Below are 45,464 nucleotides of genomic sequence, written 5' to 3'. Positions count from 1 at the left end.
TGATGGTCTTCTGAGAAGCAAATCTGTCGTTCCATTCGTCAGGTTGGATGAACGAGAAGGTTAGACTTGCCTGCGCATCAAGGTCGATCAAGAGAACCTTCTTGCCTTTGAAGGCTAACTGGGCTCCTAGATTCGCTGTCAAGGAGGTCTTTCCGACGCCCCCTTTGTAATTTATTACCGAAACAATTTTCATAGGCTTCTCGCGTCCTATTTTCTCATGCTCGCTCTAGCGAGGTGCGGACCGTTATAGCGGCGATTCTTCCTCTCAGATGTGTCACAGGCGCTTGCCCACTGTTCGGGTCCATTGCAATTAGCGCAAACGGATGGGCAGGGACCAATTAGGATCGGGTCCGCCAGAGCCAAATGTCCGGTGGTGGCCGGCAACGAAGTACATTTCTGCCGGTGAGGCTTTGCAGCGGCTGCATTTGAGCCTTTGCAGGATGTCTACAAAGGTTCCGTTGCCGTAGCGTGACGCCATGAGCTTGCATGGATAGCAAGATGAGGAGCCGCACCCGCATCGGGCCTCGATGGAGCACCCCGGCCACTCCAGGAGCCGTTGCGTCTGGTGCCATGCAGGAGGGTGCTTGGCATGGCCAGACAGGTAGCCTTTGGCACGTGCCTCCTCTTCCTCTCGCCTGGCCTGCCGTTTCATGGAACCCACGACCTTGAGCGTATGCGAAGAAAAGGCGAAGATCAATCTAAATGATTTCCTTGCTTCTGAATCTCGGGAGGGACTGTTCATAAACTCTGAATTGCGAAAACTTATCGTCATAAACGTATAACTGTTTATAGAGGTAGCGTTCCGTCTTCAGCGGCAAGAGCGGCGGCACGTAGGAGCTCAGGCCCATTGTTGCGTACGTTTCCAACCTTCGGATTCGCCGCAAACATCTCCATCTCTTCCGATTCCAGTGGCCGTAGGAGATCGAGGGGCAAGCGCTCCGTCTCCTCCCGATCCAGCCAGCGGTCATAGTCACGAGGATGAAGAATAACCGGCATTCTCGGATGAATTTTGGCCATTAATTCGTTCGCTTCTGTAGTCACGATGGCGAACGATTGGAGCCAATGTCCATCCTTGTCCTTCCAGGCATCCCACAAGCCCGCGAAACCCAGCGGTTTGCCGTTTGCAAGTTCAAAGATGTAAGGCTGCTTCGGCGGCTTTGCTGCTTTTTCCCACTCATAAAATGCCGAGGCAGGGATGATGCAGCGACGTTTCTTCATGGGCTCTCGCCAGGTCGGAGCTTTCGTAATCGACTCGGCTCGTGCATTGATCGTCGAAAGCCCCTTAACGTCATCGAGCGATTTCGTGAAGAACGGCACGAGGCCCCAACGCGCCAGCACCAACTCCCGATCGCCTGATTCCCTGCTCTGTCGGATGATGGGTTGGAACGTCGTGGGAGCCACGTTGTAGTCTTCACCCGGCATCGGCAGCTCGGCTGGCTGCGGGTTTGCATGGAAGTATTCCGCGATCTTCTGTTTATCGCCGCGACGGACGTATCGACCACACACCGTAATCTCCTAATTTGGCCTTGACGAAGGTGTAAGTAGCCCAGCTTTACGTTCTGCTTCGTCTTGGCAGTAGTGCCGGTACTCCCTGTAGCACTCTGAGCAGGAGCCAACATGACGAAGTACCGGATCATTTGGAGTCGGCCCGTTCTGTGCCAGGGCCTGCACTGCCTCTTCATCCGGGCACCCTATTCGATCAGGGTTTGGGAAAGCCTCAAGAAGGAATTGTGTCAGCAGTTCACGGTGCTCCATATCGCTCTCCTTCCATAATTAGACTCTCAACTAACAAAAGTTTAGAGGGGGATGTCTCCTCCTGAGTCCAGTCGCCGATAAAGCCCGGCGTCTTCCCTCACCCTCTCAGCGGGGACACCCCGCAACGCCTGTACGCTGTTCAAGACTTCCCGAAAGCGGGCAAGTCTCACGTAGCTAGCCGTTAAGAGCTACGGTCCTTTATATCGCAGGTGCAGCGATTCCCACATTATCGACCGCACAGACTACCACGGACATTTGTACTTTGCAGAGAAATGGCCAATTGATTTTTGCGGCAACACAGGCTGAAGGTACAGGCGTGGAGAGCTGAATGCCACTTCAGAACCCGTATCCAGAACAACCCTTATTTCAATAGCTCCCTGATGTTGCCCTCGAAATTGTCTTTATCCACCACGCCGGTATGTGAAACGGCGATCTTTCCGTCTTTGTCAATGAGGAGGGTCATTGGCATCGACGTCAGCCCGAAGCGGCCAGCCAAGGCGTCGTTACCGATCACGATAGGATATTGCATTGCGATCATGCCTCCCGTTTCGTCATCTTTCTTCTTCGCTAGAAAAGGACGTACGACCTCCCATCCTTTTTCGTCCATCGAAACACCGATGACCGCAAGTCCGTCGTGGCGATACTTGCGATCAAAACCCATGTACCAAGGGATCTCCAACTTGCAGCCGCCGCACCACGTTGCCCAGAAGTCTAGAAGAACGACCTTTCCTTTGTAGTTCGAGAGAGTGACTGTCTTTCCGTTGTTGTCTACAAGGGTGAAGTCAGGAGCCTGCTTTCTCTGTGCTTTTGGCGGCAACGTGTCAAACGTCTGAGATGGGTCGAAAGAGAATGCAGGTAGGCCAGCCGCTTGCACGGTCGGGGGATGCAAACTGAAATAAAGGATTCCAAAGCTAGAGGACGCTAGAACAACCGCACAAAGTGCGTGGAGGAGTGATCTGCAGCGATTGCTCAGGATCAGCGGGGAGTGGACGAGTTTCATAATTCTCCCTTCAAGTTCGGTATCTGAAATTCCAAGCGATAAGCTTGTTCGAAATGAAGCGTGGGCCGTCGTCCTCTGTGCCACGTTCAGCAAGCACGCCGCATACGCGGTGCGGCCAGAAGTAGCTTCGGCCGCCATATCGTCGCACACAGCTTCACGGCACTCTGCTATACGGCGCTTCAGCCAGGGCATTGCCGGGTGATAGCAGAGTGCTAATGACAATGCCTCGAAGAGCAAGTTCATCTGGAAATCATGCCTCTGAACATGCGCCAGTTCATGAGCGATCACAGCTGCCTTCTCTTCTCCGGGCATAAGCTCAAACCTCGGAGGAAGCATGATCATGGGCTGGGGCCAGCTCAGGGTAGCAGGGCTTTGCAACTCCGAACTCTCAAAGAACTCGACTGTTCGACCTCTGTCGTTCACCCTGTCTTGCCGCAGTTCAAAATCGGCGACTCGTAGAGTGAGTGGGTTCTTGAAAGCCACAATGCGGCGCGTTATGTTCATGCGAAGCAGAAAGCGCCTCAATGCGAAAGCTAAACAGGCCAGGTAGAGCCCCGCCACGATGCTGAGCAAGGACCAATCCGAATGCGTTACAGGAACTTCCGTTAGGTGCAACGTCAACCGCCCGCGATCAGGCTGTCTCGGCACCTTCCAACGATTTGCGTCGTTCACTGGAACAGCAGCAGGAGAATGAGCAGGAACCAAAGCTAAATAGGTCGAGATTACGGGCAAAGAGACCGCGAGCAGAAAGCAGCCAACCCAGAGGCGATACTGCAGTCCATTCGGCATCCTGGGAAATATCCGATGGAGCAGAGCGGTAACGGCGATCAGAGCTACCAGTTGCCAAGCGGAGTTGAAAACAAAGAACGTACACCAGATTGTGAATGTGCTCATCTCTGACTCCGGTCCGCAATTACCTTCCTCAGCCTCTTAAACGTTGCCTCATCGACCTCCTCTGCTTTCACAAGGTTCATCATCAGGCTTTCCACGGAACCCGAGAACATACGATCAACGAGATCTCGAACAGCGGTCTTCATCGCGGCTTCCCGCGAAAGGGCGGCTTCATAGACGTAGGCCCGACCTTGCAGATCCCGCTTTGTTCTTCCCTTCTTTTCCATCGTGTTCAAGGTGGTCTGCACGGTAGTGTAGGCAGACTCGCCAGATAATTTCGTCTGCACCTCTTGCACGCTGCAGGGGCCGTTATCCCAAAGAACGTTCATAATGGACAGCTCCATGGGAGGTATCTGTTCATTCGCTTTCCTGCGCTTCATCGCTGACTCCTAGTCAACTAGGACTATGAAGCACGGAAGCCCAAGCTGTCAACTAGTAGACTAGGACTTGAGAGTATCTAGTTCCGAGAAGCTGAGCGGATAAGGACATCCTTGAAAGACTGGGCTTCGAGCCTACCCTGAGATTGTTGCGTAAACGTTCGTTTCACAAGACGCCGATAGAGCGCTGCCCTGTATTCACTCCGCTCTCAGCGCTTTCATCGGCTCTGTCTTCCCTGCGCGTATCGCCGGCATGAGGGTTGCCGCAAGCAGGGGCACCAGCAGAACCAGCAGGGATGCAAGGTAAAGCCGCAGATCATCCGGTTGCACCCCGTACAACTGACTGCGTAACAGCCTGTTTGCCGCCAGCGAGACCACAGTGCCGGTCCCCAGGCCTATCGCTGCCGGGACCATAGCCCGCAGCACGAAAAGTCGTGTAATGTCACCCCGCCTCGCTCCGAGTGCCATCCGGACGCCTATCTCCTGCGTGCGCTGCGCAGCAAGATACGAGACGACTCCATAAATTCCACTGCAGGCCAGCAGCAATGCCACCCCGGCAAATAACGCAACTAGCGCTGCGTTCAGGCGTGGTTGCGCCACAGCGTCGCCTAGTAGCTGTTCCATCGTCCCGATCTCGCCTACTGACTGCATCGGGTCTGACTGGTGTACCTGCTCGCGGATCGACTGTGCCAGTTGTTCCGGCGGCACCTTCGTGCGCACCAGAAAGTAGCGATGCCAACCGCCATTGGCGTTCGCAGGCCAGTAGACAGCCGGTCCAGGCTCCGCCGCGATCGTTCCCGATACCCCTCGCACATCAGCAACTACCCCCACGATCTCGTGCGCCTGTCCATCCAGGAGCAGATGATGTCCGATGGGATTTCCCTTCGGCAGAAACTCTCGCACCAAGGCCTCGTTCACCAGGAACGGTGGCACTGTCGAGACCTGGTCCGCGGCGGAAAACTCTCTCCCTGCCAGCAGTGGTGTCCCGATCGCCATCAGCAGATTTCCGGCGATATTCCGGTTCTCCGCGCTAATTGCCGACTGATTGGCAACTTGCGGCAGCCAGTCCGCGTTGAAGCTGCCGCGCACATGAAAGTCGGTCATTGGTGGTGCACTGATCTGTCCCGCAGCCTCTACTCCAGGGAGATTTTGAATTCGTTGTTGCACGTCGTTGTAGAAATTGCGTACCGCTTCCGGCTTCGTGTTCCACGGCAGCAACACCCGAACCGTCAGCAGGTGTTCCGGCTCAAATCCCAGCGGTTGCTTCATCAAGTTCCACAGCGACTCCGCCAGCAGCGACGCACCCACCAGCAGCACGAGAGACAGACCTACCTGAACCCCCACGAGGACACTGCGCAACCAATTGCCCGATGATCCTCCGAGGCGTGTCCCACCCTGCTTGAGCGCCGAAAGCAGCTGCACCTTCCGTGCCTCCAGCACCGGAACCACTCCGAACACAATTCCAGTTGCCACCGAGATCAGCAGAGCGACCCCAATAACAATCCCGTCCATGTGGATCGTGCCCGGCTGACCCAGAGTTCCCGGCAGGCTGGTAGCGGCGATGCGAGTCAGCACAAATGCCAGGACGATTCCCGTGACGCCGCCCGCCAACGCAAGGAGCACACTCTCCACAAAAAGCTGAAAAGCCACGCGCCGTCCCGAGGCCCCCAGCGCCCGCCGCAGCGCAACTTCGCGCTGCCGAGTTGTCGCCCGAGACAAAAGTAGGTTGGCCACATTGATGCAAGCGATCAGAAGCAGCAGCGCCGACGCGATCAGCAAGACCACGAGTGCCGACTGTACCGGACCGTACCGGTCCTCGCGCAGCGTCTCGCTCGTGAACCGCCACGCGCCGTCGCTCGACGGATACTCCCTCCTGAGTTGCTCCCCGATTCGATCCAGATCGGCCTGGGCCTGCGCCACGGTCACGCCCAACCGCAACCTCCCAAATACACTGTAGGCCCGCTCTCCGTCGCCCCGATCATTGCCCCAGCTATCCGGAGTAAGCTGCGCAGCGTGCCAGAGGTCCACGCCTCCCGGCGCAGAAAAACCTTGCGGCATCACGCCGACAATCGTCGCCGTCTGCTGATCCAGCTTCACCTGTTCTCCGATGATGTTCGGGTTGCCTCCGAAAAGCCGCTGCCATCCGGGATAGCTTAACACCACTGTTTGCGGGCCATGGGGCACGTCGTCTCTCGCATCGAATACCCGTCCCAGCATCGGCGCTGTGTCGAAGACTCCCCAGAATCCTGCATTCGCTCCAGCTCCCCTCACATAGGTAGGCAACTTCTTTCCTGCAATCAGGGTGCTCTCGTCGAAGTAAAAGATCGCCAGACTGGAGAAGCTCCGGTTTCGCGCTTCAATGTCATAGAACCGCGGACCCGTCATCAGCCCCCCAGCCGACCGCCCGGCAATCCGTGTGTCGTGAATCGCGACAATTCTCTCCGACTGCGGATAAGGCAAGTTCCTGAGCAGCGTCGAGTACACCACGGTGAACATCGTTGTCGTCGCCGCAATCCCCAGTGCCATCGTCAACACTATGACGAGCGTGAATCCTGGCGAACGCCTCATCTGCCGCAGCGAAAATCGCGTGTCCTGCACCAGACATTCCAGCAAGGGGAACCCCTCCTCTGCGTGGTACTGCTCTCGAATCGCCTCCTGGGCGCCAAGCTTCATCCGCGCATGCCGCCGCGCCCCTTCCTCGCTCATTCCGGCTTGTATATTGGCTTCCGCCTCGCGCGCCACGTAGTCTTCGAACTCTTCACGCAGCCTTTGATCGCCGCGCCGGCCAGTGACAAGATTGCGCATACGGATCAGGAATCGATTGAGAGTCTTCATGCCAGATCCTCGGCTTTCACTTCAAAGAACCGTGTGATGATCGCCGTGGTTTGCTCCCAATCGCGCTTCTCGGCTTCGAGGAGCTTGTGCCCCGCGCGCGTCAGACGATAAAAGCGGGCGCGGCGGTTGTTCTCAGAAGATCCCCAATCCGACTCAACCGCACCCTCCTGTTCCAGCCTCAGCAGTACCGGGTAGAGAGTGCCCTGATTAACGAAGAGCTTGTCGCCGCTGATCTGCTCGATCCGCCGGGCAATGCCGTACCCGTGCTGGGGTCCGAGCACGTCAAGCGTTTTCAGCACCATCAGGGCCAGCGTCCCCGATTGCACATCCTTCTTGGTCTTCATGAACGTTTGGCCTCACCACATCTGACATTTTGGCTACCAACAGGAGAATGACACATTCCCATTGGGGAAACAACAGGAGCTGAGTGCAGGCCGACTCGCTCATCCAGCGCGTTGGCGCTCCGCGAATCGACTGTAGGACGACACTGAAGGTCTTCGTGGCGCCAGTCCTGACAAGTCGGTTTATCACCAGCGACCGCCAAATGAGAAAGAGGATTGCTCGAGAAATAAGATCTAACCCTGGCACATGCAACGAAACAAGGACAGGATAATGGAGTCAACTCCTGTCATCGGTCCCTGCCTAACACTGCGGGGGATCTTCCGCGTCTTAACCAGAAATTGATCATCAGAGAGTCTTCGTGGTTCTCCACGAAATGACTCCACCCCGCAGGCACATAGAGCAGGTCGCCGGCACGCTGCGTGATGGAGATCGGTGTAGCCTTCGAGAACTCCGGGAAGCGCATTGCATCCGGAGACTTTGCGTTAACCATGCTGACCCCGAATTCTGGAAGTGCCTTCGGGTTCGGATGAATCATGTATAGATAAGGAAAATCGGCTGGCGGATAGAGGAGCCATTCTTTGGCACCGAAGTATGCGAACGAGAAGTTGTCCGGGATGTCCTTGTGCAGGGCAGTCACCGTTCCCTCCTTACCCATCCACATCCGTGGCGCATTGAAGAAATACTCAGGGTAGAACATCGGAAAAGGGACCCCGAGATCGCGCGCCATCTCGACGGGTATCACGGTGCCGGCGGCATAGGCCGTCCCGGCATCGTTTACCTGCATGAAGTGTTCCCCAATGAAATTTCTTAGGGGCATCTCTTCTTCGCGGCGATTCAGGTAGCTACCCGGATCTGCCATATTGCCGAAACGGACGTTTACGGTCTGATCGCCGTAGGCCCCTTGCAGCAGACCCAGGATCTCTGCTTCAGCGAACGTTGGCGAACCCAGCCGCAATAGAAAAGGCATCGACCGCGCTGCATACTCCTTCGAAAACGCCTCGTCACTCAGAGAATCAAGAACGTCCAGGGCGGCGAGGCGAGGCATCTCACAGGTAGCCTCACATATCTGGGGAAACCAAACAACAGGACTGTCCATCTTCGACTCCTACACATTTTGAGAATAGATCATGGACGACTCCAGCTCGGTCTAAAACAGAATACTCAGTACGGGAAGTCGCTAGAAGTCGACTCATCGCCACCAATCCCGTCCTCAGTTGGCGACAATAGGCCAACGCACGTTTCCAGAAACTCGAAATGTGCATTGGCGATTTAGCGTAAATCAAGGGAGACCCGGGATCGGATCACATGTTCTTGGCGCGTCTATGCGGATGGACAGAACAAATTAGACGACGATCATCCCGATGTCTAACACGCTATTCGAGACCTGAGGGATTAATTCCAACAGGCCCGTGCTCTTGGAGATAGAAGTGAACAACGAAGAATTCGCTACGCAACTTTATAGCTTTTTCGATCCATCTATCGTTATGGAATCAGTGCGTCGCTCTGCCGACGAGCGGAAGAGAGCGCAGTCACAAACCACTGCACTTGAGCGAGTGTCCTAGCAAAGGGCATGCCTCTGACGTAACCTAGATTGCAGCTCCAAGTCTCAGTGGGAGCAATAACAACTCGGAGCCCAGTGGACTACCTCGATACGATTCTGAGACGGTATACGCATCTGCCTGCACTTCTTCACATGGTGCAGCATTCGTGTCTCACTTTCCTTTCTCCGGAAACGTGGGATGACCGGCAGGACGCGTTCTTCATCCAGCAATACCAATCGGTCCAGGAGATTAGGACTGTACTCGCAGTGTGCCTTTCTGAGGCGCCAGAAACATATCATCATTGGTATACCTTCGCGCATGGACCGAGTGGCGTCAGTATCGCCTTCAAACGCGAACGACTGCTGACGGCGCTGAACGCTAACCCAGATATCCGCCACGGCCGGGTCGAGTACGTCAAGATAAATGATCTCGGAAAGCATGTTCATGGCGCAAGCCAGATGCCTTTCCTTAAGCGGTTTCCTTTCTCTCCTGAATGTGAGTACCGGTTGTTGTACGAACGCCAGCTCGAGGAAGTGACAGTCTTCGAACAAAAGATTTCCCTCGACTGCATCGACCGAATCTATCTCAGTCCGTGGATGCCCAACTCGGTCGCCACCTCAGTCAAAACGTTCCTGAAAGCATCGTCACTGTTCAAAGACTTAAGGTGACTCATTCGACCTTGATTAGCAATGAGACTTGGATGAATCACGCTCGGAAGATGAGTGAGGCCGACGGAGAACCATGATCCGGACTTTTGCTGACCTGTTGCAGAAACTGATTGCGCAGGAGTCTGCGGAAATAGAGAAAGCTGGAATTCCGCATGCTCCTACGATAGGACTTCTGTATGAAGGGCTCACGTCTGAGCTCCTAAGTAGGCTGCTCCCAGATGGACTCGACCTCACGATGGCGTCTGGTTCATTCAAAGCAGCTCCGGAGAAATGAGCGGCCAGATCGACTGCATGCTGGTCTCTGGAACTGGAACACGTCTACCTCACACAGACCTATTCACTTGGCAAGTGAGGGACGTGATAGCTGTTTTCGAGGTCAAAAAGAACCTGTTTTCTGCCGAGTTGGCGGGTTCGCACGTCCACTTGCGAAAGGTCCTGGACTTGCATTGGGACGACTTCGTACGAGCACCACACGGGAAGGTAAACGTAGAGTCGGCCGAGCATGCCTTCAAGATGATTGTGGGCTTTCCACCGCCGCCTCGGGAACAGCTTCCGACGTTACCTTTCGACATCGAGATGATCTACCGCGCTTTGACGGTAGAACTTGTGTCTCCCATCCGAGTGGCCCTTAGTTATTCCGGATTTCGGTCCGAGAAGCCGTTACGCGATGGCTTCATCGGGTTTCTTAAAAAAAATATAGGTAAAGCCGGTATGAGCCCGGTCATGCTTCCGAGTTTGATCGTGTCCGGCCAGTACAGCCTACTCAAGATGAATGGCCAGCCCTACTCCGGCAGGCAGTATGAGACCTGGTGGCCAATCTTTGCGTCCTCGCACGAGAACCCGTTGATCTTCGTATTGGAGATCATTTGGACGCGATTGTCGGAACGTACCGAAATGCCGGAATGGTTCGACCAAGATTTGGGAATCGAGAAGCTTGCGCTGCTCCTCGGTTGCCGCGCAGTTCAGCAGGATGGAAAATCGGGCTGGCAGTACGACGTTACGGAATTCACCGAGACACAATTGCGCGAGCCGGGCGAACAGCATACGTGGGAGCCGCATTTCCTCACTGTCTTTCAGCACACTGTGGTGGCTCACCTCTGTCGACACGACAGTGTTGGCCTATCCGAGTCATTGCTCCACAACCTCTCTCAACAAGAACAGGAAGAGCTAGAGGAGCTGTTTGAGGTGAGGCTTGTCGGATATGAAGCGGACAGGATTGTCTTGCTGACCAGAAGTTGTCGTTGCGCAATACTTCCTGATGGTCGGTTCGCTGCAGCAGACGACAGCAGCGGAAGATTTAGCGCGTGGGTCGAACGTTATCTTGATGACAGGAAACGACGATAGACTTGCTGGGCAAATGCAAAGTGGATAAAGCGCGTAAATATGGCAATAAGAGGTTTGTGGTGCTCGCGACTGGGCCCTGCAGCGCTATGCAAACGGCTCACATTTGGACTCAAAAGACTCCGCATCTCTGGGTATCTGCACGGAGGAGCTTGAGTCTATGAGACCTCAAAGGGATTGATTGTTGGACAGAATCGACCCTCTCCCTCACGCTTATAGCTCTGCCATCAGGGGGAGTGCTTAGTCAGGAATGCAATCCACCCCATACAAAGTCCGGCTGGAACAGTAGACCGTTTGATGGCACTGGTAGACGCAACGCTGGTTGTAGAGAGCCAGCATCGGTAAATCGTTGGTGAGATGACGAACGGAGACGTTCTTCTTGCGCTTCAGGAACAGCTCCATGATGTCCGGGCGTATCCCCTCTCGTGCAGATGTCGCGACATTGATAAAAACGTACGAGATGAATGCGTCCGCAGAGAGATTGAAGGAAAACGACAGATGTTCGGACTCGGAAGCTGGCATGGAATAGCCTCGGTCGGATAACAAACAACGTTTGTCCAGGTGTTCGCCCGAGTACTGGTGGACATAGACGCCGACTTCGTTCGAAGGGTCTTCGTAAAGACCCTTCACGATCCCTTCGAGAAGCAGTGGCTCATCCGGTCCCAACTCGACCAGCAATAGAAAAAGTGCCGCCAGCCAGTTCCTGTATTCGAGAGGGGTGATCCCGAGCTGGGCGCACAGAAATTCCTGTTGAGGCTTCTTTCCGTCAAGGACCGCGCGAAACTGGCGGAGGACTTCGGGATCGGTGGGGACGTAATTGAAGATTGGTGTAATCGAGTTCAACACCTTCTTCACCGAATATGGATTGCGCAGGAAGTTGACGAACTTCGCGACGAAGAGATCAAGGATCTCTGCCTTGATGTCGGTCTCGCCAGCTTGAAGCTTTCTCAGCAATTCAAGGGTGTGTCGCTGGATTCGCGATTCGTACTTTCCGAAAAGTGCCTCGAGGTTGAATCGGTTACCGTCGCGCTCGATCACATCGAAGCTGAACAAATCGCGCAAGACAAGCGTGCTGGCAATCGCTCGCCCGCGATCAGAATCAAGGGAAACTTTGAATGCTTCACGGTCGGTGACGGAGAAGGAGAATATCCGCAGATTTTCGTCATCCGCCGCTGGATTTGCCGCGTTGAGGGATTGTTCCGCTCGAGACACGAAGTGCTGCTGCGCAGTCATATTTGCCTGGCTCATCGCACCCACCAAAGCATTGCTATCTCAGGATGGAGAAGAGTTTGATTGCTCGAACCCTACCGCGCTCGACGAAGTGTCCTCTATTCGGCAGTCTCTTTAGCCTGACGAAAGGCAGCTCTTGATACCCGCTCGGCACGAGCGGTGCCCTCGTTGGCTTCGGAGACAGCGGCGACCAGGGCGTGTCCTGCCACCGCCTTGCGAAGAACGACCTCAAGAACACCATTTTGGACAGCCACGTGGGCGATCTTAGGAGCAACCACCCCAGTGAGCGGGTAGGCTCTGACAAAGCGTCCGCGTTGCCGTTCGATCATGAACGGGGTCGAGCCATGGCGCACCTGCATGGCAGGCCGCTCCCCACGGACGACGAGATCGTTCTGTTCGATGCTCACGTCCAGGTCCTCTTCGGACAGCCCCGGAACATCTACCTGAAAGACCAACTCACGCTCTTCTTCGTAGATGTCGCTGGGAAGCGTCATCACTGCGGCGGGGGCGATCTCCGCCTCGGACGCTTCCAGCACCTGCGCAGGTTCCTCGGCGTCCTCTTCAAAACGAGAGGCCAGTTCGAAGCTCAGCTCTGCTAGGTATTTCGTCCCAGCTTGCGTCAAAGTAAAACGCCTCCGGGGACGGCCACGCAGCGACTGCACTTCTTCGAAATCGAGGAACTCTTCGTTGACGCCGCGAAGTTTGCTGACGAAGGAATAGACCGTATTCTTCAGGGCACCGGTCAAGTCCTCCAGCTCCGAAACGGTAAAGGTGCGCAGCCGCAAGGCCGCCCGCGTCAGTTGGTAGTTCTGGCCGTAGTTTGGGTGCGTTACATTCATCGCGTCACTCTCACTGCATATAAGATGCGCTTTTTCCTTGCTATATAGCAAGGAAAAACAAGTGTATACGCTGCAATCACTTAGATGAGGCTCCTGTGGAAGTCTTGGAGCATGGGCCATGCGGCAGGCTCCAGCATCAGGGCGGCTCGCAACTCCGCGGAGTTCAGGAGCAGAAGACGTTTGAAGAATAGGTCCACGGTGTCGGCGTTCTGCCGGCAGTCGGAGCATTCGAGGATCGCTCCGGTGATGTCCCAAAAGATCTCGGGCGACGAAAAATAGATCCGCTCGGCGAGCTTGTCGATCTTCCAGGGACCGAAGAACGCCTGGTTCTTGGGATCGAAGTGCATGTTGAGCTCGCGCCGAAACTTCTCCCAGAGGAACTCCTGCACATGCTTGCTCGACCGGTCCCCAGAATGGTTTACGAACTCCCAGTAGAGCGCCGCGGAAAGCCATATCTCGCGGACGTTCTTCGAGAGGTAAAGGTTACGCGGGAGCATGTGGGACAGATACTCGTGTTCGAAAAGCATCTCCAGAATCAAAGCGGCGTAGAGCGCCCGTTCAACTAGCTGCAGACTCCAGCCGATCTCGTTCTCGATCAGGCTGGATGAGGCGCAGTAGTCGTCGCCCTTGGCATCGTAGTGGACGCGAATCCGGTACTCTACCGCGTTCGCGAGGTCTGTCAGCCCGCGGCGGTTCCCCAGAGCGCGGATCCAATCGACAGCCGCTTTGCGGCTCTCTTCAAGTCTGGATTCGCCTCCGGTCGATCCTGCGACCCGGAGCTTGAGCCGCTCCGTAATTGAACTAAGCACCTGTATGGCGGCTGGAGTCAGATTGGCCACGCCGAGGTCATTGAGAACGCGGTCCCAGATCGAGATCGCGTCTGCGATTGATTTGACCTTCGGAGTCTGGGTTGCCAGTGCCTCGGCGGCTGCAGTGACTACGCTATTCCAGTTCGATGGAGCGACGTCATAGAGGTCTGCGAGCGAAGGCGCCATTGCGTCGGCCAGCACAAGTAGCACATCGAACTGAGCCCGAACGATGGGAGCACGGAAGACGGATTCGAAGACGATGGACGAAGTTGAAGACAAGCCCGGGTCACCTCAGGAAAATGGCTTGGCTTACTTCGATTGCGGAGTTTCGGGTTCGGGTTCTGGCTTGGGTTCGGGCTCAGGCTTCTCTGACACCACTTTGAACTTTGAGGGCAGCAAATTTCGGCTAAGGAGCTGAGGCTCAAGAACCTTCTCGTAGAAAGACTTGCCTGCTGCCGTAAGAACTCCGGTTCCGACGATGATGCCAGCACCCTTGAGCGCGTGCAGCACATAGAGAGCGACCACGATCTCGCCTGCGCCGAAAAAGCCGCCTTCCAGCTCTGCCTTTGTCTCGATCCCCGGCTGCTCGCCCGCGTCAGCGAGGGCGGCCTGCATCGCTTCGTCGAACGACCGTTGCACGGCGTCTTCGTCGACGCTGGGATCGACATTCTTCAGATGAAACTCAAACTTTGTGCCGTTGATTTCGCTCATGCCACCGCTCCGAACTCCGAAATTCAGGTTGAGTCAGTAGTGTAGCTCGCCGTCATCAACATCCGGTCACTTAGGAGAAGCTATGTTTCATATCTACACCGATGGATCGGCGATCGGGAATCCCGGGCCTAGAGGCGGGGATCCGTGATTATTCGAGGCGACGACAGAAGGGATATCTCCGGCGCGACCCCTGCAGTCCCCGCCTACGCAACGCTGTCTTCCACTGGGCGACAAGCAGCCTTTGCTGCGACAGCAGGAGCCGAAGACAGTACGACGCATTGCGAGCAGCAGGCCACCTTCACGCACGAGCACTGCGCGGCTTGGCGGACAGACTACTAGGCGTTCTGATCGCTTTACTGAAAACGCAGAAGATCTTTGATCGAACGCGACGAGACGGCATCTTTGCTTAAGGAACACCCGGTCGTCATTTCGGCATAAGGGCGAGTGCATCGCCGATTTGTCACCAAGCCGGGAACACTTCTGACGGGGCGGGCATTTATGAGGCCTGATGGTGTCCGCCGCTAAACAAGGAGCTCTCAGGCGTGTTATTAGCTTCTACTGCCGCGATGGGTTTCTGTAATTCGCTTGATGGAGTGGGTCCGACATGCATCATGATGAAGAACCGTTCCGGGTCCATCAAGAAGGCCTGGGTGCTGACAATATCTCAGCGTAGTAGCCGCTCGCTAGTGTTGAGCGATAGGTGACGCGCCGTCGAGGTGAGTCTTGATGGCTGCATCGATGATGTCGGCTTGTTCTTTTAGGCCTTCCGCACGAAACCACTCTGCAGCGTTCTGGCCTCGTTTGTTACGCAGGGTAGGGTCGGCACCCGCTTTGAGCATGGCTTGCAGGACTGGAACATAAACGTTAGTCATCAATGGGATCATACCGTTCCGGTCCATAGCGTTCGGGTTTGCGCCGCCAGCTACAAGCACGGGCACAAGCGACGGCTCCGAAAGGAGCTGGAAGAGAGAGGGGTCCCGGTCAGTCCGTTCATTGGGATCAACCCCTGCGTGTAGGAGAGTCTGCAAGATGGTTCGCTTGTCATCTGGATTGTTGGACTGGGTGGAAGAAATGGCGACGGCGACGAGGTTACGACCATCGTTGTGGGCGGAGTCGAGTGGAGCCTTGGCTTCGAGAAGGCGATACACGACAGCTGGGGAGCCGCCTTGGATTGCGGCGAGAAGTGGCGAGCCCTGCGCGAGGTACATGCTATCCGCACTGTATACGTGCGATGCCGCGATCACACTCGCGCCGCGCTTGAGCCAAAACTCGGTTAGCTGTAGATTGCCACCTTGCGCTGCGGCCATGAGGCATTGGCTCAAGGCGGATTGCGGGATTGGGCGGTCTTTCGGCACGCTTGCCATCATCTGCAGCACGGTGCTGCTGTCTGCTGTGGCACTTGCGGTGCAGGCGGGCGAAGGAATCTTGGGATCCCTGGAGAAAACCGGTGCGTGTGCGGTACCAAAAGCGGCGAGCACGTCCTGGTTCTTATGTTGCAGAGCGCTGTTGTAGAGCCGCATATTGTCCGGTGTGGAGGCGGCGAAGTCCCAGTGCTCGGCGCGAAGAGATGGGAGCAGTTCCGCATTGCCGGCGATCCACTTATCTGTACCGGCGATGCGGTCGACCGTATCTTCTAGATCGCGGATGCTTGTGGGCATGCCGACAATGATGCCGATGTAGTCAACAATCTGTTTATGCAGCCCGTTGAGGTCGACAGAGACCGTGTAGGTGGGATTGTCGGTCCAGCCAGCGCGGTATTCATCGCGCGCGTCAAGGATGCGAGAAGCTCGAACGGCATCAATAAGATTGTCGATGAGTTTGGGTTGGAGCGTGGCATGGTGTGTGCCAGGAACGGCGACAGCGTAGGAGCCGCCGTCCCACTGCACCTCTCCAGTCCCGGAGATTGAAACCTTGTAGCCCGGGCATGATCCGTAACAGACAGTGCGCTGAAGTGCGATGCGGAAGGTGGTGCGATCAATGGGTTGCGGAAACGGTGTGGAGCGGTCTGACCATCTTTCCGGGGGAGCGATCTGCACGGAGTCTGTGAAGTGCGCACGGACGATAGCGCCGTCTTTGTCGTGGATCGGTTCAAAGGCGCGATGCATCTCGATTTCTTGCGCCTGCGCGTAGAAGCGCTCCGGGCCGCGGATGGGCTTTGCGGAATCGATACGCCCATTAGGGTTGACTATGACACTGAGTTCAACTGAAAGAAAATTGTTTTCGATGCGGTCGCGTGAATGCATGGCGCGCTGGATGGCAGTCAGGCTAGCGGGAAGCGGATCGTCGGTGGCGCGGATAAGTTCGCGCGGGCCGATGGGATGAGGTCGCGATTGCGTTCCGTCAAGCTCGAGGGCGGCTGGTGGAGTGACCGCAGTCTGAGCGGCTGTCGAAAGAGTGCAGAGGATCACGAATAACCCAAGGATTGGGATGCGCATTTGAGGCTCCCTTGATCGTTGGACGCAGTGCTCGACAGATTCGTCTCGCCGTCGCGAGTGAAAGTTAAATCAGTCATGAAGCTGGCCGTTCTCTGCCTGCCCAGCGCTGTAGCGTAGATGATCCAAGCCGAGTCGCGCCATGACCTAGTGCGCCGTGAAACGGATTTTATCAAATGCTGGAGATTCAACATAGGTCGCATTCTCGAAAGCGATCCGCCCGGCATTCTCAGCTGACGAGAACGGACGGACGCTTGGTGAAGTAGTAGCTGCTGCCTGCCTTTCTTATCTGATTTCGTCGCCGTGGTCGTGGGAATGTGGGAGACGCGAGCTTCATCAGCGTCTTCCAAGCGGCTGTGCGAAGGGTGGGAAACGGCTTCATCCGTTTCCCATGCTTTGCATAGCTGCGCCATTTCCATGACCAATTTGCTTGCGTGAAGCGTGGGGAGTCCCCAGAACAGACAACAGCGACAACGAAGAGCAATCCTGCGCTGTCGCGCCAAGCGAGGTAACCAGACCTGCTGAGGGACTCCGTCCCTGGCGCGCGCAAGCTGATGGAAAACGCTCCGTGCAGCTCCAGGTATTCGCTTCCTACGGCCTTCGGCTGGCCTTCGAGGCCACGTTTCCGCACAGCCTGCACTTGCCGCCCCTGCTGGCGTGGGCCAGGGCCAAGGCGTGTTTGTGAGCAAACACAGCACAGCCATTCAAAGCGGAGGAACCACCCACATGAGCAGCATCGCCACCACGAACGAAACCAGCACCATCGCCACCATGCCCACCACCCCCAAGCCACAGACCTCGAAAGAAGTCATTGCCGCCAACGTTCAGCTTCTCATCGAGCAGTTGGAGGCAGGACACTCCGAAGGACTCACCGCCTACCTGACGGCCATGGGTCGATTCCACAATTATTCGTTCGGCAACATCCTCGAGATCGCACGGCAGAAGCCCGACGCAACCCGCGTGGCTGGGCTCTACGCGTGGAACCAGTTAGGCCGCAAGGTCAGCAAAGGTCAGAAGGGCATCCGCATCCTGGCCCCGATGATCGGCAGCAAGCGCAAGAAAGACAAGGAGGCAGACAAGGACATCACCAAGCAGAACACCCCCGTCCTCGTGAGATTCCGCGCCGTGTACGTCTTCGATGTAAGCCAGACCGAAGGCGCAGAGCTTCCCCAGTTCACCGAGCGCACGACGGGCGACGTAGGCGCATACCGTGAACGCCTGATCGACTTCACCATCGCCCAGGGCATCGAGCTCGAGTTCAAAGAATCCATCGCCCCCGCGTTGGGCATGAGCTACGGGGGCAAGATCGCTATCCTCCCCGGACAAGCCCCAGCCGAAGAGTTCAGCACCCTTGTGCACGAACTCGCACACGAGATGTTGCACAAGGCCGAGCGCCGCACCGCAACCACCAAGACCGTACGCGAAACAGAAGCCGAGGCCATCGCCTTCGTTGTCTCGCAGACCATCGGCCTCGACGCTGGACGAGCATCAGCCGACTACATCCACCTGTACCACGGCAACGCCGCACTCCTCACCGAAAGCCTTGAAGTCATCCAGCGAACCTCAGCCCTCATCCTCTCTGCGATTGAGCCGCCCGCAGTGAAGGCAGAGGAAACCACCAACGAAGCAGCGGCAGTCGCGGAGGTGGCGTAATGCAGACCATTCTTCGCATCCTCGAAAAGGCTGGGGGCTGGACTCCCAGCCTCTACCTCAAAATCGAAAACGCTCCCTACATGGCACTCGTCATTGAGGCCATCGAAGACGGCCCGTCCGGACTGCCGACCGTATCGGTCACCCACTACGGCGAACAGCATGGCGACCTTATGCGCGACCCGGAGATGTGTTTCGAGCTCCGCGATGGCGAACTTGATCCCTTCTACTACTTATGTTGAGCTCAACATAATTAGTACTGTGTGAAGCGCCGGATTATGTGAAGCGGAGTCTCATCAGATGGCTCAGACGCAGTGTTCATGCGGCTCTTGTGTTTGCACTGCTCAACATAGTTCGGGACTCTTCTCGTACCGACATCCGGTCGGCACGAGGAGACTATGGACCAGTTATCGAAGAAGGGGCTATCGCTCGCGGAGTGTGTAGCCAGGTATGACCTGTACGCGCGAGAGGTACGCTGTCTCGCAGCATCGACACGTGAGATTCAACGCCGCATCTTGCGGCGACTTTGCAGCTTTTGCTTTGGCGATGGACCGATTGCATGGGATGCCATTTGCTTCACCGACATCGTTCGATTTCTTACAGCTGAGTTCGAGCGCTATCCCAACCGGGGCACGCAACGCGCTTCGCTGACGAGCATGCGCACGATTCTGCGGTATCTCGCAGAGAACAACATGGTGCCGATGGGATGGGACGAAGCTCTTCCTAGGACTGCGACGAAGCGTCACGCGCATCTTCCGCGACAGCTTTCGAGGGAGCAGATACGTGCTCTATTCAAGGCATCGAAGGGCAACAGGTGGATAGCGCGCCGAGATCGTGCGTTGCTGTTGCTGTTACTGCGGCTCGGTCTGCGCTGCGAAGAAGTTGCTCATCTCAAGTGGCAGGATATCGACTGGCAAGCAGGCTCTATAAGGATATGCAGCCAGAAGAGCCGACGCGAGCGGATACTTCCGCTGCCGGAAGATGTGGGCAAGGCGCTTGTCGCCTACCTTCGAACCTTCTCCAGTGTCCCGCTCTGGATTTTTGATTCCAGTCGTTCAACCTACCCTGATGAGATGAGACGCCTGCATATCAAGGCGATCTCGAAGTACCTCTTCAAGCGAGCGGGTGTCGTTGGAGGCTCTGCGCACTCACTCCGCCATACCATCGCCACCACCATGGTGAACCGTGGAGCGTCTTTTAAGGATGTATCAGACCTGCTCGGCCATCGCCGCCTTTCGACGACGTTGATCTACGCCAAGCTCGACATGAAGGCACTCGCTCAAGTTGCCCTACCGTGGCCGGGAGGTGAGCGATGACCTTCGAAGCCCTGTCCCAGCACCTCGAAGCATTCCTCGCGCTGAAGCGGGCTCGCGCCAAGCGTAGCCCCTATTTTGAAGGCGACCAGCGTAGACGCCTCCGATATGAAGAGGCGCTGCTCCGCAGCTTTCTTGAACGATGGCGACAGCACGGATACCCCTGGCCGATTCGCGCAGAGTTTGCGATGGATTGGGTGATGGACGGCTCCATGCTGAACCGACCCTATCGCGATGAACATCGTCTGCTTGCCATACGTGCGTTCCTGCTACAGGTTCGTACTTTCGAAGAGCAGACGGGCATTCCCCAGATCCAGTTCCGGAGGCGGTACAAGCGGCGTGCGTCCTACATCTTCTCTGACCGGGAGATTCAACAGCTTATGGAAGCAGCCGCGCGGAACCGGCTCAGGTTCCGTGCGGCGACGGTCAGCACACTCATTGGCCTGCTAGCCAGCACAGGTATTCGCATCGGGGAGGCTCTGCGCCTGACGATGGCCGATGTGAGGCTCGATGCGAAGCCTTCACATCTGTATCTCCATGAGACGAAGTTTGGCAAGTCGCGCAACGTCGTGCTCCACACCTCGACCGTGGAGCACCTGCGGCACTATATCGACGAGCGAGCAACAGCGTTGCGGGGCCGCAGCGCTGAACCATTCTTCACCAACACGATTTGCCGACCACTGATCTATAACCCGCTCCGGTACACCTTTCGTCAGTTGCTGAAGCAGGTTGGCATTGCTCCGCCCGCGAACCAACGTAGGCCCACACTGCACTGCTTCAGACATACCTTTGCGGTGAAGCGATTGACACTCTGGCAGCACGAGGGTACCGACATCCGGACGCAGCTTCCATGGCTCTCCGTCTACCTCGGCCACCAAGGACCGGAGAGCACCTATTGGTATCTGAGCGCTACGCCGGATCTTCTTCGGGATGCCGGTGCATCGTTTGATCCAGAACAGATGCCTGAAGGAGGTCGCCGATGATCCTTGCTGGCCCTCTTCTCCAGCAGTATTTCACCAACTACCTCATCGCTCAGCGACGGCTCAGCCTGCAGACGCTCGCAAGCTATCGCGATACATTCCGTCTGCTGTTGCAGTTCGTACAGTCGGAACTGAAGATCGAGCCTGCGCAACTCGCCATCGAACAGCTTGATGCCGAGATCATTCTGCGCTTTCTGGATAACCTGGAGCTACAGCGCAAGAACTCCGTTGTGTCCCGCAACCTGCGACTCACAGCCATACGCTCGTTCTTTCGCATGGTGGCTCTGCATCACCCAGAGTGCGTTGGAACAGCCACCCGCGTGCTCGCCATCCCGATGAAGCGAACAGATACGCGGCTTCTGGAGTATGTCTCCCGCACAGAGATGGACGCCATCCTCAACAGCATCGATCGCAAGCATTGGTGCGGACGGCGCGACTATGCCTTGCTGCTGACCATGTACAACTCCGGCGCACGCGTCTCTGAACTGTGTGCTCTACGCATAGATCAGATCGGCAGCGGCAAGAACAGCTACGTCCATCTGCACGGCAAGGGCCGCAAGGAACGTGCTATCCCATTGTGGCCTTCCACCGCACGTATATTACGAGACTGGCTTCGAGAGAACACCGGCAGTATGGCCTTTCCGGGAGTTCGAGGCGAACCGCTCAGCCGCTTCGCAGTTCGTCTTCTGTTGCAGAAGGCCGTTGCCACTGCGTCATCCAGCTGTTCCAGTCTGCGGAAGAAGCGCATCTCTCCACACACGATCAGACATGGAACCGCTATGGCGTTGCTTGATGCAGGAGTGGACATCTCCGTTATCGCGCTCTGGCTCGGACACGAGAGCATCGAGACCACCAACGGCTATTTACATACAAGCATCGCCCTGAAGGAAAAGGCCCTCGCCAAGGTCACACCATCGGGCTCTACGTTTAAGCGCTTCCAACCCAACGACAGCCTGCTCACGTTCCTCGCATCGCTCTAACTATGTGCAATCGGGACGCTGATCTCCCGCGTCCCGACTGCATTCTTCCGCTCCACTTCACATAATCCGGCGTTTCACACAGTACTACCGCAACGACTATGTCGGCGTGGAGCAGTGGAGCCGGAACATCGTACGCGGCCACTACGTGCAGCTTGCCAACCTTCACGCCCAACACCAGCGATTCGCCAAAGTCTGGGACAACAACCTCCGCTGCCAAGGCTTCGCCGAAGCGTATGACCCCAACCAGCCTGTACGCGGATAGTCCGAGCTTCCCTTCACGGAGCGGACGAACGCTATCCGCTCCCAACCTTCAGCCCTAACCCCAGCTCAAGGAGAGCCCAAATGCATAACAGCAGCGAATTCCAGTACATCGCCGTCGACACGATCCACGAGTCCGCCACCAACCCCCGCCGCACGTTCGATGAAGCCAAGCTGCAGGAGCTTGCCGAGAGCATCCGTACCAATGGACTGATTCAGCCCGTCACCGTGCGGCCCAACGCGGAAGGCTTCGAGATCGTGGCAGGAGCGAGGCGTTTCCGCGCCGCACAGCTTGCGGAACTCTTCTCTCTTCCCGCCCGCATCGTCGACCTTAGCGATGACGAAACCGTTCTTTGGCAGTTAGTCGAAAACTCGCAGCGCGTCGACGTACACCCGTACGAAGAGGCGCAGGGTTTCCAACGTTTGCTCGATATGCCCGGGTACGACGTGGCCACACTCGTAGACAAATCCGGCAAGAGCTCCGCACACGTCTATGCGCGCCTGTCTCTTCTGCAACTCATCCCGTCCATCGCCGAGGCCTTCAGCGCCGAACGCATCACCGCCAGCCATGCCAACCTGCTTGCCCGACTTCCGCAGGAGACACAGGCCGAAGCATTCGAGCAGTGCTGGCGCAAGGACTGGCAGGACAAAGAGCCGCACCTGCTCCCCGCCAAACACCTATCCGCATGGATACAGGACAACCTCTACCTCGCCCTTGCCGATGCACCGTTCGACAAGGAAGACCCCACCCTCCACCCCGCCGCAGGAGCTTGCGTTACCTGCCCCCGCCGCAGCGGATACAACACGTCCCTGTTTGCCGACGTGCAGGGCGACCAGTGTCTTGATGGACCTTGCTACCAGACCAAGGTCAATGCCCACATCGACCGCGAAATTGCGGCCCGTCCCGAGCTGGTCCAGATCGAGAACGGAAACCTAGCCCGAAGGAGAAGCGTCCCGGAGCCGTGCAGCGCGGGCACTTCCGCGAGATCGAGCAGACCGAGAACCCCGACGCCGAACAGGTTCCAGCCTGCGAAGCCGCCAAGCCCGCCATCATCGTCTACGGCAAGCGCGTAGGCACCACTCTCACCGTATGCACCGACAACAACTGCCCCGTCCATGACCCACGCGCAGCCGCACGTCTGGCGCAACAGGAGCAGGAAAACCCCACTCCCGTCATGACTCCCGCAGCCCCGGAGGAAACCGAAGAAGAAGCCGCACAGCGCGAAGCCGCATACGAACAGCGCAGAAAGGAGCACCAGGCCGAGGAGGACCGCAGAGCCGAAGAACGCCGCCAGCAGTTCGAGCGGGAAGAGCAGGATCGTGAGGCCGAGCACGAGCGCAGGGACCAGCTACGTAAGCAGCGGGAGGCGACCTTCGAGCGCATCCTTGAGAACGCGCCCGAAACCTTTACTCCCTCTCAGCTTCGCGTGTTGCTTCGCGCCATCGTCAACCTGGACCCCTACACCTTCGCCGACGACCTAAGCGAGGAGATAGCAGCCGAGAACGACAACCGCAGCGCCGAAGAGGTTCTGCTTTCCACCGTCGACAACACCACCGATGACAAGCTGACACGCTTTGCGCTTCGCCTTGCCCTCTCCGGTCACGTCGGTATCCCGCGCGAAAACGAATTCGACTTCCTCACCGAAGCCGCAGCCGTCTTCGCTCCACCGCAGAAGAAGGCAAAGGCAAAGAAGACCAGGAACACTCCGGTCGCAATGCCCAAGCCCACCACGCAACCCAAAAAGCCAAAGACAGCGAAGAAGCAGATTGCTGCCTGACCACCCACAGCGGGAGTCAGCCCATCGGCTCCCGCGTACGTTTCCAGGAAGAAGGAGGAAGACGATGTTTCAGTTCAGCTACAAACTCAAAGTCGCCGAGCGCGTAAAGGCCACCTGCGTTCGGCATCCCCGCTACAACCCCGAACGGGATGGACGGAACGGCATCAAGGGCGGATGCTCGACCTGCTACTCCCTCTATGACCTGCATCAGGCACGGCTCATGCTCGACTCCGCCCATCGCGAGTTTCTGCGCAAAGCCATTCCCTGGACGCGCAGGGATCAGGCGCAGCGGAAGCCGCTGCCACCCAACCCCAGCGACATGCCGATGTGACGACGAGCAGCAGGAACGGGGGCAGACTTCCCTGCCCTTCTTTCCTGCACGCCCACGCGAGGCGGGCGGCAGGGCCGTTCCCTCCCTGCACCCTCCCCGCGACAAACAACATCCAAGAAAGGCCACGACGATGGACAGCACAGAATCCCTCCTTCGCACCATGCTTTCAGCCATCGAGGCACCGCTCGACGATGCCGGTGTTCTCCATGACCGGAGCCTCCTGCCCGGACGCAACGGACTACCGGGAAGTGCGGTTCTTCGAACCTCCCTCCCTGCTCCAGTACCGCGATAACCCGCCTCATCGATCTCCGTGCGCTCTTTCGCGGAGCTTCGGTACGCAAGAGCAGACAACAACGAAGAGCAGTTCCTGCGCCTGCGCGCAAAGCGGGGTCACCAGGCCTTCCTGAGGGATGAGCGAAGCGGGACACTGTTTACGTTTTAGACCGGGGAGATGGTTTACAAGCCCCTTGCGGAGGAAGTGGCTCTGGTTCAGGGTTATGGCGGGCTAGGCCCGGTCTTAATAAGATATCTCGTCGCCGTCGAAGCGTTGGGAATGTGGGAATCCCGAAGGGATTTCCAAGAGGAGTGGGAAGGGTGGAAAACCGGCTTTATGGTTTTCCATGCTTTCCACTCCTCGGCATTTCCAACGCTTGCTTTCATGGGCGAAGCCCGGGCCGAAATCGCATGTCGTCGACATTGAACTCACCGACTTCCAAAGAGCAGAAATACACTCGGTAGAAGTTCTCCTCTACTTTTTCAAGCGCAATATCTTCACCACGGAAGACCTCGCTGATAAAGACCCTGCTCTTATGCCAACTGATGTCTCCCGCATCGTTCACACGCCGTGTCTGGAAGTGAACTGGGTACTGATGAGCCTTCGTGTACCGTGGCAGGAGCCGCGAGCTCGGGACGTAAATGCTGCCTGGAGTCTCGTTCCCCAAAGCTTCATGAGGACGCTCATGGTTGTAGACGCGAACGAACTCATCGAAGCGCTTCTGCTGCGCATGGAGTGTTTTCGCCGACGGGTTGGTCGTATCCTGCTTGAGCGTGCGGTGCATGCGCTCATGGCGGCCGTTCTGTTGCGGCTTGCCTGGCTGAATGCGCTCATGCACGATCCCAAGCCGCACCCAACTCAGCGACAACCGCGAAAGCCCCATCACACCAAGTCCAGAGAACGGATTTCCGTTGTCCGTGCGAATCCGTTCGGGAACACCGTACTCGCGCATGGCGGCCTCGCAGATCGCAAGGACGTGCGCAGTATCCATGCGAGCCACTGCCTGACAACGGATCAGATAGCGACTGTAGGCATCGGTGATCGTGAAGGGATCACATCGGTTCCCGTCGCCAGTGCGGAACCATCCCTTGAAGTCCATGCACCATAGCTGGTTCGGAGCGGTGACCTCGGCGAAGGGCTCTGAGTACGGGGTCGTTCTACGTCTCTTGCGAACAGGGTTGGTGAGTCCCGCCCGGCGCAGAATCTGACCTACGGTGCTTGCCGCCGGCCACACGACGTTCGGGTTCATCTTCTCCAGACGAGCCTTCAGCTTCCGCGCTCCCCACGATGGAAAGCGCTTGCGCAATGCAAGGATCTCGTTCTCGACCTCCAACGACGTTGCGTGAGCACAGCCGTGGGGCTTGCGTGAAATATCCAGCAAGCCTTCCGGCCCGACTTCGTTATATCTCTTGATCCACTTATATGCGGTTGGGCGAGAGATGCCGTACTCGTGGCACAGGTCCGTAACAGACATCTCTTCCTTCTGATAACTCGATAAGAACTGCAAGCGCTGATCCACAATACGACTCTCTTTCCAAGGCATGAACGTATCTTCTTGCGTTCAACCAATGCTTAAGAGCCCTCAGACCTCCGTATCTGTAAACGATGTCTCCGGTCTTTCGTGTAAACCATGTCCTCGGTACCTACTGGGACTCCGTCCCTGGCGCGCCGCAAGAGGCACCCCAATCTTCCGCGCTGCGCTTGTGCAGACCTCCGCTGCGCTCCGCCCTTTCCGTTCCGGCTGCGCCTCCTCTGCAAGGGTGGGGCACCCCACCTCTTGCACTTGCCGCCCCTGCTGGCGTGGGCCAGGGCCAAGGCGTGTTTGTGAGCAAACACAGCACAGCCATTCAAGACACCAGGGAGAAATCAGATGTTTTCCAACGAAACCGTACAGAGTGGAGCAGAACCGAAGTGCCCGGGTTGTGGGGCGATGCTGTCTCTCGAAGCCCTGCAGTCTGCGGCAGGCTTTTACATCGGCACGCGATGCGACGATTGTGGCCCTTGTTCGCGGGCGTCTGGCTACTACAGGACCCTGGAAGAGGCCCGCGAACATCTTGAGTGAGGGTCCTTCAGCCGCTGGCAGGCTGTCCTGCTTGTCTCTTGTCCACTCTCGAGAGGTAAGTCAGGTCTGTGATGAAAACGCTCAACCAAGCCCCGCAGCAAGTCGGTGAGGAACAGCAAGCCGGATAGAACGGGAGTTGCCCACAGCTCCCGCTTACTGCGGATCTGGTCCGCTTATGCTTCACCCGCGAAGCGGGCGGCAGGGCCGTTCCCTCCCTGCACCCTCCCTCTCTGAAAGACATCTCAAGGACCACAACGATGGACAGGACCGAAGCAACCGTTCGCACTATGCTTTCCGCAATCGAAGCACCGCTCTACGATGTAGGCGTCTTGAGTGACCGAGGAATGCTCCCCGGTCTCGATGGCATCCCTGCTGCCAACGTGCTCGAAAAGCTCTCGCTGCTCAAGTACCGCAACGTCCGCGGCTCTCACATCTATTTCCGCCCTTCCGGCGAACATCGGTACACGGTTCTCGACGATCTCTCCGCGATCTCGCTCGGCAGGCTCGCGGACGACGGCTTCACGCCGAGCGCCGTCGTCGAGACCAGTGCCGGCAACTTCCAGGCATGGCTCAGGCATCCGGCAGTCTTTACGAAGCTGATCGGCACCTTCGCCGCGCAGACTCTCGCCGCTCGCTACGATGCCGATCCGAGTGCAGCGGACTGGCGACGGTTTGGACGGCTTCCCGGCTTTACCAACTGCAAGCCCAAATACAAGAGACCTGATGGGCTATTCCCTTTCGTGCAGTTGCGGAGTCACACCGGCAAGCAGTACCCGATGGCTGAAGCCTTCGTGCAGGAGATCACCAAGCTCTACGAAGTCCGCGAGCAGGAGCGGGAGGCACGACGCCTGCAGGCTTCTCTTTCTCCCCAAAGGGGCCCGAGGGTATCGAACTTGTCTTTGGAGCGCTTCCGCACCTCCAGCAAGTACAACGACCGCCCCGCCGCCGCAGATATCGCCTTCTGTGTCGCCGCTTATGCCAACGGCATGGAGGAGATCCGGATCGAACGTGCCCTCGAAGACGACTATCTCTCCCGCGATCCCAGTCCTTCGAAGCGAGCTTCCTACATCCGGAGAACCATGACGAAAGCGAGAGACTGGGCAAGCCGCTAAACCATTCGGTACTGCATCGCCCTTGTATCTTGCACGATCACCTCTTGGGGAGCTTCGAGATGCCGCGAAACGACACCTAGATAGCCGACCGGCTTGTTCGTCTCTTCGACGATACTTCCGAGCAGACGCGGATCGCGCGCCAACCCTGGGGCCGAAGTCCGCTCCTCTTCCGTTAGCCTGACCTCTGTGATCCGCGCGTGTCGCGCTCAAAGCGCCCACGCCCTTCAGACATACGCTTCCTTTTCCAGAATCCGCTACGCGCCTCTTCGAGGTGCGAACTGCGGCCGGTTTTGGCCGCAAGACAACCAACACTCTTTTTCTTAGCGTCTGCTTATAGTTTTGTTAGCGGAATGGCAACCCTACAATGCAGGCTAAAGACTGCAACCACAATAAGAATCAGATCCATCGATTTCGTTGTTATGTTCAGTCAAACTCTGATTATTATCCATGGTGCACTTACGGGCTCTTTGTTAGTGGTGAATAAAATACTTGGGTTGAGGGCAGGTCAGCAGTCACTGCAACACCGTTGTTGAGTGTGAAATTTACTCTACCTGTCAGCGAACATGAATCGGATGTCTGACTCAAATCCAAATTCTCTGATTTCTCGTTACCCCGGTGATTGATCGCAACAGAGAGCTGTCCGGAAGCATACGTTGACTTCACAGAAACAGCCATAGGCGTCCTTCCTGGGCAAGTTAGTACTGGTTCAGCGAGACTGGACGCCACAGCGGCGATCTTCTCTTGCGTAGGGCCATCTTCTTCAACTGGAAAAAGGAGTGTCCAGTCGAACGAGAAAAATTTTATCCCACTGGATGCCGTTTCGCTGACTGTGGGAATACCATTCGAACTGGAGGGGTCTATAGAGGGCTTTCCGCTAGCAGAAAGACTCACAGTGTCGGCCTTAAACCTTATAGTACCTGCTGCCCCGCCAGTAGAATTTAGCACAGGCATAACCAAATAATAGACAAGATCTTCTCTGCTTGTCGGAGTTACAGGGTTTGTCGAATGGTAAGCAATGTTGAATTTACAAATGGGAGGAGATCCGTCTTTCGGATCCGTAAACGTGGGTGTACCAAGTATTGACAAGGTCCCGTGCGTCGTAGCTGACGGCTCCAGCGACCAAGCCGTGGTACAAAGACTATTCGGGATGCCCACAATAGTCTGGGTGTGAGAGCTGTCGGGATGAAGCCTTTGATCAGTACTAGATGCGTCTAAATGAGCTCGTGCCGCTGAAGTTATACGAGCAGTGAGATCGGACAGAGACGGAAGATCTTCAAAAGCATCGTCTTCGCCTCCCCGACTTGCCTCCCGAACAAGCACTTGGTAATCCTCAACTTGAGCATGAGAACTTTGGTTGAATTGTGCTTGGAGTGAGCCGCTGATGGTCGCCTGAGGAATGCCCACGTTGCCCGTGAGGGTAGCCTTACCGTCGCTGCTAAACGAAGTAGTTATTATTTTGTAGAGAGATAGTCCATTGAATTGGCGCAACAGATAGCGAGGCGTATTATCTGCTATCGCTTCCGGATGGCGCGTATACCAATCGACCAACAAGAGACGACCATAAGTGCGCCAGTCACTATCTGTATTCGAAATATATTGTTGCCACAGTGGTGACATGAAAGTTCCGCTTACGAGCGCTATATGGTAGGTGGAACTGCTCGATAGGTCCGCTTGTATGGCTGCCGAAACGTCGGCGGGCGGGAATGCCCACGTACTATTTCCTTTGATTGAAGCCGCCACAGATGCCGCACATCCATAATCATAGATGGCATTGCTCAGGCCACTCGTAGTTAGCATCGCTGGTGATTCTAAGTAATCTGCGGTGATGTAATTTAGTACATTTGGGCTGTTCACTGCCAGAGATTTTGAGGTGTATACATAAGCAAACGCGCGTCCAACTGAACTGCTCGATACAAGGAGTACATCTTTGTTAAGGGACAATGCAGTCAGAGCAGGAGGTATCGCGGAAACATCTTTATGTTGAACCACATTCTTTGTAAGACTTAGCTTACGCGGGACGGAGCTACCCGTAAGACAAACACCTAGCTGCTTCTCGAATACCCCTTCTAGGTAGGATCCCAAGATGCCAGTGGTAGCGCCATCCGGTAAAAGCGGGAGGGGAGGAGTTGGGTCCTGACTATAACACCGAAGGGAAAGAAGCATAATACAGACGAGCCAGCTTATCGATCGCAAGACGAGTACCTCAAGGCATAAGTCAGTGTTTACGGCACTGTGAATGACAGCAAATTTTGATTTATTCTTTGGCCCGGGTGCAGACAGAGTACGTCTAACAGAGTCAATGCACAAGAGAAATATTGCCAGTGCCCGTGAGTAGTCCGCGCAGTGCCGAAGGCTACGAGGGAGCTAACGGTGGGCGCATGACAAACCGCGCGCTGTTCTACTAAATCATGGCAGGTAGCAACGTTATGTTGGGACATCTAGGATGTGAAACTATCGTGGTTGCTACACAGTGCAAACACTCGGCGCCATCATCGCTTCTGTTATCTCAGTGGACGAAGTGTTGATTTAAGCGATCCGATAGACCGCGTCGAGCGGCCACATGCTGGACAGAATGCTGTTTCAGACTCAGGCACCCCACGCCGCCAACGGCGTGGGGACAAACATCCTCACCCCAAACATACGGGCTCTCGGCTCTTAGTGCTACTCAAGCCGTCCGGAGAGCATCGCTACACCGTGCTCGACGATCTCTCCGCGATCTCGCTCGCGAAGCTCACGGCCGACGGCTTCACTCCGTGCGCCGTCGTCGAGACCAGTGCCGGCAACTTCCAGGCTTGGCTCAAGCACCCGGCGGTTTTTCCAAAGCTGATCGGGACCTTCGCCGCGCAGATGTTGGCGGCTCGCTACAACGCCGATCCAAGCGCAGCGGACTGGCGACGGTTTGGACGGCTTCCGGGCTTTACCAACTGCAAGCCCAAATACAAGAGACCCGATGGGCTCTTCCCTTTCGTGCAGCTGCGGAGTCACACCGGCAAGCAGTACCCGATGGCCGAAGCCTTCGTGCAGGAGATCACAGCGCTCTACGAAGCCCGCGAGCAGGAACGTGAGGCACGACGCCTGCAGGCTTCTCTTTCTCCCCAAAGGGGACCGAGGTTATCGAACTTGTCTTTGGAGCGCTTCCGTACCTCCAGCAAGTACAACGACCGCCCCGCCGCCGCAGACATCGCCTTCTGTGTTGCCGCGTTTGCAAACGGCATGGAAGAAACTCGGATCGAACGTGCCCTTGAGGACGACTATCTCTCCCGCGATCCCAGTCCTTCGAAACGAGCTGCCTACATCCGGAGAACCATGACGAAGGCGAGAGACTGGGCAAGCCGCTAAGCCATCCGGTACTGCGTCGCCCTTGTATCTTCCAGCATTGGCGTAGCTGGGGTCACTCTTCCCTGCCCTGACCAGGCTTCTGCGATCTCCCGTCCATGAGGAACAAACCATCGAACAGGCCGGCTCCCTTCCGGTTTGACCTGTCTGTCTGCGTTCAGCGTGCCGCGCTCAGAACACCCACGCCCTTCGGACGCACGCTCTCCTTCCCGAAACCCGCTTGCGCGCCTCTGCGAGGTGTGGACTCCTGCCCCAAGGCAAGCTTGGGTCCCCTTCCACAGATTCCGTCCAGTCGCCGAGGGAGTGGGTCGCGACGGCACACCCGTTGGGCAAGCATGTACCGCAGACAGCGGCACAAACCAGAAAGAAAACGGAGCCAAACACCATGTTCAACAAAGTCATCCTCATCGGCCGCCTCGGACAGAACGCAGAAGCCAAAACCGCTCAGAACAGCAAAGAGTACGTCACCCTCAGCCTGGCCACCCAGGAGAGCTGGAAGAACGACAGGGGCGACTACGAGAACCGTACCGAATGGCATCGCGTCTATGCCTGGAGCCATCTCTCGAAGTTCGCCAGCACTCTCCAGAAGGGTCAACTCATCACCCTCGAAGGCAAGCTCAAGTATCGCGAGGTCGAAGAAGACGTCGAGGGGGTTACGTTCAAACACCGGATCGCGGAGATCCATGCCATCAGCATGAAGCGGCTCTCGAAGATCGAAGCCGCCGATGATCCTTTGGACGGAGCCGGCGACGAGTAGTCGTCGGCTGGGTGGATGAGCCGAAAGGCTCATCCACTTTCCTAACTTTCGTCCTCGCCTAAATATTGGCAGAATAACAACCCTGATGCTGCGCATTCATCAAAGAATGGGTCTCAAGTCTTTTATTACTCGGATGAGAGAAATCCACCATAAGCACCCGATCCAGCCTAAAGTCTGAGAAGGACGATGCCAGCGGTCAGCAGGTCCATGTGTATCAGGAACTGTTTTATGACGAACACGTATATCTAGAGCTGACGGCATTTCCTTTTGACGCGGCAGTTCCATTGAGTTGTCGGATCAAGGGCCGGGAAGTACTTTAATCCGGCTTTCAGACGAGTGGACGAAGAAGCTTGGTCTACTAGAAGCTCAGCGATTACCTCAGCTGCTCCAGGATATTCGCCAGCCTTAACACGATTCGAGCGGCAGGTGTCCTTCGATCAATGCGTTGCGAATTTGCCTAATAGAACCCTGCAGGGATCATTCACTTAAAAGTTCTGACTAGTGCAAATCGCACCTGTGCAGGTTCTACCGGGTGGAACACGTCGGTGAACGCCGAGTTTGCCGTTGGCGTTATCCGAGAGGAATAGGCGTAGTCGATATCGTGGTCGCGCCGATTTAACAAGTTGAGCCCTTCGCCTGCGATGCGCCACTTGTCATTGAACTGATAGCCAATCTCCCCGTTGAGCAACGCTGTCGCCTGCGATCGGTACACTCCGTCGGAGGTCAGGTCACGCGGGCCAAAGTATCGTAGACGTAAGCTTGCAGTGAAGCCACGATAATCGTGCAGTGTGGCACCTGAAGAAATTACCAAGCCGACCGCTTCGGGTACCCGCCTGCCACCCGGAGTAGCTGGCGCAGCATCTCTGTCGTCGAGAGTTGAGAAGAGGGCCTTTGATTCAGCAAGGTCGAAGTCGAAGGCAATGTGCTTAAGAGGTGTAAAAAAATTGGCTAGCTCGACTCCATAACGATCACTCGATTGTTGAGAAGCGACTGTGTCCCCCGTATCGCCGGATTGTTGCAGCTCAGAGGCACTATGGAGGTACCAAATGGAAACGGTGCTTTGAAGGTGTGGAATGGTTGTCGTACGCAAACCGACTTCACCGCCCTTGGTTGGGATTAGGGCAGGGATCCTTCGAACAACTGTGTTGGGGTAAGGATTGTCCGCTGAGATAGGCTCCACCGTTTGGGTCGCGCCACGCCCGTCGTTGCTATGAAAACTAAACCCGGCCTGTGCATAAAGCTCTGTGTTAGACCATGGACCAAAGATCAAACTCGCCTTAGGGCTGGGCAACATCTTGATTGCGCTTCCAGAGTTGATCGCAGTCACCAGACTGGTCACGGCGAAGTAGTCTACGTCGCCACGGAGAGCAATGACGGAACGAAGCCTCTTTGCCCACTGAATCTTGTTTTCTAGATAGAACCCTGGCTGCGTATCTGTGAAGCGATCCGCTTCCGTAGTTGCCGGCAAGGTGTTGCCGGTGGAGGAATCAGTTTTATCGACCCATAGTCGTTTTTGTGATTGGAAGAGGCCGTTCTTAATCCAGTCGTTGCGGATCTGGAGACCGAAAGTGTTTTCCGTCATGCGGCCAAACCATCGGCTGGAGACTCTGTGACGCGCGTCGATCCCAGCAGCCCAGCGCCTGTCATGCTGCTCGAATTGGTCACCGTGATTGGGATCGGTCAGGAAGTAAGTGAAATCAGAGAACAGGTCCAGATCGTAATAGAACCCGTAGGTGCTGACCTTCGTTTCAGAAGCCGAGTTCTGGCGGTGCCATTCCGCTTGCAGGCTGTAGCGCTGGGATTGACCGCCGTCGGTGGGGTTGAGCGTGCCGAAGAAGCCAGCGAGCGGCACAGCCGTGATAGGAATTTGATCGCTTGAATTCCATCGCCCACGATAGCCGCGGGCCGTAATGCTGCTACCTTCGCCTTCGCCTCCCCGGCTATAGGTAACGAAATCGTTGAACTTGTAGTAGTTGTCCGGATGCGTCCACGGGCCGTCATCGTGATAGGCTTCTGCGCCGTACAGCAGGTTCCCTGAGCCTAGCCGTTGCGATACCCCGAAGACGGCCCGCCCGTAGCCGTACATGCCGCCTTCTACCTGAACGAAATTCCGGGGCAGCATTTTGAAGAATCCCAGATGGGCCGATCCAGCCGAGCTATAGTTGCCGACGTCGGCGTAATACGGTCCTTTCTCGTAATTCACACGCTGAACAAACTCGGGTATGACAGTGTTCATGTCAGCATATCCTTCGCCATGCGCGTGTGAGGGCAGGTTCAAGGGCATGTCGTCAATAAAGACTGCAAAATCCGTACCATGGTCGAGATTGAAGCCACGCAGAAAATACTGGTTTGCCTTACCGCCTCCAGCGTGCTGCGTGATGATGACCCCAGGGACTGCCTCAAGCACTTCGCCAGAACGAAGAATAGGGCGATCCCGGATTTCGCTTGCGCCCACTATCCCCTGAGTCGCGGAAGAAGCTATCCCGGTAAGGTCGTCCTCGCGGCCCTGAACGTCAACGGTTGTATTCACGGCGCCTATTGTGAGAGAGACGCGTAGCTGCGGTTGAATTCCTGGAGTTGTAATGTTGACGACGACCTCTTTGGATTCGAAATCAGGTTTTGTCACAACAAGCCTATAACCACCGATCGGAAGCCCTATGACAACAAAGGATCCGTTCCTATTGGTCTGTGTCGTAATCTTTACAGCGCCATTCGTACTCCGTATCTGCACCGTTGCCCCTGCCAACAAAGTACTAGAGGTATCAAGAACCGTTCCTGATAGCTGAGACAAAGAATGATCGCTATCGGAGACCGAAGTCCGTTCCTGCGCGATGACGAAGATCGGAACTTCAAAGCCCAGAACACAAGCTATCGCTACAAGAAGGATCGTCCGATTGACGCGTAATCCAAATGGCACCTTGAATCCTGTAAGGCCCTTCGTCCACTTCCTATATTTCAGGAAGACGCTGGCGGGTTGGTGAAGCAATGGAAGCAACAACTTAGGTTTGCTCCTTCAGCTCAGATAGCAGAAGTCATAAAGTACTCTGCCGCTTCCAGTAAGGATGAGATTTGTTTCTTCATGTCCATACCCGGTCCACTGCCACTGGAGGCACGACCTCGTTAGTAGCTCTACCGCGGCGTCCACTGCGGGTGACTTGTAAATAATCCACTCACATATCCAAGCTGGTACACCAGGAACGTCCCGAAACATAGACTCACCAGCCCGGAAGCCACTCCGAAATAGCGGCTCAGTTGACCGGAACGGTTTCCCGCATAAGTGAGCGGGACCGCCATCGCCGCGGTCATGAACATCATGCCGACCATCGTCCCCGCGCCGAAGATCAACAGGTAAACCGTTGCCCAGATCGGATTGTGGATCGTCGTCAGCACCAGTAAGGCGACTGCCGCCGATCCCGCCAGTCCGTGCACCAGCCCAATCACCAGTGGCCTGAGGAACTGGTATAGCCCCAGCCGCTCAATCGCTCCTTGAAACATCCTTCCTCCTAACACCGGCGTTTCGATCCTAGGCGTCTTTACAAACCGCACTGTGATTCTCTGCATCACCCCGGTCAAATTTAGAATTCCGAGCAGGATCAGCATGACTGCTACGCTGAACTCCATCGACAGCCCCACCCGCGGAGGTATTTCCACTCCGAACAAGATGATCAGTGACCCCACGATAAAGATCGTGATCGTATGCCCCAGTCCCCAAACAGACCCGATCAGCGCTGCGTTCCGTATACTCCGCTGCTTGCTCACTATCGTCGAAATCGCCACCACGTGGTCCGCATCGGTCGAGTGCCGCATCCCCAGGATCAGACCCAGCCCCGACACAAACAATACCGGCCCAAGCTTCTCCTTCGTCAGCCCATGCAGGTTGATATGCGCCGCGATCAGCGCTTGCCCTGTAATTACCAGCCCAAGTATCGTGATGAACGTCGACGAAGCCACTGGAAGCCAACGCTTTGTCAGCGGCCCGTCGACCTGCAGCATTGTCATGAATCGCCGCGCATACACCATCGCCATGCCGAAACCGATCAACACGGCTGCCAGCCCGACGCTGAACATCACGATCAGGAAAAATCCGAGCCCGATCCGGTGCAGCGCAAATGCGCTTAACAGCACGATCAGCGCCGCCGGACACGGTATGATCCCGCCCGTAATGCCCAGCGTAAACAACTGTGTCATGCTCACCGGCCGCTTTGCGACAGGAACCTGGATTGTATTCAGGTCTGGCAGAACTTCACCGTCCAGGGCAGTCGTCTTGGGAGGATTCTTGGAGAACCAATGTGCGTACGATCCGCCGTCCTCATCCAGGTGCGAATGATCAGTCGCGGTACCCGTCAGCCTCCGCAACAGCATGTAGAAGCCAAGTCCTGCAATCGTGATTCCCGACAGCACTCCGAGCCATGGATAGAGCTGTTCCGGCACGATATACCGCGACGCATACAGCGTAATTGCGCCCAGCCCAAACACACCCGCCGTGTGCGAGGCTGTCACAATCATCCCCAGCAACACCGCGTGCCGAGCCGTTCCGCGCGACCCCACGAGATATGCCGCCACAATCGTCTTCCCGTGTCCCGGCTCAAGCGCGTGGAGCGCCCCTAGCCCCATTGCAATCAGCGCTGCCGTAAACAGGAACCACGGACTGAGCCGCTGCTCCGTAATCAGCTCCGTAAACCGGTTGCGGGGCGTCTTCTGCTGATTGGCCCTCAGCGGTACAGCCGACACCTCCGCAGGAGCAGGCATCGATGCAACAGCCGGAGTCCTGGCCTCCTTCGCCACAGTCGCTGGCTGAACCTGATTGTGCTGAGCCAAAGCAGGAGCCGTCTTCGACATAGCAGCCGGAGTTGGAGTCTTAGCCGTCACAATAAGTGGTAGCTCGACCTCCAGCGCAGCGTCCAAATCTTGCGGCGGACTGCTGAGCAAGTCGGTTGGATAGTTCTCAAGCGCGCCACTCCGGCTGACCGCTGGTACCGAACTCTTCAGCAGCGATGGAGCACCCGCACCCGCAACTGCCACAATCTCCTTCCACCCGGAATGACCTGCATAGTTCCCATCCACATAATGCAACGCGGCATGCGGACGGTCCGAAGTACCAGGAGGATAATCTGTCTCGTAAATAAAGCCCATTTTCATCGTCGGCAGCCCACCCGCACCCGGCGGAAAGATCACGCTGCTCGACCGTAGATGAAGTACAAGCGACTTTCCATTCAGCGTCAGGCTCAATCCGCGCCCGAGCTCCGCCCCTCGCGCGGCCACAAACCTCTTCACCGCCGGGTCATCCGCCACCGCTGTGATGTTGCCTTGCAGTAACTCCTGGTACGCAGGGATCTCCGCGAGGTCGATCACGTACTGCACGCGCACAAGCTTCTCTTCGAGTGTGATCTTCGAGTAATGATTCACGCTGAAGTTGCCCATTGGGTGCGCTGATGCAATCTGCGGACATATCAGCGTCAGCAGCACCGCCAACATCAAGCAAATCCTTTTAGTGTGCATGGATCTCATTTGCACCATTGGATGCCTGCGTCTCCAGCAACGCGAGTTGCTGCTGAGCGATCGGTGCATCAATCACGTGAAAGTGGGGATTGATCGCCAGCGCCTCTCGGAACCTGTCCTTTGCCTTCTCCGGCTGCCCCATCTTCTCGGCGATCATCGCCGCATGGAACACCAGGAGAGCATCCTTTGTGCCGAATTGAAGCGCCTCCTCACTCGCCTTCGCAGCCTCCCCATACCTGCGGTTCTTGTACAGCGACCAAGCCAGTGCATCGTAGGTATATACATCATGCCGAACTTCCAGCTCTCTCTGAGCAAGTTCCAACGACTCACTCAGCTTCACATCGTGGTCCGCATAGAACAACGCCAGGTCGCGATTGTGAAGAACCTGGTTAATATGCCCCAGCAACCCGATGTACTCCACTAGCTGATACTGCTTCTTCGCCTCCGCCTGATTCCCTGCCTTCGCATATAGGTCACCCAGTTCCGCGATGAAGATCGGCATTGGCACCACGGCGATTGCCTTTTGGTAGAACACGATAGCCTCGGCATGTCGACCCTGGTTTGCCCGCAGTTTCGCGAGCCCCGCCATTGCTCTATAGTCCCCCGGGTGAATCTCCAGCGCCTGCAGGTACGCCGCATCCGCTGTTGCGATATCTCCCGCCTGTATCTCATACTCGCCTAGCTCGTAGTAGAGCCACGCGAGGTTCTCGGCCGGCAACTGGGCCACGCTCCCCTCCCCTACCGCAACCTTCATCTGGGCAATAGCCTTCGGAGTGTCTCCTGCAATAAAGCTCAGATAGGAGAGCCTGCTGTCTCGCGCATACGCCGCTCGTGGCGACAGCGTCATCTCCTTAGGGGTCAGCCTGGCATACGCCTCCCCCGCCTTTGCATACTCTCCCATATCTGCATACGCATCCCCCACAATGGCGAACGGTGACACGTCTCCCGAGCCGAGCGCCAGTGCCTTCTGTGAGAACGTCAACGCATCCGCAAACCGGTGCTCGCCCATGCAGACCTCCGCCATTGTCTGCAACGCCGCGTCCGCCGAAAAATCAGCCGATACCAGATCCAGCGACTTGTTCAGCGCCTCCTCCGACCTCTGGTAATCGCTCACGTCACCTGTCTCCCGAGCCCGCTGAAAGTAGGCTGCACCCAGCGATGCATACCCCTTCGAATCTTTCGGCGCATGCGCCACCACCTCCTGTGCCGTTCGGACCACTCGATCCGTATCCGTCTGACGAGGTGTCAAATACGCAACGGGCACCGGGGAAAATACAGTCGGCGTAGTCTTGTTAATTGCCACCGAAGTGAACACTGGCTGAATAACTTGAGAAGAAGGCTCTGAGGCATCCGCAATCGGAGCAGAAGAAGCAAGCGCACTCGCGACGACCGTGCCCGCACCCAGCGAAGCCCGTGCATCCAACGCCACCTCCGACACCGGACTTGCCTTCAGCGATAGATCGAAGTCTTTTGCCGCCTCATCTTCATTCCCCAACTTCTGCGCGATGTGCCCGGCGTGGTCGTATATCACCGCATCGGCGATCCCCACCGCCAGCGCACGTTTGATCGTCGAATCCGCCTCCGTGTACTTTCCGTTTGCATAAAGCACCCACGCGCACGCATCTAGCGACCACACGTCCGCCCGCACCGTCATCTGGCCCATCACGATATTCATCGCGTCCTTGGCTGTTGCCGGGTCGCTCGCCAGCAGCATGGCCTCGTCGCGCCTGACGACATCGTCCTCTGGCTCCGCATGCTTTGCGGCCTTCAGAAAAGCCGAATCAGTCGCTCGCGCCTCCTCACCATGGCCCGCTGCTCGCTGAGCCTTACCAAGCTCATACAGCAGTGCCGCATCGGGACTCGTGGCAATCGCTTCCAACAGCGACGCCACCGCATCCCCTGGTCGCTTCTGTGCCATCCGCACCCGCGCTAGGTTTGCAAGCGTAGTTGGATACCCTGGAAAAATCTGCTCCGTCTTGCCTAGAATCGAAGCCGCCGCATCGACCTTACCCGAATCGATCTGCACCCTTGCGATCTGGTTCGCAATCCACGCCTCCTCTTCGAACTCTGTCGGCGACGTCTCCCCGAACGCCATATTCAACGCCTGCAGCGCTCCTTCAGGATCGCCATACAGCACTCTTAGTCGGGCCGCCAGCAGCAGCCCCGGAACATTGCCCGGCAACAGGTTCAGCATCCACTGTGCCTCGTGCTCCGCCTCCGCATAGCTTCCCAGCGCAATGTCCGCTTCAGCCAGGTAGCCATAGGTCATCACATCGTCTGGTACACGCTTGTTCAGTGCCGCCGCCTTCTCGCGAGCCTGCGTATACCGCTGCTCGGCCAGCAGCAGCGCAATCTCCGTTTTCTGCAGTTGAAAATCCTTCGCATCCTGCGCGAACCCCTGCGCCAGGGCCTTCTCCCCCTCTATTAGATACTTCGGATCATCCGTCTCCCGCGCTCGACGCACATAGGCAGTTGCTAGCGAGTTGTAGGACTGCACCTTTTTTGGATCAATCTGCAGTTGCCGCTTGGCTGCCGCAATCCGCTCCTGCGCCGGCGTCGCCGTTACAGCCCTACCCGCCTGTATGCCACGCTCGGCAACCGCCGAGGTTTGTGCAACACAGGTGCTGCTCGCCGAAAGACTGGCCGAAAGTACAACTACTAATGCCTGCAGATACTTCATGACTGACCTCTTTCTGCCCAAGAAACCCACTCTTCGACTCTGCTCATGAAGAAAGGGCCCTCGAAAGAGTGCGAGGGCCCCGTTAGATGTGACTCGTTCACCTACTGCACAGCGCAAATTGCATTACCGCCCTGGTTGGTCGGTGCCGCTCCTACACTGGTCGATAGTGTCGGTTGTTCACCGCAGCCCGTCTCACCCACATCGATATGACGGCTGTCGCGTCCACTGTACGCGTAGTGGATGTACGGGAACGTCTCCTGCGTCGGTACGTCCGCAGAGTTGACTCCGTCGCCGATAGGATAGGAATACTTGGCACCCGCAAACGCACCAGCGACGGCTCGCGCCGCGATGTCGAGCACGTCATCCGTCACCCGACGTCCATTCGGAAAGCCAGCGCCGTCACCCGCTAGCAGACCGAGCCGTTTGCGATTCTGGTAGGCCGTCGGTGCCACACCCGTGTTCAGGCGCAGCAGGTCAGCCACAGGCCCGGTAGGCGTCCCTGGAGCAGCAATAGGAGCCGCATACGTCACCAGCGGCAGCAGATCCGTCCGCGGCGGAGTCGGAACGGCAATCCCGTACACCGCGTTGAACACCCGTGCCAGCAGAGGATCAAGATCGTACGCCGCAAACTGTGCATCGTTCTTCGGCTGCTCCTGGCTCCAGCGGTCCTTCGATCCCGTTCCAATCAACAGTTCGTTGATCAGCGGATTCGCCAGCCGCTGAACTTGATAGAAATTTCCAAAATCCAGCTCCTGCTGGGGTGAACGACGAATCGTGAATTCGTGTCGCGAAGTAGTCCCCCACGAACCGATCGTCGCCTTCGGGTCGGTCGCCGGGTGCGTCTGGCCATCGCTGGTCAGCATGCTGATTGGCACTTCAATCGCAATCGTGTTCACATTGAAGCCCGACACCGAGTTAGGAGCGATGTTCAGATGATCGTCCGCGTCCGCCGCCGCCGAAAGCACCCCGCCGCCAGCACTTGTACGGAAGTTGAGGCTGTCAAACGACGCGCCAAGATCGATGTAAAACGGATCGGCAACCGTACCCGCGAAGATGCGAATGTCGCTTGCACCACCCGCACCTTGCAGTTGATAAATGCCCTGCTGCGCCAGCGCCGTGTAATTCGGCATGGTGCGCGGACCCACATTGCTCGGAACCGCGATCAGATCCGATCCGTCAGGCTTGGTCAGGTTGATCGTCCGGCCGTTCTTCACCATCTGCACCGTATACGTTTGTAGTTCGTTGATACCCGCCGAGCCAGCACCCGTGAGCGATGTGATCGCGGGAGGCACGATCGGCGTTCCAGGAGCAACCGGCGCTGGCGAGTTCGCTGGGGCATTAATCCCATTACCGGCACCTACATAGGCTTGAAATACCTGTGGGGCACGGATCTGGGTCGTGAACTGGATGCGGAACGAGATATCTTCTTGCGCGTCAAAGTTGTTGTCCACCTTGATCTGGTAAAGCAGAGTCGGATCGAATGGGAAGTAATTCGGTCCATTACTCGGCTCAAGGAACGGATCGACATTCATGATGAAGGTCACCCGGTCCGGATGGTCGTAGCTGACAAAGGCATAGAAGTCGGTGATGTCGGCCTTATGGTCGAGAGCGGTGATCGGAGCTTCCCGGTGGCTGGAAGCAAACGCTGCTGGCGGTACTGCCATCAGCAGACTGAGGCTCATAACGAGACCTCGCCCGATGATCGGCTTGGTGGTTAACATATGCGGCTCTCCCATGCAAGTTCGTCTGTTCGGGAACGGGGCGACCTGAACCAAGGGCAAAGAGCATTCAAGAATTATGAAAGATCGACCCGCTCATTTGAACCACCTACGTCGAAGCTATACAGATGGATTGTCAGAATCGTAAAGATAATGAAGTCTTCACAAAGTGTTCTAGGCACGCAAAAATCGATGTGTACGATCAAATTTCCGCTATACTTCCGTTCGACTCTTAACACGGCCAGTTGGGCTCTAGCTTCGCCCAGAACGAATCGCAGGCCGAGATAAAGTCTCGCTACTCAGGACGTGCGCTCTGCACAGTTCGGGCTTCGAGACGTATGCGCGCTGTTTCTATGGCCCCATGGAGCTTTTGTCTAAGTATCGCTGGAGGCGGCAAAACGGTAAGATACTCGGCTACATGGATGCCTGCAGATCCCAACTCAAGTAGTTCTATCTGCTCCGTATTCTTGCCAGTACAGAGAATGATGCCTACAGGAGACTGTTCTCCTGGTTCTTGCTCGTATCTTGCCAGCCAGCGCAGGTAAAGCTCCATCTGGCCCTTATGTTCTGGTTTAAAGCTATCCTGCTTCAACTCGACGACCGCCAGCCGTTTGAGCCGCCGGTTGTAGAACAGGAGATCGATTTAAAGTCGTCACCGTCGAGCTGAATACGCTTTTGACGGGCCACGAAGGTGAAGCCTGCTCCCAACTCCAGAAGAAACGTTTCAAGTTCTCGCAGGATGGCTTCTTCGAGATCCCGTTCGAGAAGCGGTTCGACGATCCCAGGAAGTCTAAGACATAAGGGTCCTTTGGGAGGAGATTAGGAGTCACTTCGCCCTTGTCGCGAAGCGTCTCGAGTTCCTGACGAATCAGGGAGTGAGGCTGTTTCGAGAGAGCGGCACGTTCGTAAAGCATTGATCCGATCCGCTCATGCAAGGTGCGTACGCTCCACCGTTCGATACAACACATCTCTGCATAAAACTCGCGCTGGAACGGTTGAGTTAATGGGAGAAGTTCTCGAAAGTGAGACCAACTTAATTGTCGCCACAAAGTGGCGACAATTGCTTCATCGGGGAACGCGTCCGCAAACTGAATCGCTCGACGCAGGGTTTTCTCCATGTATCCGCGCCCAAACTCCGCCACCAATTGTCGCGACAGCATGGCGACAATCTGTTCTCCGTACGTACCACGAGCGTCGTGGAGCACCTCAGTGCGTATCCGTTTGCCGATGCTCCAGTAGAGCGCTGTCAGGCCAACGTTTACGGCAGCAGCGGTTTGGCGCTGTGCATCAACGATGAGTCCCCGCACATCCTCAAGAAGTGCTTCCACCGAGCCACGAACTGAAGAAAGTTCACCCATCAGAGCCAGCTTACAGGGAATTCTCTTGGTGAGATCTAGCCGATCCTGCTTCCCCGTCGCATCGAGCACATGCTATGAATCCATCTTGCGACAGAAACCATAGCAGTAAGGTACCGTTTCTTCTACCGGTGGAACAATACGGAATGATCCAGGTCGCCCCTCATCGCTGAGCACCAGCTTTGTTGCTTGTATCTTCCAGCTTTGGTTAGTGGAGGCGAATCCTTCTACCATCAGTTTTCGGATGTAGAAATTTCCTCGTTTGCTGATACCCAGCAGTTTAGTTTTGCCTCCTGAGGAATGCTGCCGCGGGACGAGCCCCAGCCAAGAAGCAAGATCGCGACCTTTTTTGAAGGCCGTGGCATTGCCGACCGCCGCAACAAGAGCCGTTGAGATGATGGGGCCTATTCCTGGGACTCCCATCAGGCGTTTGCATCCTTCATTCGATCTGGAGATGCGGCCGATCTCTTCTGTGACGGAGTCTATTCTGCTCTCCAGCTCCATCCACTCTTCACGCAGAGTCGACAGGATAGTTCGAGCTCGTGGAGTTAGTCCGTTCTCGGCGTCTTCGAGGATCGACGGTAACGCCTTCCGCAAATACTCAGATCCGACCCGTACCGGAAGGCCTCTCTCTAGCAGAAATCCTCTGAGCTGATTCGTAAGGGCGACCTTCCGTCCAATCCATCTTTCACGGACACGATGAAGCGCCTGCAGATCAAGTTGTTCCTCTGTCTTAAGGGGGACGAAGCGTATGTTGGGTCGGAGGACCGCCTCGGCGATCGCCTCTGCATCGATGAAGTCGTTCTTGTTGGACTTGACGTAGGGCCGAACATATTCGGCCGGCATTAGCTTTACGTTGTGCCCCTGAGCGATGAGAGCGCGGGTCAGGAAGTGTGCGCCTGAACAGGCCTCCATGCCCATCGCCTCCACCTTCAGGTTTGCCGTATACACCAGGAGCTGAGGTCGAGAGAACTTCTTCTTGACTACAACGGTGCCCGTCTCGTCGACGGCAACGAGGTGAAAGACAGTTTTCGCGATGTCGATTCCGACAGTGTGGATGCGCATGGCCCTACCTCCTGAACTCGCCAAACATTGTAACGAGCGGCGGACCATTACATAAGCATGTGCCGCAGACAGCGGCACAAACCAGAAGAAACGGAGCCAAACACCATGTTCAACAAAGTCATCCTCATCGGCCGCCTCGGACAGAACGCAGAAGCCAAAACCGCTCAGAACAACAAAGAGTTTGTCACCCTCAACATCGCAACCCAGGAGAGCTGGAAGAACGACAAGGGCGACTACGAGAGCCGTACCGAATGGCATCGCGTCTATGCCTGGAGCAATCTTTCGAAGTTCGCTAAAACGCTCCAGAAGGGACAGCTCATCACCCTCGAAGGCAAGCTCAAGTATCGCGAGGTCGAGGAAGATGTCGAGGGGGTCATATTCAAGCACCGGATCGCTGAGATCCATGCCATCAGCATGAAGCGGCTCTCGAAGATCGAAGCCGCCGATGATCCTTCCGACGGAGCCGACGACGAGTAGCCGTCAGCCTGGGTGGGTGGGCGAAGCGCCCATCCACTTGTTACCTTGCACTCCTAAGAGGCGATAGGTCTTCGTAACTTGTCTCGGCAATTTGTATTGTTGGCATAAGCGTTCTCGCCTCATCATTCAATGAGGTTAAAAGATCGGCTTTTCGGGGACTGCTCGCGTTGGTATGCAGGATGGTGCCACTTAGCCTCAAGTCCCTGCGCTCCCGAGTGTCCGCACTTTCAAGAGCATTTTTCATGGCACTATAGATCGCCGAACGAAAGTCAGAGGGAGATACATTATGGGTAGCGGCGATTACGCTGAGCGCGCGGGAATCACACTGCCTCCCCTGCGATCCGATTACGACCACCTGCCTTCGCCACATAAAGCGCCTTATCGGCCCGCTGCATCATCGCATGTACCGTGTCCAACGCGTTCAGGTGAGTGGCTATGCCAACGCATGCAGTGAGGTTTGCAGTAGGGTGGCGCTCACTTGTCTCCACCTTCGGGGCGGGAGGCAAGGATACCTTTTCAATATTGCGCCGAACCCGCTCAGCAACCAGATGAGCCGCCTCTAGATTGGCGCCCGGGAGGAGCGCCGCGAACTCTTCCCCTCCCCATCGTCCAATCACGTCGATCCCGCGCATCGCGTCTTGGATCTTCTCAACGGCAGCACACAAGGCCAGGTCTCCTGCGTGATGGCCGAACGTATCGTTGATGCTCTTAAAGTGGTCCAGGTCGATCATCAAAATAGAAAAGAACGCGCCTGTCTTTTGACTTCTCACCCACTCCTTTTCACACCATAAGAGGAAGATCCTCCGATTGAACAGGCGTGTCAGCGAATCAGTGTTCGCCATGTGTTCGAACCCCGAGGCTCGCATGGTTGTGGAGGTCCAGAAGAGCCCAAATGCAACGCCCAGAATGGCGACTGTGTAAGCAATGACAGTTAGCTCTTCCAATTGGACTGCAACGTTAGGGGCCCATGACAATCCGAAGATAGCTTTCACACTTCGCATTAGATTGGTTGCAACAGCACCGAGCAGGACCAAGGCTGTAAACTGCGCCGGCAGCCGTCCACCATGT

At 56.5% G+C, this 45,464-nt stretch carries 38 protein-coding genes and 2 pseudogenes (1 of these 40 cut by a window edge); 17 read left to right on the top strand and 23 right to left on the bottom strand.

Translation table 11 applies throughout. The features are described from left to right. From OHL20_RS23895 to OHL20_RS23865, 7 genes are all read right to left on the bottom strand, one after another. Nucleotides 1-193, bottom strand: a 193-nt coding sequence (locus OHL20_RS23895; protein ID WP_263385825.1) for a ParA family protein, incomplete at its 3' end; no start/stop codon positions are given. 593 nt (nucleotides 194-786) lie between these two features. Continuing rightward, nucleotides 787-1,506 (bottom strand): SOS response-associated peptidase, encoded by a 720-nt coding sequence (locus OHL20_RS23890; protein WP_263385824.1) that lies wholly within the window; start codon nucleotides 1,504-1,506, stop codon nucleotides 787-789. A gap of 610 nt (nucleotides 1,507-2,116) precedes the next feature. Further along, nucleotides 2,117-3,649, bottom strand: a complete 1,533-nt coding sequence (locus OHL20_RS23885; RefSeq protein ID WP_263385823.1) for a M56 family metallopeptidase — start codon at nucleotides 3,647-3,649, stop codon at nucleotides 2,117-2,119. Continuing rightward, nucleotides 3,646-4,026, bottom strand: a complete 381-nt coding sequence (locus tag OHL20_RS23880) for a BlaI/MecI/CopY family transcriptional regulator (protein ID WP_263385822.1) — start codon at nucleotides 4,024-4,026, stop codon at nucleotides 3,646-3,648. The genes OHL20_RS23885 and OHL20_RS23880 overlap by 4 nt, the downstream gene beginning before the upstream one ends. 195 nt (nucleotides 4,027-4,221) lie before the next feature. Continuing rightward, nucleotides 4,222-6,858, bottom strand: a complete 2,637-nt coding sequence (locus OHL20_RS23875) for an ABC transporter permease (protein ID WP_263385821.1) — start codon at nucleotides 6,856-6,858, stop codon at nucleotides 4,222-4,224. Next, nucleotides 6,855-7,202 (bottom strand): PadR family transcriptional regulator, encoded by a 348-nt coding sequence (locus OHL20_RS23870; RefSeq protein WP_263385820.1) that lies wholly within the window; start codon nucleotides 7,200-7,202, stop codon nucleotides 6,855-6,857. The genes OHL20_RS23875 and OHL20_RS23870 overlap by 4 nt, the downstream gene beginning before the upstream one ends. A gap of 284 nt (nucleotides 7,203-7,486) precedes the next feature. Next, nucleotides 7,487-8,296: a cupin-like domain-containing protein gene (locus OHL20_RS23865; protein WP_263385819.1), complete on the bottom strand. Its 810-nt coding sequence runs from the start codon at nucleotides 8,294-8,296 to the stop codon at nucleotides 7,487-7,489. Between the two features lie 540 nt (nucleotides 8,297-8,836). Between OHL20_RS23865 and OHL20_RS23860 the strand changes: the two genes are divergently transcribed. Next, nucleotides 8,837-9,409, top strand: coding sequence for a hypothetical protein (locus OHL20_RS23860; RefSeq protein ID WP_263385818.1), 573 nt, complete (start codon nucleotides 8,837-8,839; stop codon nucleotides 9,407-9,409). Between the two features lie 270 nt (nucleotides 9,410-9,679). Continuing rightward, entirely contained in the window at nucleotides 9,680-10,753 is a 1,074-nt protein-coding gene (locus OHL20_RS23855; RefSeq protein WP_263385817.1) for a hypothetical protein, read from the top strand. A 237-nt stretch (nucleotides 10,754-10,990) separates the two neighbouring features. Here the strand turns inward: OHL20_RS23855 and OHL20_RS23850 are convergent, their stop codons facing one another. From OHL20_RS23850 to OHL20_RS23835, 4 genes are all read right to left on the bottom strand, one after another. Beyond that, nucleotides 10,991-11,998, bottom strand: coding sequence for a hypothetical protein (locus OHL20_RS23850; RefSeq protein ID WP_263385816.1), 1,008 nt, complete (start codon nucleotides 11,996-11,998; stop codon nucleotides 10,991-10,993). Between the two features lie 80 nt (nucleotides 11,999-12,078). Next, the gene (locus OHL20_RS23845) at nucleotides 12,079-12,819 is read right to left on the bottom strand and encodes an Hsp20/alpha crystallin family protein (protein WP_263385815.1); all 741 of its coding nucleotides are present in this window, start codon (nucleotides 12,817-12,819) and stop codon (nucleotides 12,079-12,081) included. 80 nt (nucleotides 12,820-12,899) lie between these two features. After that, nucleotides 12,900-13,907 (bottom strand): hypothetical protein, encoded by a 1,008-nt coding sequence (locus OHL20_RS23840; RefSeq protein ID WP_263385814.1) that lies wholly within the window; start codon nucleotides 13,905-13,907, stop codon nucleotides 12,900-12,902. A 30-nt stretch (nucleotides 13,908-13,937) separates the two neighbouring features. Next, complete coding sequence (locus tag OHL20_RS23835; protein ID WP_263385813.1) at nucleotides 13,938-14,339, bottom strand: hypothetical protein; 402 nt, start codon at nucleotides 14,337-14,339, stop codon at nucleotides 13,938-13,940. Between the two features lie 144 nt (nucleotides 14,340-14,483). Here OHL20_RS23835 and OHL20_RS23830 point away from each other — a divergent pair, with 144 nt between their 5' ends. After that, nucleotides 14,484-14,678 (top strand): hypothetical protein, encoded by a 195-nt coding sequence (locus OHL20_RS23830; RefSeq protein ID WP_263385812.1) that lies wholly within the window; start codon nucleotides 14,484-14,486, stop codon nucleotides 14,676-14,678. 344 nt (nucleotides 14,679-15,022) lie between these two features. Here the strand turns inward: OHL20_RS23830 and OHL20_RS23825 are convergent, their stop codons facing one another. Next, nucleotides 15,023-16,774, bottom strand: coding sequence for a DUF6438 domain-containing protein (locus OHL20_RS23825; protein ID WP_263385811.1), 1,752 nt, complete (start codon nucleotides 16,772-16,774; stop codon nucleotides 15,023-15,025). A 723-nt stretch (nucleotides 16,775-17,497) separates the two neighbouring features. On the opposite strand from OHL20_RS23825, the gene OHL20_RS23820 reads away from it, so the two are divergent. The 10 genes and pseudogenes from OHL20_RS23820 (at nucleotide 17,498) to OHL20_RS23775 (ending at nucleotide 24,353) form a co-directional block, all read left to right on the top strand. Further along, nucleotides 17,498-18,424 (top strand): ArdC family protein, encoded by a 927-nt coding sequence (locus OHL20_RS23820; protein WP_263385810.1) that lies wholly within the window; start codon nucleotides 17,498-17,500, stop codon nucleotides 18,422-18,424. Next, nucleotides 18,424-18,654: pseudogene (locus OHL20_RS23815) on the top strand (DUF6908 domain-containing protein); the annotation flags it as partial. The gene OHL20_RS23820 and the pseudogene OHL20_RS23815, both read left to right, overlap by 1 nt. Nucleotides 18,655-18,819: 165 nt before the next feature. Then, the gene (locus OHL20_RS23810) at nucleotides 18,820-19,737 is read left to right on the top strand and encodes a tyrosine-type recombinase/integrase (protein ID WP_263385809.1); all 918 of its coding nucleotides are present in this window, start codon (nucleotides 18,820-18,822) and stop codon (nucleotides 19,735-19,737) included. Next, a complete protein-coding gene (locus OHL20_RS23805; protein ID WP_263385808.1) occupies nucleotides 19,734-20,717 on the top strand; it encodes a tyrosine-type recombinase/integrase in 984 nt (327 codons plus the stop codon). The genes OHL20_RS23810 and OHL20_RS23805 overlap by 4 nt, the downstream gene beginning before the upstream one ends. Further along, nucleotides 20,714-21,694 (top strand): site-specific integrase, encoded by a 981-nt coding sequence (locus OHL20_RS23800; protein ID WP_263385807.1) that lies wholly within the window; start codon nucleotides 20,714-20,716, stop codon nucleotides 21,692-21,694. The genes OHL20_RS23805 and OHL20_RS23800 overlap by 4 nt, the downstream gene beginning before the upstream one ends. A gap of 37 nt (nucleotides 21,695-21,731) precedes the next feature. Continuing rightward, complete coding sequence (locus OHL20_RS25405) at nucleotides 21,732-21,956, top strand: DUF6908 domain-containing protein (protein WP_396272884.1); 225 nt, start codon at nucleotides 21,732-21,734, stop codon at nucleotides 21,954-21,956. An 80-nt stretch (nucleotides 21,957-22,036) separates the two neighbouring features. Continuing rightward, entirely contained in the window at nucleotides 22,037-23,026 is a 990-nt protein-coding gene (locus tag OHL20_RS23790) for a ParB/RepB/Spo0J family partition protein (protein ID WP_263385806.1), read from the top strand. Next, a complete protein-coding gene (locus tag OHL20_RS23785) occupies nucleotides 22,915-23,730 on the top strand; it encodes a hypothetical protein (protein WP_263385805.1) in 816 nt (271 codons plus the stop codon). The genes OHL20_RS23790 and OHL20_RS23785 overlap by 112 nt, the downstream gene beginning before the upstream one ends. 64 nt (nucleotides 23,731-23,794) lie before the next feature. Further along, nucleotides 23,795-24,061 carry a hypothetical protein gene (locus OHL20_RS23780; RefSeq protein ID WP_263385804.1) on the top strand — a complete coding sequence of 89 codons (267 nt, stop codon included), beginning with the start codon at nucleotides 23,795-23,797 and terminating at the stop codon, nucleotides 24,059-24,061. Nucleotides 24,062-24,191: 130 nt separating this feature from the next. Next, the gene (locus tag OHL20_RS23775) at nucleotides 24,192-24,353 is read left to right on the top strand and encodes a hypothetical protein (protein WP_263385803.1); all 162 of its coding nucleotides are present in this window, start codon (nucleotides 24,192-24,194) and stop codon (nucleotides 24,351-24,353) included. Nucleotides 24,354-24,717: 364 nt separating this feature from the next. Here OHL20_RS23775 and OHL20_RS23770 read toward each other — a convergent pair whose 3' ends face one another. Then, complete coding sequence (locus OHL20_RS23770; RefSeq protein WP_263382019.1) at nucleotides 24,718-25,878, bottom strand: IS481 family transposase; 1,161 nt, start codon at nucleotides 25,876-25,878, stop codon at nucleotides 24,718-24,720. A gap of 776 nt (nucleotides 25,879-26,654) precedes the next feature. On the opposite strand from OHL20_RS23770, the gene OHL20_RS23765 reads away from it, so the two are divergent. After that, nucleotides 26,655-27,509, top strand: a complete 855-nt coding sequence (locus OHL20_RS23765) for a RepB family DNA primase (protein WP_263385802.1) — start codon at nucleotides 26,655-26,657, stop codon at nucleotides 27,507-27,509. Nucleotides 27,510-27,965: 456 nt separating this feature from the next. Here the strand turns inward: OHL20_RS23765 and OHL20_RS23760 are convergent, their stop codons facing one another. Further along, nucleotides 27,966-29,126 (bottom strand): hypothetical protein, encoded by a 1,161-nt coding sequence (locus OHL20_RS23760; RefSeq protein WP_263385801.1) that lies wholly within the window; start codon nucleotides 29,124-29,126, stop codon nucleotides 27,966-27,968. A gap of 1,041 nt (nucleotides 29,127-30,167) precedes the next feature. On the opposite strand from OHL20_RS23760, the gene OHL20_RS23755 reads away from it, so the two are divergent. Together OHL20_RS23755 and OHL20_RS23750 are read left to right on the top strand one after the other, a co-directional pair. Beyond that, on the top strand, nucleotides 30,168-30,848 hold the full coding sequence (locus OHL20_RS23755; protein WP_263385800.1) for a RepB family DNA primase: 681 nt from the start codon (nucleotides 30,168-30,170) through the stop codon (nucleotides 30,846-30,848). A gap of 382 nt (nucleotides 30,849-31,230) precedes the next feature. Then, nucleotides 31,231-31,602: a single-stranded DNA-binding protein gene (locus tag OHL20_RS23750; RefSeq protein ID WP_263385799.1), complete on the top strand. Its 372-nt coding sequence runs from the start codon at nucleotides 31,231-31,233 to the stop codon at nucleotides 31,600-31,602. A gap of 481 nt (nucleotides 31,603-32,083) precedes the next feature. Here OHL20_RS23750 and OHL20_RS23745 read toward each other — a convergent pair whose 3' ends face one another. From OHL20_RS23745 to OHL20_RS23720, 8 genes and pseudogenes are all read right to left on the bottom strand, one after another. Then, a complete protein-coding gene (locus OHL20_RS23745) occupies nucleotides 32,084-34,057 on the bottom strand; it encodes a TonB-dependent receptor (RefSeq protein WP_396272882.1) in 1,974 nt (657 codons plus the stop codon). A gap of 129 nt (nucleotides 34,058-34,186) precedes the next feature. Continuing rightward, nucleotides 34,187-34,393 (bottom strand): annotated as a pseudogene (locus tag OHL20_RS25400) (carboxypeptidase-like regulatory domain-containing protein); the annotation flags it as partial. 338 nt (nucleotides 34,394-34,731) lie between these two features. Then, nucleotides 34,732-37,101 (bottom strand): HoxN/HupN/NixA family nickel/cobalt transporter, encoded by a 2,370-nt coding sequence (locus OHL20_RS23740; RefSeq protein ID WP_263385797.1) that lies wholly within the window; start codon nucleotides 37,099-37,101, stop codon nucleotides 34,732-34,734. After that, nucleotides 37,091-39,781, bottom strand: a complete 2,691-nt coding sequence (locus OHL20_RS23735; protein WP_263385796.1) for a tetratricopeptide repeat protein — start codon at nucleotides 39,779-39,781, stop codon at nucleotides 37,091-37,093. The genes OHL20_RS23740 and OHL20_RS23735 overlap by 11 nt, the downstream gene beginning before the upstream one ends. 101 nt (nucleotides 39,782-39,882) lie before the next feature. Further along, complete coding sequence (locus tag OHL20_RS23730; RefSeq protein ID WP_263385795.1) at nucleotides 39,883-41,502, bottom strand: DUF4331 domain-containing protein; 1,620 nt, start codon at nucleotides 41,500-41,502, stop codon at nucleotides 39,883-39,885. Between the two features lie 292 nt (nucleotides 41,503-41,794). After that, nucleotides 41,795-42,091 (bottom strand): PDDEXK nuclease domain-containing protein, encoded by a 297-nt coding sequence (locus OHL20_RS25395; RefSeq protein ID WP_396272868.1) that lies wholly within the window; start codon nucleotides 42,089-42,091, stop codon nucleotides 41,795-41,797. Then, complete coding sequence (locus OHL20_RS25460; RefSeq protein WP_263385794.1) at nucleotides 42,078-42,857, bottom strand: DUF1016 N-terminal domain-containing protein; 780 nt, start codon at nucleotides 42,855-42,857, stop codon at nucleotides 42,078-42,080. The genes OHL20_RS25395 and OHL20_RS25460 overlap by 14 nt, the downstream gene beginning before the upstream one ends. A 72-nt stretch (nucleotides 42,858-42,929) precedes the next feature. Beyond that, the gene (locus OHL20_RS23720) at nucleotides 42,930-43,919 is read right to left on the bottom strand and encodes an IS110 family RNA-guided transposase (protein ID WP_263385793.1); all 990 of its coding nucleotides are present in this window, start codon (nucleotides 43,917-43,919) and stop codon (nucleotides 42,930-42,932) included. A 105-nt stretch (nucleotides 43,920-44,024) separates the two neighbouring features. Here OHL20_RS23720 and OHL20_RS23715 point away from each other — a divergent pair, with 105 nt between their 5' ends. Beyond that, nucleotides 44,025-44,396: a single-stranded DNA-binding protein gene (locus tag OHL20_RS23715; protein WP_263385792.1), complete on the top strand. Its 372-nt coding sequence runs from the start codon at nucleotides 44,025-44,027 to the stop codon at nucleotides 44,394-44,396. 320 nt (nucleotides 44,397-44,716) lie between these two features. On the opposite strand, the gene OHL20_RS23710 is transcribed toward OHL20_RS23715, so the two are convergent. Further along, a protein-coding gene (locus OHL20_RS23710; protein ID WP_263385791.1) for a GGDEF domain-containing protein crosses the window boundary here: on the bottom strand, nucleotides 44,717-45,464 show its 3' portion. It continues 242 nt past the right edge of the window; 748 of the gene's 990 nt are visible here — the last part of the coding sequence; its start codon lies beyond the right edge, outside the window; its stop codon occupies nucleotides 44,717-44,719.

It is taken from the genome of Granulicella arctica (assembly GCF_025685605.1).
In the GTDB taxonomy this organism is placed as follows: Bacteria; Acidobacteriota; Terriglobia; order Terriglobales; family Acidobacteriaceae; genus Edaphobacter; species Edaphobacter arcticus.
This window is presented reverse-complemented; position numbering and strand designations above follow the sequence as displayed.

Coding starts and splice junctions, on each gene's coding strand:
- OHL20_RS23865 (WP_263385819.1), bottom strand. CDS start 8,296: ATGGACAGTCCTGTTGTTTGGTTTCCCCAGATATGTGAGGCTACCTGT.
- OHL20_RS23735 (WP_263385796.1), bottom strand. CDS start 39,781: ATGAAGTATCTGCAGGCATTAGTAGTTGTACTTTCGGCCAGTCTTTCG.
- OHL20_RS23765 (WP_263385802.1), top strand. CDS start 26,655: ATGGACAGGACCGAAGCAACCGTTCGCACTATGCTTTCCGCAATCGAA.
- OHL20_RS23885 (WP_263385823.1), bottom strand. CDS start 3,649: ATGAGCACATTCACAATCTGGTGTACGTTCTTTGTTTTCAACTCCGCT.
- OHL20_RS23760 (WP_263385801.1), bottom strand. CDS start 29,126: ATGTCACCACTGTGGCAACAATATATTTCGAATACAGATAGTGACTGG.
- OHL20_RS23820 (WP_263385810.1), top strand. CDS start 17,498: ATGAGCAGCATCGCCACCACGAACGAAACCAGCACCATCGCCACCATG.
- OHL20_RS23780 (WP_263385804.1), top strand. CDS start 23,795: ATGTTTCAGTTCAGCTACAAACTCAAAGTCGCCGAGCGCGTAAAGGCC.
- OHL20_RS23775 (WP_263385803.1), top strand. CDS start 24,192: ATGGACAGCACAGAATCCCTCCTTCGCACCATGCTTTCAGCCATCGAG.
- OHL20_RS23835 (WP_263385813.1), bottom strand. CDS start 14,339: ATGAGCGAAATCAACGGCACAAAGTTTGAGTTTCATCTGAAGAATGTC.
- OHL20_RS23805 (WP_263385808.1), top strand. CDS start 19,734: ATGACCTTCGAAGCCCTGTCCCAGCACCTCGAAGCATTCCTCGCGCTG.
- OHL20_RS23750 (WP_263385799.1), top strand. CDS start 31,231: ATGTTCAACAAAGTCATCCTCATCGGCCGCCTCGGACAGAACGCAGAA.
- OHL20_RS23850 (WP_263385816.1), bottom strand. CDS start 11,998: ATGAGCCAGGCAAATATGACTGCGCAGCAGCACTTCGTGTCTCGAGCG.
- OHL20_RS23720 (WP_263385793.1), bottom strand. CDS start 43,919: ATGCGCATCCACACTGTCGGAATCGACATCGCGAAAACTGTCTTTCAC.
- OHL20_RS23825 (WP_263385811.1), bottom strand. CDS start 16,774: ATGCGCATCCCAATCCTTGGGTTATTCGTGATCCTCTGCACTCTTTCG.
- OHL20_RS23855 (WP_263385817.1), top strand. CDS start 9,680: ATGAGCGGCCAGATCGACTGCATGCTGGTCTCTGGAACTGGAACACGT.
- OHL20_RS23880 (WP_263385822.1), bottom strand. CDS start 4,026: ATGAAGCGCAGGAAAGCGAATGAACAGATACCTCCCATGGAGCTGTCC.
- OHL20_RS23730 (WP_263385795.1), bottom strand. CDS start 41,502: ATGTTAACCACCAAGCCGATCATCGGGCGAGGTCTCGTTATGAGCCTC.
- OHL20_RS23870 (WP_263385820.1), bottom strand. CDS start 7,202: ATGAAGACCAAGAAGGATGTGCAATCGGGGACGCTGGCCCTGATGGTG.
- OHL20_RS23875 (WP_263385821.1), bottom strand. CDS start 6,858: ATGAAGACTCTCAATCGATTCCTGATCCGTATGCGCAATCTTGTCACT.
- OHL20_RS23770 (WP_263382019.1), bottom strand. CDS start 25,878: ATGCCTTGGAAAGAGAGTCGTATTGTGGATCAGCGCTTGCAGTTCTTA.
- OHL20_RS25460 (WP_263385794.1), bottom strand. CDS start 42,857: ATGGGTGAACTTTCTTCAGTTCGTGGCTCGGTGGAAGCACTTCTTGAG.
- OHL20_RS23800 (WP_263385807.1), top strand. CDS start 20,714: ATGATCCTTGCTGGCCCTCTTCTCCAGCAGTATTTCACCAACTACCTC.
- OHL20_RS23810 (WP_263385809.1), top strand. CDS start 18,820: ATGGACCAGTTATCGAAGAAGGGGCTATCGCTCGCGGAGTGTGTAGCC.
- OHL20_RS23715 (WP_263385792.1), top strand. CDS start 44,025: ATGTTCAACAAAGTCATCCTCATCGGCCGCCTCGGACAGAACGCAGAA.
- OHL20_RS23740 (WP_263385797.1), bottom strand. CDS start 37,101: ATGCACACTAAAAGGATTTGCTTGATGTTGGCGGTGCTGCTGACGCTG.
- OHL20_RS23790 (WP_263385806.1), top strand. CDS start 22,037: ATGCATAACAGCAGCGAATTCCAGTACATCGCCGTCGACACGATCCAC.
- OHL20_RS23845 (WP_263385815.1), bottom strand. CDS start 12,819: ATGAATGTAACGCACCCAAACTACGGCCAGAACTACCAACTGACGCGG.